The sequence below is a fragment of the Maribacter aquimarinus genome (assembly GCF_047345505.1).
GTDB lineage: Bacteria > Bacteroidota > Bacteroidia > Flavobacteriales > Flavobacteriaceae > Maribacter.
This window is the reverse complement of sequence record NZ_JBLFEO010000002.1, coordinates 1-56,500: the sequence shown is the minus strand read 5'-3', so window position 1 is coordinate 56,500 and position 56,500 is coordinate 1. Positions and strand designations below refer to the sequence as shown.

The following is a 56,500-nucleotide window of genomic DNA, read 5'->3' as shown; positions in this document are numbered from 1 at the left end:
CCGCAGCAGCGTTATGGCAACCTGCTCAAAAAATTCCGGGCCCAGGCCTTTTTGGAGGTGATCACCCAGGCAGAAGTGTACATAAACCGCTTTACGGGAGACCCCATTGTGCCCAAGTTTGAAATGCTCAAGGCCAATGCCATAGGCCGCTTGAACGGTTTTGAGCCCTTCAGGGAAGCGCTTAACTACGTGGCCCTGACCTATCCCAACCGGCCCGAGGGGAAGAAGGCCGAACAAATGGTGGCCGAGCAGTTGCCCAAATTGGAGCCCAAGGAGTTTACCCCGGAGACCGGAACAACGGGCACCGCGAACTGGAAAGTGGTCTTCCCCTTTAAACGAAGCAACAACGCACGTGCCACGGCCCTGGTACAAGAGCTCCAAAAGGCCATAGGGGACCTTAACTACCGCAACATCGTTTCAAAGGACATCTATGACCTGGAGCAACAATTTGTGGTGGTGCACGGTTTCAAATCCAAGGATTTTGCCCTGGGCTTTGCGGAGCTCATAAAAAACAACAAGGACTACCGGATCGCCGATAGGAATTTTGTAATTTTATCGGACAACTATAAAATTGTACAAGTACACAAAAACCTACCCGATTATTTAAGTACGATCGTAACCCCAAAACCATGAACAATGTTTTCAGACAAACAAAAACCCAGAGCTATGAACGAGACCGGTGGCCAGCCCAACAGAATTGAGAGAAACACCAAAATAAAGGGAGACATTGTCTCCGAGGCCGATTTTAGGATAGACGGTAAATTGGACGGCAACGTCAAGACCTCTGGCAAGGTGGTCATTGGCAAGGGCGGCTACATCAACGGGAAAGTGGAATGTGTGAACGCGGACATAGAGGGCAGCTTTAACGGAGAGCTCTTTGTGACGGACCTCCTGTCCTTAAAGTCTTCCGCCATCATTGAGGGCACCGTTTCGGTGAGCAAATTGGCCGTGGAGCCCGGCGCCACCTTCAATGCTTCCTGTAACATGAAGGGAAAGGGCGGTGCGCCATCGACCGCCCAGGAGAGCAAGCCCCTTGGAGACCCCAAGAATGAAAGGGCAAAGACGGCCCGATAGGGGCGGGGCACTGCGCACGGCGATCAGTTTTTCGGGCATTGCCGTGCAAATGGGTGTTACCATTTATTTGGGCCACCTTTTGGGCACTTGGCTGGATGCCGAGTTCCAGACTTCCTTTTTGGAAGAGACAATCACCTTATTTGCCGTATTTTTGTCTTTGTACCTTGTCATAAAGAAAGCCATGGCAATGGGCAAATAGCGCGGCACCTTGAAAAAAATTTCCACATACGCGATCGTGTTCACCCTGGTGGGCACGATTTCCTTTTTTGGGCAACGTTTCCTATTCACGGCACTGCAAGGCCATTTAGAGGTGCTCCGGGACACCTATCTCTTTCATTTTGCCGCATCTTTGGGCATTGTGGTGCTTTTGCAGGTGTCAATGGGCATCCGTGCGCTAAGGGAGCAGATCGGCCTGCTCTATATGGTGCTCCTCATTTTTAAGCTCTTTGTGTTCGCGGCGCTGTTCCATCCCTATCTTTTTGGCGATCAACTCTTGTCTGCATCCATCAGGACGGCCCTGCTATGGCCCGTGTTGCTCTTTCTCTTCCTGGAGGTGTTTTTCGTCACAAAGAGCATAAAACAAAAGCTGGGATGAATTTTAAGGCTTTCAGATGGTTTGTGTTACGTTAATATTGCCTACTTTTGCACCGATTTTTTCAGGCTTAAATTTTTTTGAATTGGACGTGATGCGCAAAGTTTTGAATAGTACGGGGGCAAGTTTATGCTTGCTTTTTTTCTGTTTTACCATCCAAACGGTGTCCGCGGCAGCTGCCGGTGATGGGGGCGAGGTGAGCACCAAGGAAGAAGTGAAGGCCTATATAGACCACCACCTAAAGGACGCCCACGACCTCCATTTCTTCTCCTACACCAACAGCGAGGGAGAGCGCAAGCACGTGGGGCTTCCCATGCCGGTGATCTTGTGGTCCAGCAATGGGCTGGTCACGTTCATGAGCTCGGAATTTCACCACAATGACAACGGAGAGGTGGTCGTGGAACGCAAGGGGAGCAGGTTCATAAAATCGCACAGTAAAATATACGAGCTCAACTCTGGCGAGGCAGTGGCCAAGTTTGATGAGGAGGAACACGTGACCAACGGTGCCAGGGTGTTGGATTTTTCCATTACCAAGAGCGTTGTGGGGATGTTGTTGGTGGGGCTGTTGATGCTCTTGGGCTTTAGTTCCCTGGCCAGGCAGTACAAAAAGAAAAAAGTGCCCACCGGTCTCGGACGTGTTTTGGAGCCTTTGGTACTGTACGTGCGCGATGAGATCGCCAGGCCCAACATTGGCGAGAAGCACTACCGGAAGTTTACCGGCTACCTGCTTACCGTATTTTTCTTTATTTGGGTGTTGAACTTGGTGGGGCTCACTCCACTGGGCTTTAATGTTACCGGGCAGCTGGCCGTCACGGCATGTTTGGCCATTTTTACCTTGATCATTTACAGCTTTAGCGGCAACAGGGACTACTGGATGCACATTTTGTGGATGCCCGGCGTGCCGGTATTGCTGCGTCCCATCCTCACGGTGATCGAATTGGTGGGCGCCCTCATCATTAAGCCGTTTTCACTTATGGTACGTTTGTTTGCCAACATCACCGCGGGGCACGTGGTCTTTATGAGCTTGATCGCCATCATGTTCACCTTTAAGGACACCTTGGGCGTGGGCGGTGCCACGGGCATCTCCTTTGTGCTGTCCCTTTTCATTTTTGTCATAGAATTGTTGGTGGCCTTTTTGCAGGCCTATATTTTTACCATGCTCTCTTCCCTGTTCATTGGTATGGCGGTGGCGGAGCATGATCACGAACACCACGACGATACCGAGGGCCACACCGTGGCCGATAAGGAAGATGTCCGCGGACAGTTCGTTTAACCTGAGTTTTTTTTAATTAATATAAATTCATTTACTATGTACAATTTAATTGGAGCCGGTCTAATAGTCATCGGTGGTGGAATTGGTCTTGGGCTAATTGGAAGCAAGGCAATGGAAGGTATTGCCAGACAACCAGAAGCTGCCGGAAAAATTCAGACCGCGATGATCATTATCGCCGCACTTTTGGAAGGTTTGGGCTTTGGTGCTTTGATTCTAGGAAAATAAGCACACAAACCAAAAAAGGCGTTTTCCTGTAACGGTTGGTTGCAGGAAAACCCCTTAATTAAAAAAACAAGAACAATTTTTCAGTCGTATGGAAAACTTATTGAACGATTTTTCCCCGGGATTATTTGTGGTACAGGCCATTTTGCTGTTGGTGCTCATATTTTTGATGGTGAAGTTTGCCTGGAAGCCCATTTTGGACTCCCTGAACGAACGGGAGACCGGCATCCAGGAAGCCTTGGCCGCCGCGGAGAGCGCACGCAAGGAAATGCAAAACCTACAGGCAGACAATGACAAGATGATCAAGGAGGCCCGTGCAGAGCGCGAGGCCATGCTAAAAGAGGCCAGGGACATCAAGAACAAGATGGTGGCAGATGCCAAGGAGCAGGCCAAATTGGAGGGCGATAAAATGATTGCCCAGGCCCAAACGGCCATTGAAAACGAGAAAAAGGCCGCGATGGCAGACATCAAGGGCCAAGTAGCGGAACTGTCCCTTTCCATTGCCGAAAAAGTGATCAAGGAACAATTGGCCAACAAGGACACACAGATGAAATTGGTGGACGAGCTGTTGGGCGACATTAAATTGAGCTAATCATGATGCACTCTAGGGCGGCGGTACGCTACGCCAAGGCAATATTGGATCTTGCCGTGGGCCAAAAGGCAACGGAAAAGGTGGAGGAAGACATGCGCTCGGTGGTCCAGACCGTGTCCGCGCACCAAGACCTTCGGGACATGCTCTCCAGCCCTCTGGTGGCCGGGGCATCAAAAAAAGAGGTGCTTTCCAAGATTTTCAAGGGACGCCACGCCATCACCGAAGGATTGATGGATCTGATGGTGAACAACCGCCGCATTACCGAACTCCAGGAGGTGGCCCTGAGGTACATAGCCCTCAATGAAAAAAGAAAAGGCACCGATGTGGCCTACGTGACCACGGCCGTGCCCATGGACAAGGCCTTGGAGAAAAAGATCCTGGCCCAGGTAGAGCGCCTCACCGGAAACAAGGTGAGCTTGGAAAACAAGGTGGATGGGGCCATTATTGGTGGTTTTGTGCTGCGTGTGGGGGATGTGCAATATGATGCCAGCATCGCCAACAAACTGAGCAATTTAAAAAAAGAGTTTACAAATAGTCTATAGTGAGTTAAAGTGCGGCCCTTGTAACATGGGCCGCGGCTAACATTTTACATTTAGAAAATATGGCAGGAGTAAAAGCCGCTGAGGTTTCAGCAATTTTAAAGGAGCAGTTATCGGGATTTGACGCCAAAGCATCCCTGGACGAGGTGGGCACCGTGTTGCAGGTGGGAGATGGCATTGCCCGTGTTTACGGATTGTCCAACGCCGAGTATGGCGAATTGGTGGAGTTTGATGGCGATGTAAAGGGCATTGTGTTGAACCTGGAAGAAGACAATGTGGGCGTGGTATTGCTAAGCCCCTCCAGGGACGTAAAGGAGGGCAGCACCGTAAAACGTACACGGACCATTGCCAGCATCAATGTGGGCGAGGGCATCGTGGGGCGTGTGGTGAACACCTTGGGCGTGCCCATAGACGGTAAGGGCCCCATTAGCGGTGAAACCTACGAAATGCCCTTGGAGCGCAAGGCACCCGGAGTTATTTTCCGTGAGCCCGTGACCGAGCCCCTGCAGTCCGGCATAAAGGCCATTGACGCCATGATTCCCGTGGGTAGGGGACAGCGCGAACTGGTGATCGGAGACCGCCAGACCGGAAAGACCACGGTCTGTATAGACACCATTTTGAACCAGAAAGAATTTTACGATGCGGGAGAGCCCGTGTACTGTATCTATGTGGCCATTGGCCAAAAGGCCTCCACGGTGGCCGGGATTGCCAAGACTTTGGAAGACCGTGGCGCCTTGGCCTATACCACCATTGTGGCCGCCAATGCTTCCGATCCCGCACCCATGCAGGTATATGCCCCAATGGCCGGTGCGGCCATTGGAGAATACTTCAGGGACACCGGAAGACCGGCCCTGATCATTTACGACGACCTTTCCAAGCAGGCCGTTGCCTATCGGGAGGTGTCTCTGTTGCTCAGAAGACCACCGGGACGCGAGGCCTATCCAGGAGACGTTTTCTACCTACACTCCAGATTGTTGGAACGCTCTGCAAAAATCATCAACGATGACGCCATAGCCCAAGAAATGAACGATTTGCCAGAGGTGCTCAAACCTATGGTAAAAGGGGGAGGCTCACTCACTGCCCTGCCCATCATTGAAACCCAGGCAGGAGATGTATCGGCCTATATCCCCACCAACGTCATTTCCATTACGGACGGGCAGATCTTCTTGGAGCAGGATCTCTTTAACCAAGGGGTGCGCCCCGCCATCAACGTGGGCATCTCCGTGTCCCGTGTTGGGGGCAATGCCCAGATCAAGTCCATGAAGAAAGTGGCGGGAACCTTGAAATTGGATCAGGCCCAGTTCCGGGAACTGGAGGCTTTTGCCAAATTTGGCTCGGACCTGGATGCCGCTACCTTGAACGTCATTGAAAAAGGGCGCCGCAACGTGGAGATCTTGAAACAGGCCCAAAACGACCCTTTTACCGTAGAAGACCAGATTGCCATTATCTATGCGGGTTCAAAGAACTTGCTGCGCAACGTTCCCGTGGACAAGGTAAAGGAGTTTGAGCGCGATTACCTGGAGTTTTTGAACGCCAAGCACCGGGATGTTTTGGACACCTTGAAAGCCGGCAAGCTAACGGATGGGGTCACGGAGACCTTGGCCCAGGTCTGTAAGGAGCTTTCGAGCAAGTATGTAGGTTAAGCATGCCGTGCAGGCAGCGCGCTCTCGCGGGCCGTTGTGCTGTGCGCACCAACGAATACCATAGAGAAAAATGGCCAATTTAAAGGAAATACGCAATAGGATAACATCGGTATCTTCCACGATGCAGATCACCAGTGCCATGAAGATGGTGTCTGCAGCCAAATTGAAGAAGGCCCAGGACGCCATTACGGCAATGCGGCCCTATTCCGATAAGTTAACGGAACTCTTGCAGGGCCTCAGTGCCAGTATGGGAGAACAATCGGGCACCAAATTTGCGGAACAGCGCGAGGTGAACAAGGTACTGGTCGTGGCCGTGACCTCCAACAGGGGGCTGTGCGGGGCGTTCAACACCAACATACTGAAGCAATGCACCCATTTGGCGGCCAATGTGTACGAGGGCAAGGAAGTTCATTTTATGGCCATAGGGAAAAAGGCCAATGATTTCCTGGCCAAAAAGCACAGGGTGGTGGCCGATCACAGCGAATTGTACGATGGCCTCACTTTCGAGGGCACCGCCCATATCGCCGAAAGCCTAATGCAGTTTTTTGTGGCGGGCGAGTACGACAAGATCGAGGTGGTGTACAACAAGTTCAAGAACGCGGCCACCCAGATCATTATGACGGAGCAGTTCCTGCCCATAGTGCCCGTGGCCGGTGAAACCGCCATGAGCACGGATTACGCTTTTGAGCCTTCCAAAATGGAGATCATTGAGCAATTGATCCCCAAGTCCTTAAAAACGCAGTTGTACAAGGCCATACGTGATTCCTTTGCCAGCGAGCACGGCGCGCGGATGACCGCAATGCACAAGGCCACGGACAACGCAACCGAGCTCAGGGACCAATTGAAGCTCACCTACAACAAAGCGCGGCAAGCCGCGATCACCAACGAAATTTTGGAAATTGTTGGAGGCGCCGAGGCGCTCAACAATTAGGCGCAACGCAGTGGCGCCAAATGGACCAAGTCGTCCGGCGCTCAACAATTAGGCGCAACGCAGTGGCGCCAAATGGACCAAGTCGTCCGGCGCTCAACAATTAGGCGCAACGCAGTGGCGCCAAATGTCCCAAGTCGTCCGGGGGCGCTCAACCATTGGGCGCAACGCAGTGGCGCCAAATGGCCCAAGTGTCGTCCGGGGGCGCCCAACGAATGGGCGCAACGCAGTGGCGTCAAGTGGCGAACGGGCCGGAAAAGAGCCTCCGTTCCCGGAGGTTTCCCTGGATGGTGAGCCCAAGAGGCATTTTGTCCCCTACGACCCCCATCATGGCCATGTTTGGAAAAAGCTCAGTTGGAGCCCTTGTTCAAATGAAGGTCAATGTACTTTTGGTTCAGCTCGTCCGAGTCGCCATACTTTTCCCGCAGCCCTTCCAATTTCACTTTTAGTTCGGAGACCACCTGGGCATATTCTGGGTCATGGTAAACATTGCGCATTTCTTGGGGGTCTTTTTTCCGATCATAAAGTTCCCATTCGTTTACATCGTAATAAAAATGGGCCAGTTTGTAATCCATGGTCACAATGCCATAGTGCCTTTTCACCTGGTGCACGGCGGGGTATTCATAGTAATGGTAATAAACGGCGTCTCGCGTCCAAGCTGCGGTGTTGGAGGTCAATAGGGGCATGAGGCTCTCCCCTTGCATGTCATCGGGGGCCCCAATTTGTGCCGCTTCCAACAGGGTCTGGGCAAAATCCAGATTCTGTACCATTTCCTCGCTCGTAATGCCCGGCTTTATTTTGTTGGGCCATTTTACCAACAAGGGTGTCTTAAAGGATTCGTCGTAAATGAAGCGCTTATCGAACCAGCCGTGCTCGCCCAGATAAAAGCCCTGGTCAGAGGTGTAGACCACCATGGTGTTGTCCGAGAGCCCTTGGTCTTCCAGATAGTCCAGCACGCGCCCCACGTTGTCGTCCACGGAAGAGATGCAGGCCAAATAATCCTGCATGTAGCGCTGGTACTTCCAACGCATTTTTTCTTCATCGGTCATACCGGGCCAATTCAATTCAAAGTCCCGGTTAATTTGCTCCAAAATGGGATCGTACAGCGCCTTTTGCTCGGGGGTGGCCCGATCGTAGGGACCGTAAAACCCATTTTTGAACTCCACCACCTTTGGGCTCAGGTTCTTCATCCTATCGGTGGTTTCCGGGCGCACCTTACTGTCATGGTTGTACATCATGTGGTTCAAAAGGTTCATTTCGGCCGTTTTGGCGGCCGTGCCCCTATGGCTGTAATCATCAAAAAGGTTGGTGGGCTCGGGAAATGTCTTTCCGTAGAATTCCTTGAACTTTTCGGGACTGGGCCACCAGGGCCTGTGCGGGGCCTTGTGCAGGTACATGAGCATAAAGGGTTTCTCGGGATTTCGTTTGGTGTCCAGCCAGTCCAGGGTAAGGTCCGTGATAATGTCCGTGACGTAGCCCATGATGGTGGTGGTGTCCCCGCTTTTTGTGATAAAGTCAGGATTGATGTAGTGGCCCTGTCCGGGCAGGATCATAAAGTCGTCCACTCCCTTGGGCGCGTTGCCAAAGTGCAGTTTTCCGAACATGGCGGTCTGGTACCCGGCTTTTTGAAAGAGTTGGGGAAAGGTGGTCTGCGAAGCGTCAAAAGGGCGGGAGTTGTCCGTTTTTCCATTGATGTGGGTGTGTTTTCCGGTGAGAATGGTGGCACGGGAAGGGGCACAGATGGAATTGGTGACACTGGCGTTGGTAAAGGTGATGCCCCCTTTTGCGATCCTGTCTATGTTGGGGGTTTCCAATAGTTTGGAAGAATAGGTGCTTATGGCCTGGTAGGCGTGGTCATCGCACATGATGAAGATAATGTTCGGTCTTTTGGCCTCTGGCACCTCTTTCAACGCATCCTGGCACGAAAAAAGGGCCAACATCGAAAAAAGGCAGAGAACGGCGATCGGGATATGCTTCATAGGGAGGGGTGTTTTAGGAACAGGTTGTTCAAGATACTAAAAAATCATTCCATACACCGGCCATTTCTTTGCGGGGAATGTGTTTTTTAGCCGACTTTTGCAGACCCATGCACAACAAAAAGACCGCCCTTCTCTTTATTTTCATTACCATTTTGGTAGATGTCATAGGCATTGGCATTATTTTGCCCATTATTCCGGATTTGATCATGGAGCTCACCGGAGAGGGCACCCATATGGCGGTCATTTATGGCATGTGGCTCACCACCGCCTATGCCGGTATGCAGTTTTTGTTCTCCCCGGTATTGGGGGAGATTTCCGATCAAGTGGGCCGGCGCCCCATACTTTTGTTGGCCCTTTTGGGGCTTAGCATGGACTATCTCATCCACGCGTGGGCACCCACCATCACCTGGCTTTTTGTGGGCCGGTTTTTGGCGGGCATCACTGGGGCCAGTTTTACGGTGGCCTCTGCCTATATTGCAGATGTGAGCACCAAAGAGAACAAGGCCAAGAATTTTGGACTCATTGGTGCCGCGTTTGGCCTTGGCTTTATCATTGGCCCAGGGATCGGGGGCTATTTTGGTGATATGGACATTCGTTTGCCCTTTTACATTGCTGCTGCCCTCACCTTTGCCAATTTTATTTTTGGCTGGTTGTTTGTGCCGGAGTCGCTCACCCCGGAAAACCGCAGGCCCATGGAGTTTAAAAAAATGATTCCAGGGGTAAGTTTGTTGGCCCTGCGGCACTACAAGGGCATTTTACTGTTGATCATGGCCTTCTTTTTGGCCAACCTGGCGGGGCAGGCGCTGCCCTCTACCTGGTCTTACTATGGCATTGAGCGGTACGATTGGAGCCCGGCACAGATCGGGGTGTCCCTTATGGTCGTAGGGCTCTTGGTGGCCCTTGTACAGGGTGTTTTGGTGGGCCGCACCGTGCATAGGTTTGGGAGGCGCCGTGTGATCATCGGTGGGTTTTTGCTCTGGACGGTGGGCATGTTCCTCTTCTCCCTGGCCAAAGAGCCTTGGATGCTCTATGCCTTTCTCATACCCTATGCGCTTGGTGGTGTGGCCGGCCCTACCGTACAGGGCGTTATAAGCAACCAGGTGTCTGGCAAGGAGCAGGGGATCTTACAGGGATCCATTACCGGGCTGGTAAGCATAACGGCCATATTGGGGCAACTTGTTTTTGCCCCGGTTTTTTATTTTTTTATTCGCCCCGAAGGCACCATATATTTTCCGGGGGCCCCGTATGCCCTGGGTTCGGTGTTTCTTTTGGCGGCCTTGCTCTTGGCCGTGATGGCCATGAACAGCATGGACCATGCGGAAGAGGCAAACAAGACCATTTAATATCATTGACCCATATAACGTATGAAAAAGCGAACCTATGTGTGTGTATTGCTGGCCTGCATGACCATGGCCTGTGCTGCCCAAAAGAAACTAGAAACCCAACCCCCTTTTAAACTGGGTCCGGTGACCTCCCAAAATTTTATTGGGGACAGTGAGACAGAGGGTACCGTGATCACCCTTAACATCCCGGTTACCTCAGTGGACCTGGAAGCGGTAAGCTTCCTGGAGGTCTTTCACAGGGGCAAGACCAGCAAGGTCTCGGCAACCGACATCGGCAATGGCGTTTTGCTTTCCGCCGAGCTGCCCAACGGCAAGGGGATGGCGCTCCAAGCCATTGCTTTTAAGCTAAAGACATCAGAGGCGGTATTGGGGTATAGGGAAAACGGTACCAAGAAATACGTGAAAATCACCGGTATAAAAAGAAAGGGCACCCTTATTCAGCGCACAAAGCCCAAAAACTAACTTTGTTTACAGGACGTAATTAGGTACTTTTAGCGTTAATTTTACGCCGTTTTTTTTGAACCTGATAAAAAAACTCTTTCAGCAAACCGCCATTTATGGTTTGGCCACGGTATTGCCCAGGATGCTCAATGTTATTTTGGTGCCCCTGTACACGGACGTAATGCCTCCCGGTGCTTATGGGAAGGTCATTGTCATTTTTTCCTACTTTGCCATTTTCAATGTGTTTCTGGCCTACGGGATGGAGACCGCCTTTTTTAGGTTTTACAAGGAATCCGAGCATAGGAAGCGGGTGGTGACCACCTCACTCATTTCCATTATGGGAAGCACCTTTCTCTTTTTGATCGTCGGCGCCCTTTTTTCAGATTCCCTGGCCCATCTGTCTCGTGTGCCCAGGGAGTATATGGGCTACTTTTTGGGCATTCTTGTGTTGGATGCCCTGGTCATTATCCCCTTTGCCTGGCTTAGGGCCGCAGAAAAACCTATGCGCTATGCGTTGGTAAAGATCCTGAACGTGGTGGTGAACCTGGGGCTCAATATTTTCTTTTTACTGGCCCTGCCCAAATTGGCCCAAATGGCACCAGATGGTTTCTGGGCGTCTATGTACCTTCCGGACTTTGAGATTTCGTATATACTGCTATCCAATCTTATTGCCAGTGGCATGACCTTGTTGCTCATGATCAGGGTGTATTTGAGAAGGCCCTATGTTTTTGATGTGGTCATCTGGAAACGGATGATCAAATATGCCATGCCGGTTATGGTGGCCGGCATTGCCTTTACCATAAATGAGGTACTGGACAAGATTTTGCTGGAGATGCTCTTGCCGGCGGACATGGCCAGCGCCGAAGTGGGCAAGTATGGCGCCTGCATTAAATTGGCGGTTTTCATGACCCTGTTCACCACCGCCTTTAGAATGGGCATAGAACCTTTTTTCTTTAGCCATAGCAATACCGCACATCCACAGCGCGCCTATGCCCAGATCACCAATTACTTTGTGGTGCTGGGAAGCATCATCTTGTTGGCCGTGGTGGTCTTTGCCGATGTCCTAAAGGTGCTCTTTGTGCGGGACGAGGCCTATTGGGAGGCCATGCCCGTGGTGCCGGTTATTTTGCTGGCCGCTTTTTTTCTGGGCATTTACCACAACCTTTCCGTGTGGTACAAGGTCACGGACAGGACGCGTTTCGGGGCCTATATCTCCATGATCGGGGCCGTGCTCACCATTGTCATCAACGTGAGCCTTATTCAGTACTTTGGCTATGTGGCCAGTGCCGTGGCCACCTTGGTGGCCTACGGGAGCATGATGTTGCTTTCCTTTTATTTTGGCCGCATGTACTATCCCATTCCCTATAATTTTAGAAAAATTATATTTTACTTAGCGATCTCCATTGGGTTTTCCATCCTCTCCTTCTATATCTTTGATAGAAGTTTGTACGCGGGCATACCTTTGTTGGTACTGTTTTTGGGAATGGTCTATAAATTGGAAAGAGATAATCTAAAGAAGATCTTTGTGCCCGGCCACAAAGCATGAGCCTTAAAACGAAACAAGATGGACATTAAAATAATAAACAATTCGGATCACGCGTTGCCGCATTATGAAACAGGGCAATCTGCCGGAATGGACCTCCGGGCCAACCTCAAAGAACCGATGGTGCTGAAGCCCTTGGAGCGCACCATTGTGCCCACCGGTCTCTTTATGGAGCTCCCGGTGGGGGTAGAGGCCCAGGTGCGGCCCAGAAGCGGACTTGCGGCCAAAAAGGGGATAACGGTACTGAACGCGCCCGGCACCATCGATGCCGATTATAGGGGCGAAGTGGGCGTAATACTCATTAACCTTTCCCAGCAAGAGGTGCAGATAGAAAATGGGGACCGCGTGGCCCAAATGGTGATCTCCAAACATGAAAGGGCCCAGTGGGAAGAGGTTGCCGAGCTGTCCGAAACGCAAAGGGGCGCGGGCGGCTTTGGAAGTACCGGGGTAAAATAGAACGGGACCCCAATTTTTGGGAAGCACCGAACAACCTTGGAAATAGGGGGTTGTAATGAAATCGACTTGGTTAGAACTAGCGGCAATCACAGAGAACAATATATTGATCATCAAAGATTCCCTGTGGCCCTTGAAACCAATAAAAATAGGCACATGAAAATGGTTTTTATTTTTTTGTTGATGTGCGGTTTGGGTCTTGTGCCCCACCATTCCCGTGCCCAGGAAGACCAGGAGCTAAGGGTGGAGGAGAGCGCGGAGGTCTTTTTGGAGGAATATTCCGATGATTTTCAAGAACATTTTTTTGAAGCCCTGAAGCAAAAGGGCATTCAGAACCACGACCGGGCCATCAACGCCCTTTTGGAGTGCAAGCGCCTGCAGCCGGAAAATCCCGTGGTGGACCATGAACTGGCCAAGGCCCATTTTATGGAGAAGGACTATGCCAACGCGCAGGCCTATGGCATAGCGGCACTGTCTGCCGAGCCGGAACGGTACTGGTACCTGAACACCCTGGTGTCCGCGCTGCGGGCGCAGGGCAATACCCTGAGCATGGTGGCAGACGCCATACCCATGGACAATAGGGCATTGCAGGAGAATTTGGCCAGGGTCTATTTTTCCAAAAAGGACTATGACGCGGCGCTGAAGGTGGTGGCACCCCTTACGGACGTGGAGCCCATGGCGGTACTGGAGCAGAAAATAAGGGATGCCAAGGCCAAGAAGGAAGCGCGCACGCAGACCTTTTCGGTGCAGGGAACCGCAACCAGGGACCAAGGCAATACCGTGGCCAGTTACACCAACCGGATCAAGGGTTTGATCGGCATGCCAAATGCCCAGGAAAGGTTGTTGCAGGTGGCCGAGGAGGCCTTGGAGAGTTATCCGGCACAGGCTTATTTTTACTATGCCCACGGGGTGGCCCTGAACCGCAAGGGAAAGCACCGTGATGCCGCGGAGGTGTTGGAGTCCGCCCTGGATTTTTTGGTTAACGACCTGTCCTTGGCCAATGACGTTTACCGGGAGTTGGTCACGGCCTATGAGGCCCTGTCCAACCACCCCATGGCCACCCGTTATCGCAATAGGATAAAACCGGGCTTTTAGATGAAGGCAATGAAAACATATCGCAACCATTTCTTGGGCGTGGCCCTAGTGCTTACCATCATGTCTTGCCGCAGCACCGCCGTGGTGGCAGACGGCGTGCCGGACAATCGCTTAACCGCCAAGGCCGTGGTAAAGGCCCATTACCAGAACTCGGCCAAGTTCAAGACCCTAAGAGGGCGTTTGGGCATAGATTATACCGATGGGAACAATAGCCAGGGCGTTACCGTGAGCCTTAGAATGGAAAAGGACAGGGGCATCTGGATGAGCGCTCCCCTGGGCATCTTCAAGGCCTACATTACCCCGGAAAGGGTTTCTTTTTACAACAAGCTGGAAAATGAGTATTTTGATGGGGACTTTAGCTATCTGAGCCAGTTGCTGGGCACGGAGGTGGACTTTGGCATGGTGCAGAACCTACTGCTGGGGGAGGCCGTGACCGATCTAAGGGAGCAAAAATACCATTTGGGGATAGAGGACAACCACTACCGGCTAACCCCCAAGCAAGCCGCCGTGCTGTACAAGACCATGTTCCGTATATCCCCAAAAAATTATAAAATGGCCCTACAGCAGCTCTCGCAGCCACAAAACGGGAAGTCCCTGCAGATCGCCTACAACAGTTACCAAGAAGTGGGCGGGGCGGTACTGCCCAACAACGTGCACGTTTTGGCGTTGGACCAAGGGGAGCGCACCCAAATTGATTTGGAATACAGAAATGTGGAATTGGACAGGCCCTTGAATTTTCCCTACAAAATACCAAAGGGTTTTAAAGAGATTGTTTTAAGATAAGATGCGATACACCCAAGGCAACATACACATTTTGGCAGTGGCGCTGCTCCTTGTTGTGGGGGCCCGGGCCCAGACCAGCGAGCAAAAGGCACTGGAACAAAAGCGGGAGCAATTGCAGAACGAGATCAGGGACATCAACCGTTTGCTCTTTGCCGAAAAGAAGGAAAAAGGAAGCGTGCTGGACCAAATGGAGGCGCTGGACAAAAAAATATCCGTGCGGCAGCAGTTGATTCGGGTCACCAATCAACAGAGCAACCTCTTGAACAAGCAGATCAACACCAACATCCGCAACATCTCCAAACTGCGGGAAGAGCTTAATGGCATCAAGGAAGAATACGCCCGGATCATCCAAAAATCCTATCAGAACCGTTCCAAACAGAACAGGCTCATGTTCCTACTCTCCTCGGAGAGCTTTGTACAGGCCTTTAAGCGGCTGCAGTACATGAAGCAGTACACGGACTACCGCAGGGAACAAGGCGCCAAGATCGTGTCCAAAACGGAAGAGCTCACTGCGCTAAACAAGGATTTGAACGAGGAGCGCAAGGTAAAGGAGGTCTTGCTGGCACAGAACCGAAAGGCCAAGGACGCCCTGTACAATGAGGTGCAAGAGCAAAAGGCGCTCTTGAACACCATTAGAAAGAACGAAAGCCGCTATGCCCAGGCCATTGAAGCCAAGCGCAAGGAGGCCAGGGAACTTGATCGGCAGATAGAAAAATTGATACGCAGCGCCATTGCGGCTTCCAATAAATCCACCGGGGCCAAACGCAGCAGCAGTACCTTCTCCCTGACCCCGGAGGCCAGTCTGGTGGCCAAGAATTTTGCCTCCAACAAGGGCAAGCTCATCTGGCCGGTGGAAAAAGGGGTGAAGAGCCAGGGCTTCGGCACCTATAAGGATGCCATTTACCCCGGCATTAAGCACGAGAGCAACGGCGTGATCATTGCCACGGACGAAGGGGCCAAGGCCCGGGCCATTTTTGAGGGCGAGGTCATTGCCATCCTCTCCGTGCCCGGAGGTAAAAAAGGGGTGCAGGTAAAGCACGGCAACTACATCAGCACCTACTACAACTTGTCCGATCTTTATGTTTCAAAAGGGGATAAGGTAAGCGTAAAACAGGAGCTGGGCACAATTTATACCAATCGGAACAACGGACAGACCCGGTTAAAGTTCTATCTGTACCAGAACACCTCCAAGCTCAATCCAGAAGATTGGGTCTTCCGTTTGTGATCATGATATGAAAGGCATGCAACAGAAAATTACGGACATCTCGGGAAGCTTCACCCTGCACAATGGGGTAAACATGCCGTATTTGGGCCTGGGCACCTACCAAGCGGAGAACGATCGGGAGGTGGTCAATGCCGTTAGGGAGGCCTTGCGCATCGGTTATCGGCACATAGACACCGCATCCATCTACCAAAATGAGGAAGGTGTGGGCCAGGGCATAAGAGAGAGCGGTGTGCCCAGGGAATCCGTTTTTGTGACCTCCAAGGTTTGGAACAGCGAACAGGGGTACGAAAGCACGTTACGATCCTTTCAGGACAGCTTGGACCGCTTGCAGTTAAATTATCTGGACCTTTTTCTGGTGCACTGGCCCGTAAAGGGAAAATACAGGGACACCTGGAGGGCCTTGGAGCGGTTGTACCAAGAAAAAAAGGTAAGGGCCATTGGGGTGAGCAATTTTTTGAGGCACCATTTGGAAGACCTCCTGCAGGAGGCCACCATAGTGCCCATGGTGAACCAAATGGAATTCCATCCCTATCTGGTACAGCAGGAGCTGATCGATTTTTGTGTGGCCCACCGCATCCAATACGAAGCCTGGTCTCCCTTTATGGTGGGCAAGGTTTTTGAGTTGGATTTCTGCAAGGACCTGGCCGAAAAGTACGGTAGGTCCATTGCCCAGATCATTTTACGGTGGAACCTGCAAAAAGGGGTGGCCACCATTCCAAAAACAGTGCACAGGGAGCGAATGATCAGCAACGCCGCGGTGTTCGATTTTGAATTGACGACCGATGATATGGCCTTTCTCGATGGCCAGGACAGGAATGAACGTACGGGTGCACATCCGGACCATTTCGATTTCTAAACGATAAAACCAATGGGTATGATCGGGAGGTGTTGTTGGGTTATTGGTTTGTTGCTTTTTTTTTCCGCTTGCGGCTTGGATTATGAGGACAATAAACGTTTGGTTTTTAAGGGCAGCGTCCTGGATGAGAACGCCCTGCCGCTGAACAATGTGCCCGTGGCCGCTTATGTATCCTTTTCAAGAGGGATAGGCAGCGGCACGGGACGGGAAATTTTGGGGGAGGGCCGCACCGGTGCGGACGGAACCTTTTCCTTGGTAACCCTTGATCCACGCGGGGAACGAGCCGTGATGGTCGAGGTCAACGACCGGCGGCTACCGGGACATTCCCAACAGAGGGCCATCTTTAGCCTGCTGGGCGTTGAAACGATTGAGGATGCCAATGCGGTCATTGACCTGGGCACATTGCCCTTGGAGCGCATTGTCAACGGCACCCTGGTCCTAAGGCGGTCCAGTGGATCAAGCCAGGCCCTTTACTACGGTATCCGCCTGCGGCCCACGGAAAAAGTGCGCTATGTGGACAAGTCGCTGGAGCCGGAAAGGGATATTTTCTTTCAACTTCGGGACACCTTGTTTCCCGGGCAGAACGAGCTCATCAGGGAACTGGGCCCCCTATTGGCCAAAGACAGCCTTGATCTGGACTACCGTCTGGGCAATGGCCCCGATGCAGAAGTGGTGACCACAAGATTGGCCTATGACCCAGAAAACAATGCCTATGTGTTTGAGTTTTAAAAGGGCGATGGGTACCCTGGTCTGGGCGCTCATGGGGTTGTCCCTGGCCACTGCCCAAGAGGAGGTGGCCCAGCCAGGAACCTCCAAGGAGGTGTTCGTACAATTTAGGGGGGGATGGCTGCTTCCCTTGCCCGTGGGCAATAATTTCCTTAGCGAGGCCTATGAGGTGAATCCAGGGGTCATGGCAGATCTGGACGTGCTGTTCAATGAACACTACGTCTTGGGCTACCAAGGCACGTTTCACAGCGCCAATGTAACCAATACCGGTCTGGTGGGCAGGTTTGATCGAAGCCGGATCCAAAGACACTACCTCACCGGGTCCTATTCCTTTTTGTCCCCTGAAAGCAGGGTGGGCCTTATTGCCGGAACGGGGATCGGCTATGTGCGCTACGGCAACAAAAAAGAGAACATCAAGTTTTATGAAGACGGGTTCTCCGCAATGGTTCGGGGCAGGCTTACCTATCGGTTCTCATCTTATTTTGGCTGGCACGCCGGCCTGCAGTACTCCCGTGATTTCCTAAATACGGAAACGGCACCGGAACTGCGGTCTTTTTTCAGGAACGCGCATACCTTTTATATTTCCACGGGACTGGTCATCTTTTTTGGGGAGTGATCCGCGCTGGGCAGGACCGCACCAGGGCGTTCACCGCTCTCCAGGGCCCTGATCTTCCATAAACAGCGCCTTTAGCTCCGTGGCCTGGTGCGGTTTCATTTTCCCGGCCAGGACCAGGCTCAGTTGTTTTCGGCGTAGGGCGCCTGCATACCGTTCTTTCTCCAGTTTGCTTTCCGGTTGTAACGGGGGCACTTCGGTGGGTTTTCCCGTCTCGTCCACGGCCACAAAGGTGTAAATGGCCTCATTGGCCTTGGTGCTCTTGCCGCTGTAACGGTCTTCGATCCAGACATCCAAATAGACTTCCATGGAGGTGGTATAGGCCCGGGACACGGCTGCTTCCACGGTCACCACGCTGCCCAGGGGTATGGCCAGGTTAAAGGCCACGTGGTTCACGGACGCGGTCACGGTAATGCGGCGGCTATGCCGGCCGGCGGCAATACTGGCGGCCCGATCCATACGGGCCAGGAGCTCTCCCCCAAAAAGGTTGTTCAGGGCATTGGTCTCACTGGGCAGGACCAAGTCCGTGAGCGTGGTTCTGGATTCAGAGGGGGTTTTGGCTTCCATCACATTTTGGTTTGTTGCAAAGATACGGGGCAAAAAAATGAAAGTGGAATAGTTGGGGCCTAATTTAACGGGGCCATTGGGCCCTTATCTCCTGGCACCCTATTTGGTGGTGCCCCATAAACAGAAATAAAAAACCGAAATGTATAAATAGGGGTCTTGGAAAGGGGAGTGCTTTGGCCAATGTGCTCAGGGCCTGCTTTCAGAAAGCAGCCAGGCATCTGGAGATTGGGTGCGCTTTATCTCCCTTAGGGCAACCAAGGCTTCCCGGGCGTCTTGAAAGCGGTCATAGCTCACCATGTGCAGACCGTGGGCGTTGGTGCCATAGTAGGTGGCCTCAAAACCTTTTTCCTTTAAGATCGCAATTTTACGGTCGGCATTGGTACGGAAGCGAAAGGCGCCCGCAATGATGTGGTGCCTGGCGTCCCCGTCCTTGGGGGTTGCCGCCGCTGTCGTGGCGCCCAAGGTAATGGGGGGCAACGCCACGGGCTCGGCGTCAAAAAAGGTGGCCTGCTGTATTTGCTTGGAGACTTGGCGCTGGGCTTCTTGCCGTACCATTTGGTCCGCCGATATCTTTTCCGTGTAGGCACGATAGCCCGTGATGCCGGTGGAGAACGCCAACAACAAAAGGGCGGCGTATTTTAGATACGGTCTGTAGTGGTGCCGGTCTCGCGTTTCAGGGGCAACCATGAACGGGACGGTTTCTTCCAGCGCTGCCACCTCCGCGTTCAGTTGTTCCCTAAGAACGGGCATCCGTTGTACGGGTGTCAACCCAAAGGAAGTGGTTCGGTAATTGATCTGGTCCACGGGAAGAAACTGGATGTTGCCATCTTCGTTGAGCCAAAGGTCGCCAATGTTGTTTAGCGAAAGGCGCTCCCGCCGTGCCAGGGTTTTTTTCCACTGGGCCACCACCAAGGTCAATTCTTCCAGGACGGCATCGTAGTTTTTTTGTTCGCATTGGGCCATATGGGTGGCCAACAGACCGTCATTGGAGGTCAGTTGCCCATTGAAGGCCAGCGCCTTGGTGGGCGGCATAAAGGTATGTGTGCCGGTATCCAGGCGCGCGGACACCTTGTGTGCCAGAAAGGCCCCAAATTGGGGCACCACCACGCATTGGTATCGGTATAGGAGTTCGCTGATATAGTGTTCTAAAACCATACGGGACAAATATGGCCATTTTTTTAAGTTGGAAAAACGGACGGCCAAACTTTTTATCAACATAAATTTTTACACTATTTTGGGGAGCGGTATGAGAGTCCCCCAACACACTACGGAAGAGACCATTGCCATGCTACGCTTGCAGCATGTGCCCAATATTGGTGATGTCATGGCCAAAAGGCTCATTGCCCATTGCGGCAGTCCCTTGGCCGTTTTCAGGGAGAGACGGTCGCAGCTGCTAAAGATAGACGGCATTGGCACCCACGCGCTGAAGCACCTTTCCGATCATGAGCACTTAGCCGCGGCCGAGGCCGAATATGCCTTTATCCGTGCCAACGACATCAACCTTTATTATTTTGAGGACACGGATTATCCAAAGTACTTAAAACACTGCATTGATGCACCCATGGTCCTTTTTGGCAGAGGGGAGATGGACCTGGCGGATCGGAAGATGATCAGTGTGGTGGGCACGCGGCAGGTTACCAGTTATGGTGCCGCTTTTTGTGAGGAACTATTGGCCGATCTTGCCCCATTGAATCCGGTCATTGTGAGTGGGTTTGCCTATGGGGTGGACATCTGCGCACAGCGGGAGGCACTGAGGCAAGGCTTGCAGACGGTGGGCTGTTTGGCGCACGGCCTAAACCAAATATACCCAAAGGTACACGCCAAGTACCAGCGGGATGTGGAAAAAAACGGGGGATTCCTGACCGAGTTCTGGAGCAGCAGCAATCCGGACAGGGAGAATTTCCTAAAGCGAAACCGGATCATTGCCGGGATGAGCGAGGCCACCATTGTCATAGAATCTGCCGAGAAGGGCGGCAGCCTGGTCACGGCAGATATGGCCCACGGCTACAACAGGGAGGTGTTGGCCGTTCCCGGCCGGAGCTCGGACAAGTACAGCTTGGGGTGCAACAACCTCATTAAACAGCAGAAGGCCCATATGATCACCTCTGCCGCGGACCTTATCTATATTTTGGGCTGGGACCTGGAGACCGAGGAGACCAAAGCGGTACAGAAACAGCTGTTTGTGGAACTGGACCCTACGGAACAGTCCATTTACGACTTTTTGCAACAGCACGGCAAACAATTGTTGGACAGCATTGCCCTGGCCTGCCAGATCCCGGTGTTCAAAGTCTCTTCCACCTTGTTGGCCATGGAGATGAAAGGGGTGGTGCGGCCGCTGCCGGGCAAGCTGTTCGAGGCTATCTGAAGGTGCAAGGCCTGTGACTCCCCCTTCTTCCCAAAAGGTGCTTGGAGATTCCATTTTAGCTTCGCGCTACTTCAAATAGGATGGCCTTGCTTCGTTTTTTTTTATGAAACCGTAGCGTGGCTAGGCGAGAATTGGGAGAATGTCCAATGTTGTGCAAGCCCAAATATCAGCTCTATTTTCCAATACATCATTTGGTTTCAACCGATCGGGATGTTTCGGAAATGGGTTGCTCCTTAGAGGACCAATCCAAGTGTGCAAAATGTCTTTTCCGGGAGCGGTTCAGCAAAAAAAACCGACTTAAAACTTTCTTTTTGTGAACTTACCCAAGAAACGGTATTGCTCACTCCACAACTGTAAAACTCTTTGAGGCACGTATTAACCTACCGTCCGGGGCAATCCCCTCAAGGTTTACCACATAGGTCCCAGGGGCGTCCCCAGTAAAAAAATCAATGGTGGTTGGGACGCGGGGGTCATATTGTAAATTTGGGGCCCAGTGCAAGGTGGTTCGGTAATCTGCTTTGGTAACATCGGGTTCGGAGGGGTTGTACCGCGGACTGTAGAATTCCCTTTTCTTATGGAAACCATTTATTTTTATATTGGCCAGACCCGGTTGCGCACTTGCTTCATTGGGTGCCTCCACATCAAGATTTACCCAGGTGTAGAAGGCGATCACCCCATTGCCTCCCCGCATTCCATAAATGGCGGTACTGGCCCCTTTTAGCACGTCCACGAACATGATTTCATTGGCCATCATATTGGCCAAAATTTCTTGACCTATTTGAAATCCATCCAACAAAATCAAGGGAGCATTGGGTCCCAGGAGGCTACTCCCGCCCCGGATCGTCACCGTGTCCCCATTTACGAACACTCCTGGCACAACGCGTAATAGGTCAATGGCCCTCATGACATTGGACCAGGGCACGGAATCCTTGAAGATGCGCACGTCGGGCTCTCCGTGAATGGTGTGCTTTAACAATTGTTCGTCAATTTTGTCTTGTCGGGTTTTTTGGTAAGGGCTTTTCACGGTTGCTTCCTCTAGTTGGATCACTCTGGGATCATAACCAAAGGTGGCCACTTTATGTCTGTAAGCTTGGTCCATATATGCTTTTGACCCTTTATGCTCCAAGGTCTTGATATCTTCCAGTACCGGCGTTTCGGTTAAGGGTGAGGGGAAATCACTATGGAGGTGAATGGCCACCTCATCTTCTTCCTGGGTCCGTTTGGCCGTCAATTTTTCGGCAGTGACATACGCCCTAACGCTGTCCTGGAAAATGAAGGGACCAAAGCTGAAGTGCCCCTGTGCATTGGTGGAACCACTGGTGCTGTACACTTCCTCTCCCATGACCTTAAAACGCAAGTTGGCGGGTTTGGGCTTTCGTTTATTGGTGTAGCTGGTGGTTCTGCCTTCTATCATAATGCCCTTTTCGGGCTCAAAGAGTAAGGCCTTGCTCACTTTTCTGGTGAGCACGTCTTCCCAAACAAATCTTCTCCAACCATGGGTGAGCATCAGTACATCCAAGAGGTACTCTTTCTTTGGACTTACGTCCTCAAAGAAGAAATTGGGGTTGGGTACGGTGCCGCCCACATCAGAATTCAAGAGCAACCAACTTTTTATGCTGCTGCCCGCCTGGGGTTCCAAACTGTTACTGGAGACCACACTGGCCACCAGGCTTCCGGGTACGGCCCGATCGGCCACATCTTTAATGGCAATGTCCAAAGTCACTTTTTCCCTAGTGGTGTAGGAAGGTTTGTCTGGCACTATGTTGGCAGCAAGGTCATTGTAGGGGTTGTCCACAAAGACAAGCCGTTCACATACAGGTTCTCCCGCTGCGGTGAACAAGGTAAAATGGGCCACACCGTCGTTCATTGTTTCGGTGGGGATTTTTACGGAATAGGAGGCCTCATCTGAGCTTTCCACACGTTCAAAAAAAGTCTTTCCCCTTACGTGTCCCAGAAGCATTGTTTCTTTGAGTCCCCCGGGCAAATTCGTGGCCACTTGCAGCACCAAGAATTCCCCTGCATTTCTGCTCCTCAGCACATAGCCTTTCCCCAGGACCTGGGGTAGGGGATAGCGCTCTTCTTTTCCATTTACCATGATTTGGGCAAAATAGTCGGTATTGGCCTCTGGGATAAACGTTGTTTTGGAAAGACCAAAGTCATGGCTTTCAAATGGGGCAATGACCTTATGGTTGCCGTCAATGATATGGCCTTTGAGCGCAATTCCATTTCCGTTGCTATCGGTTACCTTTAGGCCAAGTCCGTTTTGTAGGCCCGAGACAAGGTCTCCTCCCTCTGGGTAAAAAGCGATCAAGGGCTTTTCGGGACCTATGGCACCGAGAGCTCTAAGGGGCTTATTTTTCTTTTTGGCCATAGCTTGCCGCACTGTGTCCCGGGGCACCATGATGTTCAATTTTTTGGTATGAAAAACGGGATCTTGCTCATTCAACATATATTTGGTAAAAGCGCGCAGGCGGTAGGTGCCGGCAGCAATGGTTTCCGGAAGCACAATGCTTCCATCTGCGCCCAAGCCAGAGGAAAACAGTTTTTGCTGTGCTATGGTGCTGTCCATTGCGTTGAGCAGTTCCACATAGATCACATTGCTCTTATCCGATGCCTCCATATTGGATCCATTGACCAAGAAAGTTTTATACCAGATGGTTTCTCCATTGATGTAATTGTCCTTGTCCGTTTTAACGTAGGTTTTCTCGGGAGCGTTGTTCCGTTCATACAGGTCCAACTTGTCCACCACATGTTTAAAGACAGGGTTTTGCTGCGCCCTAAGGGCATATGGAAAGAAAAACAAGATCGAAAACAAGGAAATGGTGAATAATCTCATGGTCTATGAACAAGGTTACCCCAGTAAGATAGGGTTTTTTGTTAAATAATGCCCTGGAAATTAACTCACTTTTAATATGTAACGCCTGGAAATCAGTTAAAAGCAAGATGAGCGGCAGGTTTTGCAACGGGTCGGAGTCCCGCTATATGGGGCCAAAAAAATCAACGATGAGGAGGGGCCCTAAGATTAGGGGAGCATGTTTGCCAAAGGGAGTGCTCGTCCCCAAGTTTGTTCAGGAACCGTGAGGTGGGAAATGGTGATACGGGTGCTTTTTCAGCTTTGCTCCAACACCTCAATACCCTACTTTGTTCCGCACACGGTCCAAAACCCCCTTGGCCACGTTCCTAGCCTTTTCGGCACCTAGGGCCAGGGCATGTTCTACCTCGTCCGGGTGGTTCATAAAGTAGTCAAATTTTTCCCGGGGCTCGGCAAACTTGTCCAAAAGAAGTTCGTAAAGGGCTTGTTTGGCGTGGCCATAGCCGTAATTCCCAGCTAGGTAGTTGGCGCTCATCTCTTCAATTTGCGGCTGGCTGGCCAGGAGTTTGTACAAGGCAAACACGTTGTCCGAGTTGGGATCTTTGGGGTCCTCCATGGGGGTGCTGTCCGTCTTTATGCCCATGATCTCCTTGCGCAATTTTTTGTCCGTTTGGAACAGGTTGATCAGGTTGCCCTTGCTCTTGCTCATCTTGGCCCCATCCGTTCCGGGCACGTACATGGTGTTCTCCTGTACTTTTCCCTGGGGCATGACAAAGGTCTCGCCCAATTGGGCATGGAAGCGTGCGGCCACGTCCCGGGTCATTTCCAAGTGTTGCATTTGGTCTTTTCCCACGGGCACAAGCTCGGCGTCATAGAGCAAAATATCGGCCGCCATGAGCATGGGGTAGGTAAAAAGACCGGCATTCACGTCTTCCAAACGGTCTGCCTTGTCCTTGAAGGAGTGGGCCAGGGTGAGGCGTTGGTAGGGAAAAAAACAGCTCAGGTACCAGGCGAGCTCGGTGGTCTGCGGAACGTCGCTCTGGCGGTAAAACACGGTTTTTTCAATGTCCAGGCCAAAGGCCAGCCAAGTGGCCGCCGTGGCCAGGGTGTTCTGCCTTAGCACATCCCCATTTTTGATCTGGGTAAGGGAATGCATGTCCGCTATGAAGAGGAAGGACTCATTGTCTGGATTTTGCGCCATTTCCATTGCGGGGACTATGGCCCCCAAGATATTGCCCAGGTGGGGCGTTCCCGTACTTTGTATGCCTGTGAGTATTCTAGCCATTTGCTCAATTTACTGAGGCGCAAAGGTAAAACAATTGAAAAAATAAGCCTTGATTTGCCTATTTTTGGTGCATGCTAAGATTGGTGCAACGAATTGGCCAGGCCCTGTATCGCGTTTGGTTCTATGTTTTGGTGGCCCTGCCCATGCTGTTGCTTTTGCCCCTTTTGGTCATTTCCGTTTCCCGTGAGGCCTGGTACCCTATTTTTTTTTGGATGGCGCGCAACTTGTGGGCAAAACCCATACTGTACGGTATGGGATGTTTTCCAAGAGTGGTCTATGAGCAACGTCCAGTGTCGGGCAGGAGCTATATGTTGGTGGCCAACCATACCAGCATGTTGGATATTATGCTCATGCTCCACATAAGCAAAAACCCCTTTGTGTTCGTGGGCAAAAAGGAATTGGTGAACATTCCGTTGTTCGGTTTTTTTTACAAAAGGGTCTGCATCATGGTGGATCGCGGCAATGCGCAGAGCAGAACGGGCGTTTATCTCCGGGCCCAAAGGCGCCTTAAACAGGGCCTGAGCATCTGTATTTTTCCCGAGGGCGGCGTACCGGACGAGCAAGTGGTTCTGGACACGTTCAAGGACGGCGCCTTCCGTATGGCCATAGCCCACGGCATTCCAGTGGTGCCCATGACCTTTTTGGACAACAAAAAACGTTTTCCCTTTACCTTTTTTGCAGGGGGCCCGGGCCAATGCAGGGCCAAGGTGCACCCCTTTTTTGAAACCAGACATCTGGTGGCCGAGGACAAAGTGGCATTGCGGGAACAGGTAAGGTCCTTGATCTTGGCAGCGCTCCAAAAGTAGCCCAGGCCCTGGAGCGGCCTGTACGGGCGGGACATGGAGAATTGCCTTTATGCCCTAGAACCTGAAGCTGAGACCGCTATATACGCCAATGGTGTACGGCCTAAACGTTCCGTCCGTGGCAGAAAAGGTGTTCATTTGGTATTTGAACATGGGTTCTATGTTCAGGCGAAGGTTTTGGGAAAAGCGATAGTTCATGCCCAGCCCTATATTGGTGCTGAAATTAACGTTGTTGATGTTGTTGGCATCGCCCATTTCCATGCTGAGGTCCCCTGTGCTGAGGCCAATGGAATTGTCCACCAGGAACAGCGAGCTGAAACCGCCAATGAGGTTGATGCCAAAACGGGAGTCCAACAGGGCGTAGTTCAGTTCCATGGGCACTTCCAGGTAACCGAACTGTTGCGACATGACCCCGTCCCGGAGCCCCTCCTGCGCGGTAACGTCCACGGCGGCATTGCTCATTTCATTGGTTGGCGGAGCACTGTTCTTGCTGCTCAGCACCAGGTTTCGGGCGGTGGCCCTGTAGTTGATGTTGTCTATTTGCCCGTTGGTGGAGGCCTCAAGGGAGGAAGCAAAGGCGATGTCATTGGTGTCATACCCATAGTCCACACGGTGCAGTCCGGAACGTACGCTTAGCCGGTCCGTGATTTCATAGGCCACGGCCAGGCCGTAGCTCATATTGATATCGCCGGTTTTGGAGTTGGGCGCAAAAATGGAGTGTACGGGAGACCCTTCTCCCATGGCGTTGAAGTACACCGGTGCAATACTGGGGCCGGCAGACCACCTTTTCTTGGTCTTTTCCGCCACGGCTTCCTCTTCCTGCACCATGCTGTCAAAGATGGATTTTTTACCCTCTTCCAAGTCGTTTTTAAGCGGGATGTCCTTATCCTCTGGCACCGCATCGGCCACCATTGTTTTTTGTTCCTGTGGAAGGCCGTTTCTTGGGGCCTGGTCCTTTGGAGGAAGGAGGGCACTGCTTTCCGTCTCCTTTTTTGGCGCATCCACGTTTGTCGAGGCCACGGTGGTTTCCGTGTTGTCCGGGGCAAGCGGCAAGGCCGGTTCCCTTTGGGTTACGGAGGTTCTTTCCTTTGCCGGGGCCTGTTGGGCCAATCCTTGCACGGGCTTGGGTGCATTGGGCTGGCGGTTGCCCTTTGGCGCCTGCCTTGGATCATTTTCCTTTGCGCCGGGCTTTTCCTCCTTCACGGTTTCGTTTGCGGTAATGGTCTCGGGCCCTTGGCCCTGGGTTTCCTCTGCATCGTTGTCCAATACCACGGCATCTTCAACGGTGTTGCCCGTGTTCGGGGCGGTGGAGCCAGCTTCCTTGTCCCCGTTGCTTTTTGGTGCATTGGTTTGCTCCACATCCGTGACCTGAATGTTGTTCGTGGCATCCTCTTGAAAAGGATTCACCACCAATAAGCCCACCATGAGCACGGCGGCCACTCCGCCCAGGGCCCACCATAGTGGAATAACCGGGCGCTTTTTCTTCTTGTTGAGCGACGCTTCGATCGCATGCCACACCCGCTCGGGGGGCATTTGTTCAAAGTCCCGGAATTTCTCCTGGAAAAGTTCGTCTAAATCTTTTTTAACCATCGCAATAAGTTATCATAGCATGAAGGCGTCTCATAAAAATGGGATGCCGTTTTCCAGCATCGTGATCAAAATGGTGATCGAGGATGGAGCGCGGCGCGCCTCTATTTTTTCTTTCAGAATTGTTCTCGCCCGTGCAAGATTTGATTTGGAGGTTCCTGCCGATGTCCCCAGCAAAGCCCCTATTTCCTTATGGGAATGCCCATCCAGCACGTACAGGCTAAACGTGGTCCTGTACTTGTTGGGAAGTTCCCTTATGTAGCCCAAAAGGGTCTGTAGGTCCAGATCGGAGTTGGGGTCCGTTTCCTCAACGGGCCCTTCCGTATTGTCATGCACCACTTTCAGCGGCTCTTCCTTACGGTACTTTTGCAGTACCGTGTTCACCGTTATTCGTTTTAACCATCCTTCAAAAGAGCCTTTTCCGCTGTATTGGCCAATTTTATCGTAAATGGTCATAAAACTGTCATGAAGGTTGTCCTCTGCCTCCGTTTTGTTGCGCGAGTATTTTAGGCAAATGCCAAAGAGAACGGCTGCATAATCCCTATACAGTTGTTCCTGCGCTTTGCGTTCGCCTTTTTTGCAGCTATGTACAAGTTCTTCTATACTCACGCCTTTGGTTGGTGGTTTGTTTAAGGTTCTTCCACGGGTACGGTGACTTCAAGGTACTCCGGTTCACCATTCTCGTCTTCCCCCGTAAAGAAACGAAACAGATACGGTTCTTCAAAGATCACGGAAAAATCGAACGAAGCGGTTTCTTCCACATTGAGGACTTCGCAGTCCGTTGCATCCGTTCTTACCAGCCCTATGGCCACTACGTTACGGGTGTTCTCGCCGTGTGGCTTGCGAACATCGGGATAATCGTAAAACGTGCAGCTATCGGGTCTTAGATAGGTGAAATTGATGCGATAGGTTTGGCTCAGCACAAAAGATTCGGGGAGATCGGCCCCTGTGATCTCCAGTGTGGCAAAATGAAAATTGGGGCCATCATCTTCCAGGCTGCAACCGCCAAAGAGCAGGAGAAGGGCGAGAAGCCCCCCTAAAAGAGTGATTTTCTTTTTGATCATACATTTCCTTTTAGCCATAAGATGATCACAGGGCGCAAAGGTTGCGTCAGGGCCCCTTAAATTGGCCCAGCGACTTCTTTTTAAGGTTTTAGGGCAGAAATGGCTTCCCTGATCTTGGCCTCCAGTTCCTCAAAAAGTTCCGGATTGTCCTGTAACAGTGATTTCACCGCATCCCGGCCCTGTCCCAGTTTGGTGTCTCCATAACTGAACCAGGAACCGCTTTTTTTAATGATCTCATACTCCACGCCCAAGTCAATGATCTCTCCCAGCTTGGATACCCCTTCACCGTACAAAATATCGAACTCTGCGGTCCTGAAGGGCGGTGCAACCTTGTTTTTAACCACCTTGACCCGGGTCTTGTTGCCCTGTACGTTGCCGTCCGTATCCTTGATCTGGGTAGATCGGCGAATGTCCAGGCGCACCGAGGCGTAGAACTTAAGGGCGTTTCCTCCCGTGGTCGTTTCCGGATTGCCGAACATGACCCCTATTTTTTCCCGCAACTGGTTAATGAAGATCACGGTGCAGTGGGTCTTGCTTATGGAACCCGTGAGCTTTCTCAGGGCCTGGGACATCAAACGGGCGTGCAGGCCCATTTTGGAGTCTCCCATTTCCCCCTCGATCTCGCTCTTTGGGGTCAACGCGGCAACGGAATCGACCACCACAATATCTATGGCGCCGGAGCGGATCAGGTTGTCCGCAATTTCCAGGGCCTGCTCCCCATTGTCCGGTTGGGAGATGATCAGGTTGTCAATGTCCACCCCCAGTTTTTGGGCATAAAAGCGATCAAAGGCGTGTTCGGCGTCAATGAAGGCCGCGATGCCGCCGTTTTTTTGTGCCTCCGCCATCGCGTGGAGGGTAAGGGTCGTTTTTCCGGAAGATTCCGGGCCGTAGATCTCAATGACCCTGCCACGGGGATAACCGCCCACGCCCAAGGCCACATCAAGGCCCAACGAACCAGAGGGAATCACTTCCACATCTTCCACCACACTGTCGCCCATCTTCATCACGGCGCCCTTGCCATAGGTTTTGTCCAGCTTGTCCAGTGTTAATTTCAGTGCTTTTAATTTGGCATCTTTCTCCGAGCTCATAGTCTGTTTTTTAGGAACGCTAAATTAGTGTTTCTTTTTGAAAACGGTAAAGCCTTTGGGCCAGATAGTTGGCTAGCACGGCCCCGGCCAGTTATTTTTCAGGGGCTGCGCCGTTAAAACATGCTTTTTTTTTCCAGCCCACGCAACCTTTTTAAAAAAAGTTCATCTTAAAAGCGTGTAGTGTTTTTGTGAACAATATTGTCCGTCATTCTTTGTTTGTGGCGGCCGTGGTGGTCATTTCCCTTTTTGTGTATTCTGAAAGAATGCTATGAAGAAGAAAAAATGGGATGGCCAATAAAGAGTCTTGTATATTCAAGGCTCTTTTTTTTTTTGTTGTTGCCCCCGGTGTTGGCTACCTTTGTTTTCTATTTTCCAACTTAAATATTGGTATGGCATGCAACTGTACAATACCTTAAGTGCAAAGGAAAGGGAAGCATTGATCGAAGAGGCCGGCAAGGACCGTCTCACCATTTCCTTTTACAAATATGCACACCTGGGCAATCCCGGTATATTCCGCAACCATCTGTTTCTTCATTGGAGCGCCTTGGACGTCCTTGGTCGCATTTACGTGGCCCATGAGGGCATAAATGCCCAACTTTCCGTACCTGCGGATGCCTTTAATGGGTTTAAGGAGCATTTGGACAGCATTTCGTTTTTGAAGGATGTGCGTTTGAACATTGCCATTGAGCAGGACAACAAGTCTTTTCTAAAGCTCAAGATAAAGGTGCGCCCCAAAATTGTTGCCGATGGCCTCAATGACGCATCCTTTGACGTGACCAACAAAGGGGTGCACGTGGATGCCAAGAAATTCAATGAGCTCATAGAAGACCCCGACACCCTGCTGGTGGACATGCGCAACCACTACGAAAGCGAGATCGGGCACTTTAAAAATGCCATTACCCCGGACGTGGACACCTTTAGGGACTCCTTGGACATCATTGAGGAGGATCTTGCCGATCACAAGGAAGACAAGAAATTGGTTATGTACTGCACGGGTGGCATACGGTGCGAAAAGGCCAGTGCCTATTACAAGCACAAGGGCTTTAAGCAGGTGTACCAACTGGAGGGCGGCATTATTGAGTACGCCCGGCAGGTAAAGGCCCAAAACCTTGAAAATAAATTCTTGGGCAAGAACTTTGTTTTTGATCACCGGCGAAGCGAGCGCATCAGTGCCGATGTCATTGCCCAGTGCCATCAATGCGGCAACCCGTGCGACTGGCACGTGAACTGCGCCAACGAGGCCTGCCATTTGCTTTTTATACAATGCCCAAGCTGTGCCAAGAAAATGGACAATTGCTGTTCCCAAGCGTGCAGGGAGGTGCACCATTTGCCCTGGGAAGAGCAAAAGGCCCTGCGCAGGGGAAAAGTGCAGAGCAACAAAATCTTCAAGAAGGGCAGGTCCCAGGTGCTAAAGTTCAAGAAATGAATCGCTGTGGGCGTGCGCCGGGGTTTACACCGCACTAAAAAAATGCTATCTTTACCGTTCAATTTAGTATGAACCTTTTTTGGTGCGCCCCCAAGGCAACATCAAATCAATATACAAAATATGGGTTGTAGCAGTTGCTCCACCGCCAAGGATGGGCAACCTCGTGGATGCAAGAACAATGGTACTTGCGGAACGGATGGTTGCAACAAGCTCACTGTTTTCGATTGGCTTTCCAATATGGCCCTCCCCAATGGGGAAAAGCCATTCGATTTTGTCGAGGTGCGCTTTAAGAACAGCAGGAAGGAATTTTTCAGGAATTCCGAGAACCTTTCCCTCTCCATTGGCGATATCGTGGCCACCGAGGCCCAAAGCGGCCATGATGTGGGCATGGTGACCCTTACCGGCGAACTGGTGCGCATACAGATGAAGCGCAAAAAGTCCGATTACAAAAGCGAGGAACATCCAAAGATTTACCGCAAGGCCACGCAGAAGGACATAGACGTGTGGCAGCGTTGCCGTGACCGCGAGGATGAGATCAAGAAAAGGGCCCGTGAGATGGCCATTATCCTGAACCTGCAAATGAAGATTTCAGATGTGGAGTTCCAGGGAGACGCCTCCAAGGCCACGTTCTACTATACCGCGGACGAGCGGGTGGATTTTAGGCAGTTGATCAAGGACATGGCCCGGGCCTTTGGCATCCGCATAGAGATGCGCCAAATAGGGTACAGGCAAGAGGCCCAGCGCCTGGGTGGCATAGGCTCTTGTGGGCGCGAACTTTGCTGCTCCACCTGGCTAACGGATTTTAGGTCCGTGAGCACCTCGGCGGCCCGCTACCAGCAACTGTCCTTGAACCCCCAAAAACTTGCCGGGCAGTGCGGAAAGCTAAAGTGCTGCCTAAACTACGAGCTGGATGTCTATCTGGACGCGCTCAAGGATTTCCCCTCCCAGGACACCAAGTTGTTCACCGAGAAGGGAATGGCCTTCTGCCAAAAGACCGATATTTTTAAGGAAGTCCTTTGGTTTTCCTATAAAAAGGAGCCCGCCAATTGGCACATGCTCACCAAGGCCCAGGTGCAGGAGATATTGGCCAAGAACAAGGCCAAGGAAGAGGTGCCCAGCTTGGAGGTGTACGCCAACGAGCATACCGTGGAGGATCGGGTGGTCTTTGAGAACGTGGTGGGCCAGGACAGCCTTACCCGTTTCGATCGGCCCAAGGGAAGACGTAACCGCAACAAGGGCCGCAACAGGAACAAAGGCCGCAACAAGAACCAGGGCAAAGGGCAAAACCAGAACCAGGGTAAAGGGCAAAACCAGGGCCAGAAAAAAAACACGGGTCAGAACCGAAACAGAAAGCGAAAGAACAACCCCAAGCAGAACAGGAAGAATGCATAAGTTTGTTTTTACCGTGGCCCTGGGCCTGGGGCTCATGTCCTGCGGCAAGGAGGTACAGGTGTTGGAGTACCAATCCCTTCCCAAAGGGATCTGGGCAAAGGACCAAGCGCTGGAATTTCAGTTTTCCGAGATGGACACCCTTTTGCCGCACCATATTTTCCTGCACGTAAGAAACGATGCCTCCTACCGGTACAGCAACCTGTTTTTGATCGCCAACATGACCACCCCTGAGGGAGAGGTGCTCACCGACACACTGGAGTACCAGATGGCCCTCCCGGACGGCACTTGGTTGGGCAAGGGCATGGGCAGCATCAAGGAAAACAAGCTATGGTACAAGGAAAACATCGTTTTTGGCTCTTCTGGCGTATATACCATAAATGTGGCACAGGCCATGCGAAAAAACGGCAGCGTGGCGGGTATTGAGCAGTTACAGGGCATTACCGATGTGGGCATTGAGATAGGCAAAACCAACGAGTAAGGCAATGGCAGAAACGGCAAAGCAAAAAAAGACCCCCAGTTTTTTAAAGTACATCAAGTGGTTTTGGTTGGTGTTCATTTCCGGCATTGCCCTGGTGGCCCTCCTCTTTCTCTCCGCGGCCTGGGGATTTTTCGGTGAGCTGCCTCCCTATGAGTACTTGGAGAACCCAAAGACCAATCTGGCCTCCCAGATCATGAGCAGCGATGGCGAATTGATCGGCAAGTTCTATTTGGACGATAACCGGACCGATGTGCGCTATGAAGACCTCCCCGAAAATTTGGTGAACACCCTCATTGCCAGTGAGGACATCCGCTTTAGGGACCATTCCGGCATCGATGCGCGGGGAACCCTCAGGGCCGCCTTTTACCTGGGCAAGCGCGGTGGCGCCAGTACCATTTCGCAACAACTGGCACGGCAGCTGTTCGTGGGGGTGCGCAGCCGCAACAAGATAGAGACCATTAAGCAAAAACTAAAGGAATGGGTGCTGGCCATACGTCTGGAGCGCAGCTACACCAAGGAGGAGATCATTGCCATGTACCTCAACATCTATGATTTTGGCAACAATGCGGACGGCATCAGATCGGCCGCCAGGATCTACTTTGGCAAAGAGCCCAAGGACCTCAAGGTAGAGGAATCTGCCATGTTGGTGGGCATGCTGCAGAACTCATCCCTGTACAACCCCCTGCGCCGCGAGGAGATGACCCGGAAAAAGCGCAATATTGTGTTGGGCCAATTGGCACGTTACGATTTTATCACCGAAGCGCAAAGGGACTCCCTCCAGGCCCTGAAAATGGACATTAACTACAACCCGGAAAACCATAGGGAGGGGCTGGCCACCTATTTTAGGATGTACCTGCAACGCTTCATGAAGGAGTGGATCGACAAGAACCCCAGACCCGCCGTGGAAGGCGATCGGGATAGGTGGAACCTCTATCTGGACGGACTGCGGATCTACACCACCATAGACGCCAAGATGCAGGCCAACGCGGAAGCTGCCGTGGCCGAGCATATGGAACGCTTGCAAGCGGAGTTCTTTGTCCAGAACACCAAGGAGCGCAACCCCACCACCCCGTTCTTGGACCTTGCCCCGGATGAGATCGACATTATCTTGGAGCGGGCCATGAAGAATTCCGATCGTTGGCGCAAGATGAAGGAAGAGGGCAAGTCCGAAGATGAGATCCGGGCATCTTTTGCCCAACCCACTGAAATGACGGTTTTTGACTGGAAGAGCGATACCCGGGAAAAGGACACCGTTTTAACGCCCTTGGATTCCATAAGGTACTACAAAACCTTTTTAAGGACCGCCATGATGTCCATGGAGCCCCAAACGGGGCACGTAAAGGCCTGGGTGGGCGGTATTGACTACAAGCATTTTCAGTATGACAACGTCATACAGGGGGCCCGGCAGGCCGGATCTACCTTTAAACCTTTTGTGTATGCGGCCGCTATAGATCAATTGCGCTTATCGCCCTGCGAAACCCTGCCCGACACCCAGTACTGCATTGAGGCAGGAAAACACGGCAATATGGAGCCTTGGTGCCCCAAAAACTCCAATGGGAAATATTCCGGGCGTGACCTTACATTGAAATATGCATTGGCCAATTCGGTGAACACCGTAACCGCACAGCTCATTGATAAAGTGGGGCCAAAATCAGTGGTCTCCATTGTAAAGAACATTGGCCTTACCAGGGATATTTTGGAGGTGCCCTCCATTGCCCTTGGCACCACCGACTTCAATGTCTATGAAATGGTGGGCGCCTATGGCATGTTCGCCAACCAGGGCGTTTACGTGAAACCGGTGATGGTGACCCGCATAGAGGACAAGAACGGCACTGTGCTCTATGAGTACGTGCCAGAGACCAAGGATGTGCTGAGCAAGGAGGTGGCCTACGCCATGGTGGATCTAATGAAAGGGGTTACCCAAGGCGGTTCGGGAACACGCCTGCGCCATAGTTTTAACAAGAACAGTAGGGTGTACAAGGAAATCATTACCGGATATCCCTACGAGCTTACCAACCCCATTGCTGGAAAGACGGGAACCACGCAGAACCAAAGCGATGGTTGGTTCATGGGCATGGTGCCCAACCTGGTCACCGGCGTATGGGTGGGCGGCGAGGACCGCGCCACCCACTTCAAGAGCATTACCTACGGCCAGGGGGCTTCCATGGCGCTGCCCATATGGGGGCTCTACATGAAAAAGAACTACGCCAATGAAGAACTGGGCATTTCCAAGGACGATTTTGAAAAGCCCGAGAACATGTCCATCATAGTGGATTGTGACAAGTACGAGAAGGAAGTGGAGGAAGATATGGACATGGAAAACGATCTGGAAGAGCTGGACTTCTAAAAAAGGGGGCCACCAGGATGTAAAAGCGCTCTTTTGGAGCGCTTTTTTTATGGGCCTTTGCCGTAAACATCGTAAATTGGTGAGATAAACAAAAGGATGGTATGATACGTAAAACGGTAAAGGATGCCCGGCAGGCACTGGAAGGTGTGGCCAGTGGAATGACCTTGATGTTGGGCGGTTTTGGACTCTGTGGCATCCCCGAAAATGCCATTGCCGAGTTGGTGCGCCTGGGGGTAAAGGACATTACCTGCATCAGCAACAATGCGGGCGTGGACCATTTTGGGCTGGGCCTCCTGCTACAGCAGCGGCAAATAAAAAAAATGATTAGCTCCTATGTGGGCGAGAACGATGAGTTTGAACGCCAAATGCTCAGTGGTGAGTTGGAGGTAGAGCTTACCCCACAGGGCACCCTGGCAGAAAAATGCCGGGCTGCGCAAGCGGGCTTTCCCGCTTTCTACACCCCGGCGGGCTACGGAACGGAAGTGGCCGTGGGCAAGGAAACCCGGGAATTCAACGGTAAAATGTATGTTTTGGAACCTGCCTTTGAAGCCCACTTTTCCTTTGTAAAGGCCTGGAAGGGAGATGAGGCCGGAAACCTGGTCTTTAAGGGAACGGCCCGTAATTTCAATCCCGCCATGTGCGGTGCCGCCAAGATCACCGTGGCCGAGGTGGAGGAGCTCTTGCCCGCCGGCGCCCTGGACCCCAACCAGGTGCACGTACCCGGCATTTTTGTGCAGCGTATTTTTCAGGGCACGGACTATGAGAAGCGCATAGAGCAGCGCACGGTAAGGAAAAAAGACCGCTAAGCATTAAGACATACGACTATGTTGGATAAGAACGGAATAGCAAAAAGAATTGCAAAGGAAGTAAAGGACGGATACTATGTGAACCTTGGCATTGGCATTCCCACCCTGGTGGCCAATTTTGTGCGGGAAGACATCAGTGTGGAGTTCCAAAGCGAAAACGGGGTGTTGGGCATGGGCCCCTTCCCTTTTGAAGGGGAAGAGGATGCAGATGTCATCAATGCCGGAAAACAGACCATTACCACCCTGCCCGGGGCCTCTTTCTTTGACTCGGTCACCAGTTTTGCCATGATACGTGGGCAACATGTGGACCTGACCATTTTGGGGGCCATGGAAGTTTCGGAATCGGGCGACATAGCCAACTGGAAAATTCCCGGAAAAATGGTGAAGGGCATGGGCGGTGCAATGGACCTGGTGGCCTCTGCACAGAACATCATTGTGGCCATGATGCACACCAATAGGGCCGGTGCCTCCAAGTTATTGCCCAAGTGCAGCCTTCCGCTCACGGGCCTGGGCTGTGTAAAGAAAATAGTGACCAATCTGGCCGTGCTGGAGGTGACCCCCAACGGCTTTCTGTTGGTGGAGCGCGCGCCCGGCGTGTCCGTGGAAGAGATCAAAGCGGCCACGGCCGGGAAATTGACCGTGCCCAACGAAGTGCCCGAAATGGTCTTGACTGCTTAAATTCCCAAGGGCCGGGGAAATTGCGCCTATGGGCTTATGGAACGCATCTGTCCGGGGAAGGAAAACGGATGGGGCAACAAGCGCCAGGGCCTGTTTGGCCCATCGATTTGGCTGCCTGGCTTCATTGGAAACGGGGTTTCACAACAGCCCTGGATGACTTTGCAACATTCTTTTGTGGCACAGGGGGTGTTTATCTATTTTTGGGCCATCTTAAGAAGTCCCAAGTTTAACCTACTAAATACCTTGTCATGACATTCAAGAAAAGCGTGGCCCCGGAAGAACCCATTCAAGTGTACAAGAACGATTTTTTTAGCGGTATGTTACTGCTCACCAAAAAGCTGTTCATGCTTTAAGAACTTATAAAACCGGTGTTGATCACCGGTTTTTTTTTTGTTTTAACCCAGATGAAGCAATACAAATTCCCCGCCTGAAAGGTACGGGCAGGCCCGCCCGTACCGAACGTGCTATTCAGGCGGGCGCCCCAGTCGCAAAAGTCTTGATCTTATTGTTCCCGGGTACCCAGGATGCACCCTTATGACGAAAGTTTACCATATAACACCCAGGATACCTTTAAAAACATCAAGCCCATCAAAACGGTGCAAGTGCATTTTCTGGGATGAATGTGACACGGAAAAAAGTCGCTGCGCTCTTCTCTTGAAATTCTTACCATCGGCCAATTCCATCAACGCCTAAGGTATCCTTTGAAAAATGATGAAGCCATTCATCAGTGGACTGGTGCATCATCTGGGGTTAATACCATTTCCCAATTGAAAATAAGCCGATAAATGGTTTCTTTTTAGGCCCTACTTCAAAATAAAAATAAGCCGTAGCTCGGCTATGCCTGATTTTTCTTTTTCGCAGGCCAAAAAAATAATTCCATTTCTATGGCTGCATTTCAAATGAGAACTGGTATAAAAGGTTTTGGGTGCTCATCCCATTCCCACCTAAGGAACACTCCCTTTTTATCCGTTTTGGGCACCAAACCTTTTTTGCCCATCCTTTCCCGTAACAATTTACCTTTAGGCCCGGAGCTGTTCGGGAGGGTTTCCCGGCCTCTCATCGGGTTTTTTGGGTGGAAGGCCTTCACTTCAAAAAAACAACAAAACTTGGGCAGGGCCTTACAAGAGGGCCTTGTGCGGGGTTTTTTGGGCGGCACCGGCGGCTCCAAGGGCCCTTGGACATTTGGCGAAACCCGGAAGTTGGGATGATGGCCGGTGGTTGCTGGGGTTTAGTACTTGTAGAACTTTGCGCTCCGGGACACGCCTTCTTCATAGACCTGGAGCACATAAAGTCCGGAGGCCAGGTCTGCCACGTTCACCTTGGCATTCTTTGCTTTTCCAAATTTCAGGGCCACTCCGGCAGAGGACATGATTTGATATTGGGCCGTATCGCCCACCGGGCTGGCAATGTTCACTTGGTCCACGGCCGGGTTGGGGTACAGGGAAATGGTCAAGTTTTTCTGGCCAAGGGGCTCAGGAACGGGCATTAGCACGCCTTCCAAGGTTTCTTTTCCCTTAAAATGAAAGCGGTGCGCTGCCGTGAACTCCGAGGCAATGTTTTGGGAACAGAACGTGCGCATCTGCAGTACATAGTCCGTATTGGGCGCTAGTTCGGAGAGGGTCAGCGGTGCCTGGGTCGAGGTTTGGAGGATCCAGTCCTGGGTGTTCTCCGGCTTGTACCGAACTTCATAAAAACCGTCTTGCTGCCCTTCAAAATCAAGGGTGGCGCCATCGTCGGTGGGGGTGGTTAGCTTTATGTTCCTTGGTGCCACGGGGGCACAGTCACCGCGCTTTAGGCCAGAGACCAGGAGGGAATAGTGCTGCCCTTGGGGCGGCAAGGTCCCTTTATGGGAAATGGTAAGGGTATAGGTTCCCTTGGGCAGTTCCACCTCAATGCGCTCGTAGGGGTCCACTAGGTTATCTCCCTTTGCGGCCGCTTTTTCCGGCCTTTTCGCCATCAGCACCCAGGGCAAGTGGGTGGTTCCGTCTTGGCTGAGTCTTATGTCCAGGTCATGTACCAAGGCCGGAGTGGGATCGTTCAAAGTGCCCGTGTTGGTCTGCCTTCCCTCCGGATCGGTCCAGGAAAGGGATATTTTTAGCGGCTCGTTGCCGTTGGCCGTGATCGAATGGGTCTTGGGCTGTTGGTCTTTAAGGGTGTCTTCCACCACCATACTGGAGTAGTCCTTTTCCCAGAGCAATTGGGCTGCCTGCTTGGCGTTGAGCACGCCCCATCCCATCCGGTAGTCGGGTCCGGGAGCGTCCACATCGTCTGCCGTGTGCAGCAATAGCCCCTTGACGGTGGCGGCGCGCATATGGTTACCGTACAATTGGGCGTGGTACTGCTGTAACAGCAGCACGGACCCGGTGACTCCGGGCGCGGCCATGGAGGTCCCCGAAGATGTGTCATAACTGCTGGTTCCCGTGCTGCAGGTAGAGAGCAAACGGGAGCCGTCTCCTGCCAGATCTGGTTTAATGCGGCCATCATCCACCGGCCCAAAACTGCTAAAGGGAGACACTTGTGCCTTTTTAAGCACACCACGGTGGTCAATGTCTGCATGGGCAGCCGCCACCGTGAGGCCATTTTTGGCCAAGGTGAAGCCCAGCATGACATCATACCCCTGTTCAGGGCTGCCGATACTGGGGGCCTGGTTGTCTCGCCGTCTCTGGGCGTTGCCCGCAGCGGACACCATTAGGTAGTGGGGGGCACGGTACATGATGGCATCCCAGTCCTGCGCCACCTTGGTGTAGGCGCCAAAGTACCAGTCGGGCACCCTATCGGTCTTGATGCCATAGGAATGGTTGCTCACCAAAAGACCCTTGGCCGCCGCCGCTGTGGCCTCTATCTTGTCCCGGGACCAGTCATAAGACAGTACTTCCGCGTTGGGTGCCACCCCGCGGGCCTTTCGTTTTATGCCTTCTGAAACAATACTTCCCGTGACCATGGTGGCGTGCTTGCTCACTTCCAGAGGGTCATCGGCAAGATAGGCCCGTGAGCCAAATTCCCTGTGCTCCATCAGGGCCGCACCAGCGTCCCATACGGCCACTTGCATTCCGCTTCCATCAATGGGCAGTTCGGGGTCTCCGTAAATGTTGATCATGTGCGAACGTACTACGGTACTCGCCTCGTCCGAAGCGGTCTCGTAATAAATGGGGGTGCCATCTTCCCCTAGGCCCTGTAAGGAAATGGTTTGCCCATTGGCCCCTTTTTCTTTTAAGGGGAGGCCTTTTCTTTTGGCCATTCCCATCCATTTTTTTTGCTGATGCGCGTGTTCGGAAATCAGTTTTTTATGGAGTTCACGGAGCTGTGGAATGGCGGAGTTGGCCATGATGGCTTCACGTTCCCTTTGGGATTGGCCCAGCAGCATGCCGAGGCAGCAAAAAATAAACAATGGTGCAAGGAAGAACCTCGCACCATTGTTCCGGGATTTGGGGGAATGGAAAACCATAGGTCAAAATGTAAGATTCGGACTACAAATTTAGAATTCAATTGAAATATACAGACGAAAAGACCGGTAAATTCGATGAAGTGCACAGCATTTGTTTTAAAACTGTGGTGAACGGTCAAAAAAACGTTGTGTAAGAATAAAGCTACAAAATTTTTGGGGCCAATGTAGTGGGTACCGTGTTGCCCAACCCCCGGAATGCTGCGCTGTGGCCCACAAGATGGGGATCAGGGGTTAAAGCCAAGGACCAAATAGACCGGGAAATGGTCACTATACCCCCCAAGGTACTTTTTGCCCACATAGGTGCGGTAGGGACTGCCCTTGTATTTCCCCTTCCGTTCCATCAGCGAGGCATCGTCAAAAATATGGGCAGAATCAAAGCTGTGCGTTCCTTTTTCGTAATTGAAGAAACTGTGGGAGAGCAAAAGCTGATCAAAGAGGTTCCATTGTTTTTTGTAATGGGAACTGCCCTTTTTCTTTGGTCGGTGCAGTTTTTCCATGGGGTTGAACAGGGAGGTGCCGGCCAGGAGCGTTTGTATGCTCTTTGAGTTGGGGTCGTCATTGAAATCGCCCATGACAATGATATTGGCGTGGGGCCACTGGGCTTCAATGCCCTTTATTTTGTCTTTGACCACTTCCGCGGCGGCAATGCGCTTGTGTTCCGTTTCTTCGCTGCCCTGTCTTCGGGAGGGCCAATGGTTCACAAAAAGATGTATCAGTTCGCCGTTCAATTTCCCTTTTACGTAGAGAATGTCCCGTGTGGTGTCCCGCTCCCCATTGTTGTTCTCCACCATGAGGGGCAAGGGTTCCGAGTGCAGCAACTGAAAGAACCGGCTCCGGAAAATGAGACCGGTGTCAATGCCCCTTTCGTCTGGCGACTCGTAGTGCACATACTGGTAATCCGTTTGGTCCAGGGGCGGGGTGGCCAGCAGGTCTTTTAGCACCTTGTGGTTCTCCACTTCGGCAACGCCCACCATCACCGGGATATGACCATGCCCATCCGCTCCAATGCGCACCAGGGTACGCGCCAATTGGCCCAGTTTCTTTTGGTATCGTTCCGTGGTCCATCGTTTAAAGCCGTTTGGGGTAAAGTCGTCATCCAGGGTATGGGCATCGTCCTCGGCATCAAAGAGGTTTTCCAAGTTGTAGAACGCCACCGTGAATTTTGGTTTTTTCTGCTTTCGCTTAAAGAACGGAAATCGCATGCCCCTTGTTTTGGCCCCTAAAATAACTAAAATAGCACGGCCGCTTTTGCTTAATTTTGTAGTTTACCATTATTATGTTAGAAAAACAGACGACCGTTTACGAAAATGCGGTGCTCATAGGCATCATCAACAGGGAACAGCCCCAAGAAAAGGTGACGGAATATCTGGACGAGCTGGAATTCCTGACCTATACGGCCGGGGGGCAGGTGCTGAAGCGCTTTGTACAGCGCATGGAAGTGCCCAATCCAAAGACCATGATCGGCAGTGGCAAGATGGCCGAGGTGGAGGCCTACGTGAAGGAGCATGACGTGGGTTCGGTCATTTTTGATGACGAGCTCACCCCGGCCCAACAGCGCAACATAGAGAAGCAGTTGCGCTGTAAGATCATAGACCGCACCAGTCTTATCCTGGACATTTTTGCCCAGCGGGCCCAGACCAGTTATGCGCGCACCCAGGTAGAGCTGGCGCAGTACCAATACCTGTTGCCCAGGCTCACGGGGCTTTGGACGCACCTGGAGCGCCAAAAAGGGGGCATTGGCATGCGGGGACCGGGAGAGACCGAAATAGAGACCGATAGGCGTATTGTGCGGGACCGCATTAGCCTGCTCAAAAAGAAATTGCAGAAGATCGATCGGCAAATGGAGACCCAGCGCGGCAACAGGGGCGCCTTGGTGCGGGTGGCCCTGGTGGGCTACACCAATGTGGGCAAGAGCACCCTAATGAACGTGATCAGCAAGAGCGAGGTGTTCGCCGAGAACAAATTGTTTGCCACCTTGGACACCACCGTGAGAAAAGTGGTCATTGGCAACCTTCCCTTTTTGTTGAGCGATACCGTGGGCTTTATACGAAAGTTGCCCACCCAGTTGGTGGAAAGCTTCAAGAGCACCTTGGATGAGGTAAGGGAGGCCGATCTGTTGTTGCACGTGGTGGACATTTCGCACCCCCAGTTCCAAGAGCACATTGCCTCAGTGAACCATATCCTGGCCGAGATGGGAAGTGCCGACAAGAAGACGATCATGGTCTTTAACAAAATAGACCGGTATGAGCACGAGACCATTGAGGAGGACGATCTTACCACCGAGCGCACCTCCAAACATTTTACCATTGCCGAATGGAAACGCACCTGGATGGAGCGCGTGGGCGATCGTGCCCTCTTCATATCTGCACTGAACAAGGAAAACTTGGATGAGTTCAGGCACAGGGTGTACAAGGAGGTCAGGGACATTCACGTGACCCGTTTTCCCTACAACAACTTCCTTTATCCGGAAAACCTGGACGAATATTGATCAGGGAAACGGCCCGTGCCCTGCCGTTCACCGATCAATTGAAACCGTTGGTGCGGCTCACCACAAAAGGGCACCGCTTCACAACATAAATTGCCCAAAAAGGAAAAGGCCAGCGTACCTTTACCCTGTCTTAAGGGCACAATTGACCCCAAATCAATGACCTGTTCATAGACCAAAAGATCCCAAATCTTGCTGTAGTACTTAACTGAAAAAGCTCTCCGAACCGGAGGGCTTTTTGTTTGGTCATATTTGCCAAGGGCAACTTGCACGCCTTGGGCAAATGGGCCAGTTTTTTCTTTAGAACGCGTAGTTAAGGCCAAAGAGGACATAGGTCTGCGGATCGTTGTCAATAGTGTCAAACGTGGCGTTGGCATTTGGCGTGGGGCCGTTGAGCGCAAAGTTCAGCGCCTCTTGGGCATTGTTCCTCAAACCAAATTCAAAACCAAGTCCTATCCCGTTCCAAAGGGTATATCCAAAGGAGTTGATCCAAGTGTAGTTGCTCAGGTTGCCATCTTCATAACTTTGAAACATGGAGAGGTTGGTCTTAAAGTTAACGGCCCCGATTTTACGGGTGTAATCTGCCACGATCTTGGCACCCAAGGAAGAATTGAAGACGGCATCGTTCTCTGCAAACACAAAGTTGTAGTTCAACGGGTGAATCACCACCACAAGGTCCGTTATGGGGGTCCAAGTAAGGCCAATGCCCAGGTCAAGGTAGCCTGGATCGTTAAAGTTGCTCAGTATGGTGGTCCTGTATTCCCCCAATCCGGAGAGGGCCAGCTTCTTGCTGAGGTTCCTACCGTAGAGAGAGGTGATCTGGAACACATCTGCAGACTGTCTAAAACTATCGTCGTCATTGGGGTTGTCCGTATCATCGAACTTTACCCAGGCCACGTTTAGGTTTCCGGAGTTTCTCCAAAAGAATTTTTCTTTTTTGAGGTTTGCAAAGGCGTTCATGGTGATGCCGATGTTACCGGAGGAGTTGTTGGGAGAGCCTTGGGCGTACCAATTGTTGAATCGGCTCAGGTTGGCGCCTATGGTCCCAAAGGCTCCTTTTTTCCAGCCGGGGAGTGCATCGATCTCTGCTTGGAGGGCATCTGCGCGTGCCTGTATGGCGGCTATGGAATCTTTTTTGATTCCCAGGGCCGTGGTCAATTGTTCCTCTTGGGTCTGGGCGAAGCCAAAAAGGCCAGAAAGAATAAGGGCGGTACTCAGTATGGTGTTCTTCATAATTAAGGGTGTTTGTTCTTTTGAAACGCAAAAATAGCAATAGTCACAGGGAACGTATCAAAAAAAACGCCTATTTTCTTTTATAAAGGGGTACGGAAGAGCAGGCCTCCCCGTACATGATGCTCTTGGCCACGGGCACCAATTTCTGGGCCAGCCATAGATAAGCATTGGGCGGTACGGGCTTTTGGCTGCATCCCTTGATGATCACGGGCCGATTTTGGTAGGGGGCCACATCCAATTGTTGGATCACTTCCTGGAAGAGACTGTTCTCCAGGTCGGTGAGGGTGCCTTGGACGGTTTTCTTGGCAAAAGGTTGGGCCTTGGTGGCCAGGAGCATATAGGCCCAGCCGGGCACAATGGCGTCCCCGGTACAGCGCATGGCCAAATAGCCCTGGTCATACTGGGACCAGTCATGGGCATCGGCATGGGCACGGAATTCCTTTTCGCGCAAAATGAGTCCTTCGTACAACCAGTCCTTGATGTCCAGTTCGTACCGGGCACCTTTGGGGTAATGTTCTTCCAAGTTCAGGGTAACCAGTTTGCTCTTGGCCACCCGGTTTATGATTTCTTCTGGCATGGCAACAGGGATAAGTTCCTACAATGGTTTCAAGAAGGCGCAGGGCCCAAAAGGGGAGCGCGTTGTTACAGCATGCCCAGTTCCAGCTTGGCCTCTTCGCTCATCAGTTCCTGGGTCCATGGGGGATCAAAGGTAATTTCCACTTCGGCATCCTTGACCTCGTTGATGGATTTTACCTTTTCCTCCACTTCCACGGGAAGGGTTTCCGCCACGGGGCAGTTGGGCGAGGTCAGGGTCATCAGTATCTTCACGTCATCGTCCTCGTTCACAAAAACGTCATAGATCAGGCCCAGTTCATAGATGTCCACGGGGATTTCCGGATCGTAAATGGTCTTGAGCACCTTTACGATTTTTTCTCCCAGCTCTGCGGTGTTTTTCTCTGTTTCGGTATCACTCATGGTTCTCAGTTTAATTGGGTTTGATAGGCCACGGCGTACAGCTTCATCTGCTTGATCATGCTCACCAGCCCGTTGGCCCTGGTGGGAGACAAGTGTTCCTTTAGGCCTATCTCATCTATGAATTGGGTATCCGCATCAATGATGTCCTGTGGTTTTTGGTTGCTGAACGCCCTGATCAAAATGGCAATGATGCCCTTGGTGATGATGGCGTCACTGTCTGCCGTGAAGCGGAGCCTGTCTTCCTCCAGATCGGCATGCACCCATACCTTGCTTTGGCAGCCCTTTATGATGTAGTCATCGGTTTTATAGGCCTCATCGATCAAGGGTAGGGACTTGCCCAGTTCGATCATGTATTCATAGCGTTGCATCCAATCCTCGAACATGGCAAACTCGGCCACAATGTCATCTTGGATATCTTTGATCGTCATCGGTTCTTTTTTTACAAAAGTACAATAAGAATGGCATCCTTTCAACCCTTTAAGAAAACCTTGGGCGCACGGGCCTAAAGGAGCATGTCCTTGGCGCGTTTTACCCCTTCCACCAAGGCATCCACTTCTTCCTTGGTGTTGTAAAAGCTAAAACTGGCCCGCACCGTTCCCGGGATCTTGTAAAAGTCCATGATGGGCTGCGCGCAGTGGTGCCCCGTGCGCACGGCAATGCCCAATTTGTCTAGGATGGTGCCAATGTCATAAGGGTGTATGCCCTGGATGTTGAAGGAAATGACCGAGGTCTTCTCAACGGCCGTCCCATAAATTTTAAGGCCCTCTATCTCCAGTAGTTTTTGGGTGGCGTAGTGGAGCAGTTCCTGTTCGTACTGGGCAATGGCGCCAAAGCCCAGTGCGTTCATATAGTCCAGTGCGGCGCCAAAGGCAATGCCCCCGCAGATGTTGGGCGTTCCCGCCTCGAACTTGTGGGGCAGGTCTGCGTAGGTGGTCTTTTCAAAGGTGACCTCGGCGATCATTTCGCCACCGCCTTGGTAGGGCGGCAGTTTTTTGAGCCATTTTTCCTTTCCGTAGAGCATGCCCACCCCGGTGGGCCCACATATCTTGTGAGCGGACACGGTGTAGAAGTCCACGTCCAGGGCCTGTACATCTGCCACGAGGTGCGGTGCGGCCTGGGCGCCGTCCACCAGAACGGCGGCACCCGCCCCATGCGCTTTTTCAATGATCTCGGCAATGGGGTTTATGGTGCCCAGGGCGTTGGAGATATGGTTGCAGAACACCAACTTGGTCTTTGGGGAGAGCAGGGCATCAAACCGTTCCATGACCAGTTCGCCCTCCTCGTTCATGGGGATCACTTTGAGCACGGCCCCCGTACGTTCGCAGAGCATCTGCCAGGGCACAATGTTGCTGTGGTGTTCCATGGCAGAGACCAGCAGCTCATCGCCCTGGCGCAACAATCCCGTAAACCCATTGGCCACAAGGTTTATGCCGTCCGTGGTGCCCGAAGTGAAAATGACCTCGTGGGCATGGGCAATGTTAAAGTGTGCCTGGATTTTTTTTCGGGCGGCCTCATAGGCGTCCGTGGCTTCCTGGGAAAGGGTGTGCACCCCGCGGTGTATGTTGGCGTTAAGGCGTTGGTAGTAATCCACGATCACGTCTATGACCTGTTGCGGGGTCTGTGCCGTGGCGGCGTTGTCCAGATAGACCAAGGGCTTGCCGTTTACCTCCCGCTGCAATATGGGAAAATCTTTCCGAATTTCTGATACGTTGAGCATAGCAATGATTTTCTGGAACAAAGATACTCACTGACCATGAAAAGGATGTTACATTCCTCTTAATAGTGGCTGGGGATGATGGCCGACAAACAAACCATGTCCCCACATGGCCGGAAGGTGCCGGCATCGGTTTTTTTGGGTCGATGTTTTAGGGGGGCAGGTGCACCAACATTGGGTTACAGCTGGAGGCAAGGTCACCGGTTCTGCTCCAGTGGCTTCCGTAGGTGCTGGGATGTTTGGGAGTGACAGGGAAAGAAGGAACCCTCCCGCTATCTGCGAAAATGGTAGTTCAGGGACAACTGAAGGGCCGCATTGTAGTTTTGGGCGTTGCCGGGCAGTCCATTGAGTCGGTTGCGCAGTCCTATGTAAAAGCGGGGCGAAAGGGAGAGTTGGTCCGTAAGGGCAATGCCAAGCCCCACGGCCGCGCCGTAGTCCAGCTGAAAATCGCCCGACAAGGAGGTGCGGCGGTTTCCCTGATCGTTGGCCTGGTCCAGGTTCTTGACCTTGGTCACCTGGTTGAGCAGAAAGCCAAATTGCGGTCCAAATTCCACGGAGACCCTGTCATTCAGGGCAAATTGGGCAATGATGGGCACCGTAATGAAATTGAGCTGTACATTGGTGCGGAAATCCTCATCGTTTCCCGTGGCACTGCCACCTTGTATGGCGGCAAGATCGGTGCTGAACTGAAAGCCCTGGGAAGAATAGAGCAGTTCTGGTCGCAGCTTAAAGTTATCGGAATAGTCCACCTCCAAAAAAATCCCCGCGTGACCAGAAAACCGGAATTTTAAACCCTCGGTAAGGTCTCCGACTATGGAGGAGTAATTGGGCCCGGCCTTCACGCCAAGTCGGGTTTCTTGGGCCGTGGCCCCGGGAAAGGACATCAGCATCACGAAAAACACGGTGCACCAAACCTTCATCACGGAACATGTTTAAGTTTACAATTTCATCGTGCAGCAAATGCTACAATACTTTCGGATACCATCGTGATCACTACTGGCGGTGCTCTTTGCCAAAGCACAAAAGGATGTGCCTCCCAATTGTTGCGTGGGGGCCCTTGGGGCTACGATCAATTCATTGCACTGCGCCAACCCGTCCAAGTTGTTGGTCTGGCACTTTGGCGCGTGGTGTTGCTCCCTTACAGATCAAAGCCTAGGTTCACCCCCAACTTTTTCGCTTTGAGCTTGTTGATCCTCGCTTTCAGTTCCGGAATGCGCACGCTCTCCAGCACATCGTTGGCAAAGGCGTACATCAGCAGGGCCTTGGCCTCCTTTTTGGGTATGCCCCTGGATTGGAGGTAGAAAAGGGCATCTTCGTCCAGCTGGCCAATGGTGCAGCCGTGGGAGCATTTTACGTCATCTGCAAAGATCTCCAGTTGCGGCTTGGTGTTTATGGTGGCCTTGTCGCTGATCAAGATGTTGTTGTTCTGCTGGAAAGCGTTGGTCTTTTGGGCTATTTTGTCCACAATGATCTTTCCGTTGAACACCCCGGTGGAGTTTTCCCCGTAAATGCCCTTGTAGTCCTGGTGGCTCTCGCAATTGGGCTCAATGTGGTGCACCAGGGTGTGGTGGTCCACATGCTGTTTGTTGCCCAAGATGGTGATGCCCTTCATGGTGGAGTCAATGTACTCCCCGTTTTGGTAAAAATTGAGGTTGTTGCGGATCAGTTTCCCGCCAAAGGAAAAGGTGTGCACCTTTACCACGCTTTTGCCCTTTTGGTCTATATAGGTATTGTCTATGAGCGAGGCGGTTGGGGTATCGTTCTGAATTTTGTAATAATCCACAATGGCGCTCTCTGCCGCGAAGATTTCCGTGACGCTGTTGGTGAGCACATCATTGGTGGTGAGGTTTTGGTGGCGTTCTATGATCTGCACCTCCGCGTTTTCTTCCACAATGACCAGGTTTCTGGGCTGCAACATCAGGGAAGCCTCGTTGCCCGTGGCAAAATGCACGATCTCCACCGGTTTCTTGGGCATTTTGTTCTTGGGAATGTAAATATAGGCGCCCTCACGGCTAAATGCGGTGTTCAGGGTGGTCAGGGACTCGTCCTTTGAGGCCACCTTGTTAAAATAGACGTCTATGATCGGTTTGTACATGTCCTTGGTCAGGGCAGAGCTCATAAGGCAAATGTCCACCCCGTCATGGGTGGTCTCGGACAGGTGGGAGCTGTACACCCCGTCTATGAAGACAATTTTATAGGTGTCTATCTCGTGGATAAAGTATTTCTTTACATCCTTGTACTCAATGGCGTTGTCTTCCTTGGGGAAAATGGTGAAGTCAATTTTCTGAAGGCTGTTCAGCGAGGTGTACTTCCAGGCCTCCTCTTTCCTGCTGGGAAAGCCTTTGGTCTCAAAGTTCTTCATGGCCGTGGTGCGCACCTCGTGCACCGGATGTTCCACATCCACATCGTTTTCGAAGGCCATGAAGGAAGAAATCAATTTGTCTTTTAGTTCCATACTGTTTCAGTTGGGGTCACCGGTGGCGGTTTCCTGGGGAAAACCGTTGTGGGCAACCGGAATTTATGCTTTTGTAGGGTTGTTGGGCCAGGCTTTTGGCGGAATGGCAAAGGGCCGTATGGGCCCTGAACCGGCCATTCCTTAGACCATGGCCTCGTTCTTGATCCAGTCGTACCCTTTCTCTTCCAGCTCGTGTGCCAGTTCCTTGCCGCCGGATTTCACGATTTTCCCGTTGTGGAGCACGTGCACAAAATCGGGCACAATGTAATCCAGCAAACGTTGGTAGTGGGTAATGACCACCACGGCATTGTCCTTGCTCTTCAGTTTGTTCACGCCGTTGGCCACGATCCTCAGGGCATCAATGTCCAGGCCGGAGTCGGTCTCGTCCAAGATGGCCAGTTTGGGCTCCAGCATGGCCATTTGAAAGATCTCGTTTCTCTTTTTCTCGCCCCCGCTAAAGCCTTCGTTCAGGGAACGGGAGAGGAACCTACGGTCTATTTCCAGCATTTCCGACTTTTCACGGATGAGCTTTAGCATTTCGTTGGCGGGCATGTCTTCCAGGCCCCTGGCCTTTCTGCTCTCGTTGATGGCCGTCTTCATAAAGTTGGTCACGGACACCCCGGGGATCTCCACGGGATACTGAAAGGACATGAAGATGCCCTTGTGCGCCCTTTCCTCTGGGGAGTTGTCCTCGAGGTCTTCCCCGTCCAGGGAAACGGAGCCCTTGGTCACCTCAAATTCCTCTTTTCCGGCAATCACGGAGGCCAGGGTACTTTTGCCGGAGCCGTTGGGCCCCATAATGGCGTGCACTTCACCGGCGTTGACCGTTAGATTGATGCCGTTGAGAATTTTTTTGTCCTCTATCTGAGCGTGTAGATTGTCTATTTTTAACATAAATCCTTACTTTAAATAATTGGGTGCCTTAGGCATTTTATTGAAATCTTCTTGTTGATGCTGTAGGTAAACCGCAGCGCCTTTTTCCTTGGCAAAGGCCTCAAAGGCCTCCATACTGGCCAGGGTCTGCGCCACATCGTGGTTAAAGCTGGGCACTCTTCTGTGCTCGCGGTTTTCGTAGAGGTGGTACAGGTCTCCGGTGAGCAGCAAGGGGCCGTGCTCTGCCAGGTCCAAAAAGAGCACTTGGTGGCCCGGGGTATGGCCGGGCATGGACTTGATCACCACGGTGCCGTCACCAAAAACGTCATGGTCGCCGTTCAGTTTTTTAACCTTGGAGAGCCCTTTTATGGCGTTGTAGAGGTCGGCGTTGTTCTGTTGCGCCTCGTCACTGGTTATAAAATCGTATTCCGATTCCTGAACCAACCAGGTGGATTCCTCCATGGCATTGGCGTGGCCGCTGTGATCAAAGTGGGTATGGGACAGGGCCAGGAAATCAATGTCACCGGGCTTCATCCCAATGGTGGCCAGTTGGGCCTCCACCGAATCTTTCCTGGATACCGTAAAGGCGCCGCTGGGATCTGTGTACGGCGGCTGCCCCACCAGCATTTGCGGTAGGCCTGCGTCCCACATCAGGGTGCCCTTGGAGTGGCTAATGACATAAAAGGGGTCGGCGAAGGTGGCGGTGCGGCCCTGGTAGGTGGTGTCCTGGGAAAAGAGCTCCAAGTTGTTCACCCCAACGGTGCCACCGTCAAAGGTATATAGGCGCACCTCTGGCCGGGCCACGGCAACGTCCTCTTTGGCCTGGGCACCCTCCTTTTTGGCTTCCTTGCAGGAAAGGGCCAAAACGGCGATCAGGGCCAGGTAGGGGAGGTGTCTCATTTGTAACAGTGTTCTCAATGCCATCTCTCTCTATTTAGGGAAGGGGCGTGGCCTATCCCACGGAGCCTTCCAGACTTATTTCCAATAGTTTTTGGGCTTCCACGGCAAACTCCATCGGCAACTTGTTCAGCACTTCCTTACTAAAGCCGTTCACAATCAAGGCAATGGCCTTTTCCGTGTCAATGCCGCGTTGGTTGCAGTAGAATATCTGGTCTTCGCCAATTTTACTGGTGGTGGCCTCATGCTCTATCTTGGCCGTCTTGTTCTTGGCCTCAATGTAGGGAAAGGTATGTGCCCCACATTCATTGCCCATGAGCAGGGAATCGCATTGGGAAAAGTTCCGGGCGTTCTCCGCGCGGCTGTTCACCTGTACCAGCCCGCGATAGCTGTTCTGCGATTTTCCGGCAGAAATACCCTTGGAAATGATGGTGCTCTTGGTGTTCTTGCCCAGGTGCACCATTTTGGTGCCCGTATCCGCTTGTTGAAAATTGTTGGTCACGGCAATGGAGTAGAACTCCCCAATGGAGTTGTCTCCCTTGAGCACGCAGGATGGATATTTCCAGGTCACCGCCGAACCGGTCTCCACCTGGGTCCAGGAGATCTTGGCGTTCTTCTCGCAGAGCCCGCGCTTGGTGACAAAGTTATAGACCCCGCCCTTACCGTCCTTGGTGCCGGGGAACCAGTTTTGTACCGTTGAGTATTTTATTTCGGCATCGTCCAGTGCAATGAGCTCCACCACGGCGGCGTGCAGTTGGTTCTCGTCCCGGGAGGGGGCGGTGCAGCCCTCCAGGTAGCTCACATAGCTGCCCTCGTCCGCAATGACCAGGGTACGCTCAAACTGTCCGGTGCCCCCTTCGTTGATCCTGAAGTAGGTGGAAAGTTCCATGGGGCACTTTACGCCCTTGGGGATGTAGCAGAAGGAACCGTCCGTGAACACGGCCGAGTTCAGGGCGGCATAAAAATTATCTTTTTTGGGCACCACGGTGCCCATGTATTTTTTCACCAGCTCCGGGTGTTTTTGTATGGCCTCTGAAATGGGCATGAACAAAATGCCCTTCTCCTCCAAGGTCTTTTGGAAGGTGGTGGCCACGGAAACGGAATCCACCACAACATCAACGGCCACGTTTTGCAGCCTTTTCTGTTCGTCCACGGAAATGCCCAGCTTGCGGTACATTTCCAGCAATTCGGGATCTACGTCGTCCAAGGATTTGTTGGGGTCCTGTTTTTTTGGGGCCGAGAAGTAGCTTATGGCCTGGAAATCGGGTTTTTCGTAGTGCACGTTGGCCCATTCGGGCTCCACCATTTCTTTCCAGGTGCGGAAAGCGTCAATGCGCCACTCCGTCATCCACTCCGGTTCCTCTTTCTTTTTGGAAATGGCCCTTACAATTTCTTCATTTAGGCCCTTGGGAAAGGTTTCGGATTTTAGGTCGGTGTAAAATCCGTACTCATATTCCTTGGTTTCCAGTTCTTTCTTTAATTCTTCCTCAGTGTATGCCATAATTTTCAAGTAAAAAAGTGAAAAGAGGTAAGAACTTAAGGGAAACTACCCTATCATCCAAAGATACCCATTGTTCACCTGTTCATTTTTATGTCTCTATTCCAACCATCCAATCAAAACGTTGGAGAAAAGAAAAAGGACCGTATCCCAGAGCTAAAAACATTTCTTTTCTTTACGTATTTCATTAATTGGACAATTGTTTTGATATTCCTATAAAATTACCGTCTGGTCAATGCTGGCTTTATAAACCTCTAACGCTCCAAAAGAAGTATATTTTGCCATATTGGCTTAACTTTAATTCTCCCTAACTCCTTAACTTTTTACCTCCTTACCTCTTTGCCTTCATAATTCTACAAAGAAAAGCTCTCCCCGCAACCACAGGTGCGCTGCGCATTGGGGTTGTTAAAGACAAACCCTTTCCCGTTGAGTCCGCCGGAATATTCCAGCACGGTGCCCACCAGGTACAGAAAACTCTTCTTGTCCACCAAAATGCGCACGTCATTGTCTTCAAATACCTTGTCCGTGTCGCCCATGGTGTGGTCAAAATTGAGCTCGTAGGAAAGTCCGCTGCACCCGCCGCTCTTCACCCCCACGCGCACGTAATCCTTGGTGGCATCAAAGCCTTCCTCCGTCATCAGGGAAATCACCTTTTTTTTCGCCGTTTCAGATACTTGGATCATGGTTGTTCAATTTACGCTAAAATGTTTACAAATATAGGGTTTGCCCTCTTTTTAGCTATGGCCTCTAACATTATTATAACGTATGTGGCCATAGGCGGCCTCTATGGCGTTTTGCCCAAGGTAGGGCATTGTATTTCTGCTTTCTGATGTGGGCAGGCCCGTGCGGCGTTTTTTACCTTGGTTTTGGTCCGAAAAAACTGGATTCCGATACCCTCTGCTAGGTTGGTTGGTCTGGGCCTTGTTTTTTTGGATGGGGTGGATTTTTTTTAGGTCGATAAAACACTGTGGCGGTGAGCGGACAACTACGAGTTGATCAAACAGGGTATTTATGTGCTTATCATTTGGTTGATGATTTTCACCAATATCCGTTTAGGCCTTTCGGCTTCGCTCAGGTAGGCCTACAAGCGAGAAGCATTTGCCCGCTAAAAGAGGCTTTGACCGCCTTCTTCGGATAGCATCCAGGCGGGCGTTCCGCCTGATATTTTAAGGATGGACCCAATGTGAGACAGGGCCATTCACCGACCTCTGAAACCACGGTTTGGAGAGGGAAAAAGCAGATGTAGGGCCTGGTAAGGAGGCATAGGGGGGTTGCTTGCCATAATTCTTGTGTCGGCACGAGCGTGACGCTCGCGCCAGCGGGGGGGCGTAAGTAGAATCGAAACACTTTGTATACTAAGAAATGTTCTTTTTCAACGCTATTTTACCGTCTATCCTCTCACATAAAAAATAAACAAGAATAAAGGCAATAAAGGATGCCAAAACATCATACTTATCTATTCTAGCACCGGGATATGCATAGATTTGAATTGTAAATTCGTAAGTTATAAAAGCTAGGAGAGCGCTTAGGGCCAGGAAAATGTTGTGGTGCTGTTTTTTGATTTTTTTCCTGTATAAAGCATTTTTTTGACCTTTTTTTAAAAACACAAATAAGAAAACCGCATAAAAATTAGGAGCGGAGTCCGCTATGAAAAAATCAAAGATGTCATTGGCGTATACATAACTTCTATACGGCAGTCTAAAGAAGAGAAAGAGAGCCAATGTAAATATAAACAGTATGCGATAGATTTTCATCTGTTATGAACAAAACCAACACACTTAGCCTTCACTAACCAAGTGTGTTTCAATTTAACCATTGATATTAGTACATCCCGGCATAACCTCCACGGAACCCAAGGCTTCCCATAGTATCACCAAATGTTTTTAAAAGACGACCTGCGGCACAAATTCCGCTTCCGATGGTGTCTATCAGCCAGTTTCCGAGATCTGTTCCCTGTCCACCATTGATTTCAATGATTTCATTTGAAGTTAAGATATTAACGTCGAATTCAATTAAATTTTTCATGATCAACTTGTTTTGTTATTAACAATCCATCGCTGCTTCCAACCGATTAGAGTAATGGTTGAAATTTAAGACTATATCAGTTGCCAGTCCATAACAGAGACCTTAAGCAAGATATCCGACCAGTAATAATGGAGCAATGCCTCCCTCATTTTCCTGAATTTCACGATGGGTCAATTCCTGAACCCCATAATTTTCTAAATTTTCCATTTTTAAAATTTTATTGAGGTCAGTACTTAGGTACCTATTACAGAGCCCATTATTGACACAAATGTCAGGCTGAGCGCAGTCGAAGTCTCCCTTGGCTGGTAAATGGTTCTCGACTGCGCTCGAACAGACAATAGTAAAAATTACTAACCATTTAATAATCAAATAATTACCTTGTATGATTGATAAGTATTTATCTACTGACCTCTAAAATTTTAAATTAAACATTTTTCCTTTGCCATCAAAACCTACATAGTGGTAGCGCGCTGTTTTGATTGTAATGGAATTACGCCGCCTTGGATGGTGCAAACCTACCGCTGGTGGTGCGGCGCTGCGGGGGCATGCCAAAATGCAGGGGCACCGATGAACACATGGGGGCATCAGGGAAGAACGCCAAGGCATGGTGCTTTGGCAGTGCAGGATGAAATGGCCATGCCCGAGCATCCCGGGCACAGGGGCGGTAAGCCGGTCACGGCAATACAGCCTTATGGCGTCCGTACGGCATCTTGGCCGGTATAATTGTTGAAAAAGGCCCATTTTTTGGAGTGCTGCGCCCTTATTGGGCGTTGGTTTGGAAGCGGGTTTGCCGCACGTATTGGGTCGGCACGAGCGTGACGCTCGCGCTAGCGGGGGGGGGGGTGATGTCTATTTTGGTTAAGATTCGAAGCTCATTTATTGGTAAAATAAGCAAAAGCAAACCCTGTTGCATTAATAAAGACGTGCAATAATACGGCCCAGATAAATCCGTGCCTTAGTCTGAAAAAGGCAAAAACTACAGCGTAAACAAACTGTACAAAGATCAATACCGGAAAAAAGAGCTGCTGATAAAAGCTAAGAGGCACAAAATTGGTCAAATGCATAAGGGCAAAACTCAGACAAGAAAACCAAATGAAATACTTCAACCTAACGTTTGTCAGCTTTTTAAGAATAGAAAAAGAATTTATGTTGATCAGTAATACTGCCGCCAAAGACATCGATACCCTCAACAAAAATGTGTCATTCAAAACGGCATAAAAAGGTGATTTTGTGGCCAAGGAAGATAAAAAGTAAAAGAAGAAAAAAAATGAAACACTTAGCGTAAACCTACTTCTTAAAAGATACAATCTATAACATAACTCCTCTGCCAATGGAGCTATGAAAACTACAATATAGACATTGGCCAACGAAGATTTATACTGAAGGAAAGATTCGGGTTGCCTATAAATTTTTTCCCCCACCATTGCTGATATTAGTACACTTAGAACACCTGTCGCAAACAATGTTAACATACATACCCCCCATCCATATAAAAAATTTAGAAAAACTTCATTCTGTCTTGAAGTCGTCCTATTTTCATTAGGATTTTTTAGAAATTGGTAAAGGTTGGCGAAGAAAGTAACCATAACAAAAATTAGGGAGGGCGTATGCCCTCCCAGTCTTGTTCCTAAGAGAGGTTAAAAAGGGAATGTCAAACCTTTGACCACGCCACTACTGAATGCATCCCATGCCTCACGGACTCCATCCGCTACATCTGCTGCTATTTCTCTAATGTATTCGCCTGTTGCCACACCCCAATTATAGGCCGTACCATCATGGCCTCCATTAATTTCGAGCATCTCATTACTTTCTAAATTTCTCATTTCATTTCTTATTTGCTTCCTGTTAAACCTATCCACGTTCCTCTTAAGTAATCGCCTATTTGGTGTAGAGCCCACATATCAGCTTCATAGCGGGCTTTGGCGTCATAGCCAGGATACCAGCCATATCCGCCAGAAATGTGTAATAGCTCATTTGAACGTAAATCTTCCATTCTTAAAATTTTAAATTAAACATTTTTCCTTTGCCATCAAAACCTACATAGTTGTAGCGCGCTGTTTTGATTGTAATGGAATTACGCCGCCTTGGATGGTGCAAACCTACCGCTGGTGGTGCGGCGCTGCGGGGGCATGCCAAAATGCAGGGGCACCGATGAACAAATGGGGGCATCAGGGAAGAACGCCAAGGCATGGTGCTTTGGCAGTGCAGGATGAAATGGCCATGCCCGAGCATCCCGGGCACAGGGGCGGTAAGCCGGTCACGGCAATACAGCCTTATGGCGT

At 51.3% G+C, this 56,500-nt stretch carries 56 protein-coding genes (1 of these 56 cut by a window edge); 29 read left to right on the top strand and 27 right to left on the bottom strand.

Features of this window, described 5'->3' with window-relative positions:
• The 10 genes from porW to atpG all read left to right on the top strand — a co-directional run.
• Positions 1–633 carry the end of a type IX secretion system periplasmic lipoprotein PorW/SprE gene (gene porW, locus ACKWCC_RS01755; protein ID WP_462042102.1) on the top strand. It extends 1,926 nt beyond the left edge of the window, so 633 of the gene's 2,559 nt are visible here — the last part of the coding sequence; its start codon lies beyond the left edge, outside the window; its stop codon occupies positions 631–633.
• Between the two features lie 3 nt (positions 634–636).
• On the top strand, positions 637–1,074 hold the full coding sequence (locus ACKWCC_RS01750; RefSeq protein WP_413994175.1) for a bactofilin family protein: 438 nt from the start codon (positions 637–639) through the stop codon (positions 1,072–1,074).
• Positions 1,049–1,273: an AtpZ/AtpI family protein gene (locus ACKWCC_RS01745; RefSeq protein WP_413994174.1), complete on the top strand. Its 225-nt coding sequence runs from the start codon at positions 1,049–1,051 to the stop codon at positions 1,271–1,273. Before ACKWCC_RS01750 ends, ACKWCC_RS01745 begins: the two co-directional genes overlap by 26 nt.
• 9 nt (positions 1,274–1,282) lie before the next feature.
• On the top strand, positions 1,283–1,669 hold the full coding sequence (locus ACKWCC_RS01740; RefSeq protein ID WP_413994173.1) for a DUF6168 family protein: 387 nt from the start codon (positions 1,283–1,285) through the stop codon (positions 1,667–1,669).
• A gap of 91 nt (positions 1,670–1,760) precedes the next feature.
• On the top strand, positions 1,761–2,939 hold the full coding sequence (gene atpB / locus ACKWCC_RS01735; RefSeq protein ID WP_413994172.1) for a F0F1 ATP synthase subunit A: 1,179 nt from the start codon (positions 1,761–1,763) through the stop codon (positions 2,937–2,939).
• A 36-nt stretch (positions 2,940–2,975) separates the two neighbouring features.
• Entirely contained in the window at positions 2,976–3,164 is a 189-nt protein-coding gene (atpE, locus tag ACKWCC_RS01730; protein WP_413994171.1) for an ATP synthase F0 subunit C, read from the top strand.
• Positions 3,165–3,252: 88 nt separating this feature from the next.
• Positions 3,253–3,753 carry a F0F1 ATP synthase subunit B gene (locus ACKWCC_RS01725; protein WP_413994170.1) on the top strand — a complete coding sequence of 167 codons (501 nt, stop codon included), beginning with the start codon at positions 3,253–3,255 and terminating at the stop codon, positions 3,751–3,753.
• A 2-nt stretch (positions 3,754–3,755) separates the two neighbouring features.
• Positions 3,756–4,295 carry an ATP synthase F1 subunit delta gene (gene atpH / locus ACKWCC_RS01720; RefSeq protein WP_413994169.1) on the top strand — a complete coding sequence of 180 codons (540 nt, stop codon included), beginning with the start codon at positions 3,756–3,758 and terminating at the stop codon, positions 4,293–4,295.
• 59 nt (positions 4,296–4,354) lie between these two features.
• Entirely contained in the window at positions 4,355–5,935 is a 1,581-nt protein-coding gene (gene atpA, locus ACKWCC_RS01715) for a F0F1 ATP synthase subunit alpha (protein ID WP_413994168.1), read from the top strand.
• A gap of 70 nt (positions 5,936–6,005) precedes the next feature.
• Positions 6,006–6,866 carry an ATP synthase F1 subunit gamma gene (gene atpG, locus ACKWCC_RS01710; RefSeq protein ID WP_413994167.1) on the top strand — a complete coding sequence of 287 codons (861 nt, stop codon included), beginning with the start codon at positions 6,006–6,008 and terminating at the stop codon, positions 6,864–6,866.
• A 347-nt stretch (positions 6,867–7,213) separates the two neighbouring features.
• On the opposite strand, the gene ACKWCC_RS01705 is transcribed toward atpG, so the two are convergent.
• Positions 7,214–8,842, bottom strand: coding sequence for a sulfatase family protein (locus tag ACKWCC_RS01705; RefSeq protein ID WP_413994166.1), 1,629 nt, complete (start codon positions 8,840–8,842; stop codon positions 7,214–7,216).
• Positions 8,843–8,949: 107 nt separating this feature from the next.
• On the opposite strand from ACKWCC_RS01705, the gene ACKWCC_RS01700 reads away from it, so the two are divergent.
• The 10 genes from ACKWCC_RS01700 to ACKWCC_RS01655 all read left to right on the top strand — a co-directional run bounded on the left by ACKWCC_RS01700 (position 8,950) and on the right by ACKWCC_RS01655 (position 17,923).
• The gene (locus ACKWCC_RS01700; protein ID WP_413994165.1) at positions 8,950–10,185 is read left to right on the top strand and encodes a TCR/Tet family MFS transporter; all 1,236 of its coding nucleotides are present in this window, start codon (positions 8,950–8,952) and stop codon (positions 10,183–10,185) included.
• 21 nt (positions 10,186–10,206) lie between these two features.
• The gene (locus tag ACKWCC_RS01695) at positions 10,207–10,647 is read left to right on the top strand and encodes a hypothetical protein (protein WP_413994164.1); all 441 of its coding nucleotides are present in this window, start codon (positions 10,207–10,209) and stop codon (positions 10,645–10,647) included.
• 55 nt (positions 10,648–10,702) lie between these two features.
• Positions 10,703–12,172 (top strand): lipopolysaccharide biosynthesis protein, encoded by a 1,470-nt coding sequence (locus ACKWCC_RS01690; RefSeq protein ID WP_413994163.1) that lies wholly within the window; start codon positions 10,703–10,705, stop codon positions 12,170–12,172.
• 18 nt (positions 12,173–12,190) lie between these two features.
• Positions 12,191–12,625 carry a dUTP diphosphatase gene (gene dut, locus ACKWCC_RS01685; protein ID WP_413994162.1) on the top strand — a complete coding sequence of 145 codons (435 nt, stop codon included), beginning with the start codon at positions 12,191–12,193 and terminating at the stop codon, positions 12,623–12,625.
• A 153-nt stretch (positions 12,626–12,778) separates the two neighbouring features.
• Positions 12,779–13,717: a tetratricopeptide repeat protein gene (locus ACKWCC_RS01680; protein WP_413994161.1), complete on the top strand. Its 939-nt coding sequence runs from the start codon at positions 12,779–12,781 to the stop codon at positions 13,715–13,717.
• Positions 13,718–14,500, top strand: a complete 783-nt coding sequence (locus ACKWCC_RS01675; protein WP_413994160.1) for a lipoprotein insertase outer membrane protein LolB1 — start codon at positions 13,718–13,720, stop codon at positions 14,498–14,500.
• Between the two features lies 1 nt (position 14,501).
• Positions 14,502–15,725, top strand: coding sequence for a murein hydrolase activator EnvC family protein (locus ACKWCC_RS01670; protein ID WP_413994159.1), 1,224 nt, complete (start codon positions 14,502–14,504; stop codon positions 15,723–15,725).
• Positions 15,726–15,741: 16 nt separating this feature from the next.
• Positions 15,742–16,581, top strand: coding sequence for an aldo/keto reductase (locus ACKWCC_RS01665; protein ID WP_413994158.1), 840 nt, complete (start codon positions 15,742–15,744; stop codon positions 16,579–16,581).
• A gap of 18 nt (positions 16,582–16,599) precedes the next feature.
• On the top strand, positions 16,600–17,310 hold the full coding sequence (locus ACKWCC_RS01660) for a hypothetical protein (protein WP_413994157.1): 711 nt from the start codon (positions 16,600–16,602) through the stop codon (positions 17,308–17,310).
• The gene (locus ACKWCC_RS01655; protein ID WP_413994156.1) at positions 17,300–17,923 is read left to right on the top strand and encodes a hypothetical protein; all 624 of its coding nucleotides are present in this window, start codon (positions 17,300–17,302) and stop codon (positions 17,921–17,923) included. The genes ACKWCC_RS01660 and ACKWCC_RS01655 overlap by 11 nt, the downstream gene beginning before the upstream one ends.
• 30 nt (positions 17,924–17,953) lie before the next feature.
• On the opposite strand, the gene ACKWCC_RS01650 is transcribed toward ACKWCC_RS01655, so the two are convergent.
• The gene (locus ACKWCC_RS01650; RefSeq protein WP_413994155.1) at positions 17,954–18,487 is read right to left on the bottom strand and encodes an acyl-CoA thioesterase; all 534 of its coding nucleotides are present in this window, start codon (positions 18,485–18,487) and stop codon (positions 17,954–17,956) included.
• A 186-nt stretch (positions 18,488–18,673) separates the two neighbouring features.
• Entirely contained in the window at positions 18,674–19,642 is a 969-nt protein-coding gene (locus ACKWCC_RS01645) for an HU domain-containing protein (protein ID WP_413994154.1), read from the bottom strand.
• A gap of 91 nt (positions 19,643–19,733) precedes the next feature.
• Between ACKWCC_RS01645 and dprA the strand changes: the two genes are divergently transcribed.
• Positions 19,734–20,852 carry a DNA-processing protein DprA gene (dprA, locus tag ACKWCC_RS01640; protein ID WP_413994153.1) on the top strand — a complete coding sequence of 373 codons (1,119 nt, stop codon included), beginning with the start codon at positions 19,734–19,736 and terminating at the stop codon, positions 20,850–20,852.
• A gap of 340 nt (positions 20,853–21,192) precedes the next feature.
• Here the strand turns inward: dprA and ACKWCC_RS01635 are convergent, their stop codons facing one another.
• Both ACKWCC_RS01635 and trpS read right to left on the bottom strand, forming a co-directional pair.
• Positions 21,193–23,688 (bottom strand): TonB-dependent receptor plug domain-containing protein, encoded by a 2,496-nt coding sequence (locus ACKWCC_RS01635; RefSeq protein ID WP_413994152.1) that lies wholly within the window; start codon positions 23,686–23,688, stop codon positions 21,193–21,195.
• Positions 23,689–23,980: 292 nt separating this feature from the next.
• Entirely contained in the window at positions 23,981–24,949 is a 969-nt protein-coding gene (gene trpS / locus ACKWCC_RS01630) for a tryptophan--tRNA ligase (protein ID WP_413994151.1), read from the bottom strand.
• A gap of 71 nt (positions 24,950–25,020) precedes the next feature.
• Between trpS and ACKWCC_RS01625 the strand changes: the two genes are divergently transcribed.
• Positions 25,021–25,755: a lysophospholipid acyltransferase family protein gene (locus ACKWCC_RS01625; RefSeq protein ID WP_413994150.1), complete on the top strand. Its 735-nt coding sequence runs from the start codon at positions 25,021–25,023 to the stop codon at positions 25,753–25,755.
• Positions 25,756–25,809: 54 nt separating this feature from the next.
• Here ACKWCC_RS01625 and ACKWCC_RS01620 read toward each other — a convergent pair whose 3' ends face one another.
• The 4 genes from ACKWCC_RS01620 to recA form a co-directional block, all read right to left on the bottom strand.
• Positions 25,810–27,342 carry a hypothetical protein gene (locus ACKWCC_RS01620; RefSeq protein ID WP_413994149.1) on the bottom strand — a complete coding sequence of 511 codons (1,533 nt, stop codon included), beginning with the start codon at positions 27,340–27,342 and terminating at the stop codon, positions 25,810–25,812.
• A 30-nt stretch (positions 27,343–27,372) separates the two neighbouring features.
• Positions 27,373–27,948, bottom strand: a complete 576-nt coding sequence (locus ACKWCC_RS01615) for an RNA polymerase sigma factor (protein ID WP_413994148.1) — start codon at positions 27,946–27,948, stop codon at positions 27,373–27,375.
• Positions 27,949–27,968: 20 nt separating this feature from the next.
• Positions 27,969–28,403, bottom strand: a complete 435-nt coding sequence (locus ACKWCC_RS01610; RefSeq protein ID WP_413994147.1) for a hypothetical protein — start codon at positions 28,401–28,403, stop codon at positions 27,969–27,971.
• Between the two features lie 80 nt (positions 28,404–28,483).
• Positions 28,484–29,491, bottom strand: a complete 1,008-nt coding sequence (recA, locus tag ACKWCC_RS01605; RefSeq protein WP_413994146.1) for a recombinase RecA — start codon at positions 29,489–29,491, stop codon at positions 28,484–28,486.
• 394 nt (positions 29,492–29,885) lie between these two features.
• Here recA and trhO point away from each other — a divergent pair, with 394 nt between their 5' ends.
• From trhO to ACKWCC_RS01575, 6 genes are all read left to right on the top strand, one after another.
• Complete coding sequence (trhO, locus tag ACKWCC_RS01600; RefSeq protein ID WP_413994145.1) at positions 29,886–30,917, top strand: oxygen-dependent tRNA uridine(34) hydroxylase TrhO; 1,032 nt, start codon at positions 29,886–29,888, stop codon at positions 30,915–30,917.
• 120 nt (positions 30,918–31,037) lie between these two features.
• Entirely contained in the window at positions 31,038–32,309 is a 1,272-nt protein-coding gene (locus ACKWCC_RS01595) for a PSP1 domain-containing protein (protein ID WP_413994144.1), read from the top strand.
• Positions 32,302–32,787 (top strand): gliding motility lipoprotein GldH, encoded by a 486-nt coding sequence (locus ACKWCC_RS01590; RefSeq protein WP_413994143.1) that lies wholly within the window; start codon positions 32,302–32,304, stop codon positions 32,785–32,787. The genes ACKWCC_RS01595 and ACKWCC_RS01590 overlap by 8 nt, the downstream gene beginning before the upstream one ends.
• Before the next feature lie 4 nt (positions 32,788–32,791).
• Positions 32,792–35,134 carry a penicillin-binding protein 1A gene (locus tag ACKWCC_RS01585; RefSeq protein ID WP_413994142.1) on the top strand — a complete coding sequence of 781 codons (2,343 nt, stop codon included), beginning with the start codon at positions 32,792–32,794 and terminating at the stop codon, positions 35,132–35,134.
• A 101-nt stretch (positions 35,135–35,235) separates the two neighbouring features.
• Positions 35,236–35,940: a CoA transferase subunit A gene (locus ACKWCC_RS01580; protein ID WP_413994141.1), complete on the top strand. Its 705-nt coding sequence runs from the start codon at positions 35,236–35,238 to the stop codon at positions 35,938–35,940.
• 18 nt (positions 35,941–35,958) lie between these two features.
• The gene (locus ACKWCC_RS01575; protein WP_413994140.1) at positions 35,959–36,618 is read left to right on the top strand and encodes a 3-oxoacid CoA-transferase subunit B; all 660 of its coding nucleotides are present in this window, start codon (positions 35,959–35,961) and stop codon (positions 36,616–36,618) included.
• Positions 36,619–37,846: 1,228 nt separating this feature from the next.
• On the opposite strand, the gene ACKWCC_RS01570 is transcribed toward ACKWCC_RS01575, so the two are convergent.
• The gene (locus tag ACKWCC_RS01570; RefSeq protein ID WP_413994139.1) at positions 37,847–39,856 is read right to left on the bottom strand and encodes a S8 family serine peptidase; all 2,010 of its coding nucleotides are present in this window, start codon (positions 39,854–39,856) and stop codon (positions 37,847–37,849) included.
• 431 nt (positions 39,857–40,287) lie between these two features.
• Positions 40,288–41,265, bottom strand: a complete 978-nt coding sequence (locus ACKWCC_RS01565) for an endonuclease/exonuclease/phosphatase family protein (protein ID WP_413994138.1) — start codon at positions 41,263–41,265, stop codon at positions 40,288–40,290.
• Positions 41,266–41,339: 74 nt separating this feature from the next.
• Between ACKWCC_RS01565 and hflX the strand changes: the two genes are divergently transcribed.
• A complete protein-coding gene (gene hflX, locus ACKWCC_RS01560) occupies positions 41,340–42,551 on the top strand; it encodes a GTPase HflX (protein ID WP_413994137.1) in 1,212 nt (403 codons plus the stop codon).
• 297 nt (positions 42,552–42,848) lie between these two features.
• On the opposite strand, the gene ACKWCC_RS01555 is transcribed toward hflX, so the two are convergent.
• From ACKWCC_RS01555 to ACKWCC_RS01480, 16 genes are all read right to left on the bottom strand, one after another.
• The gene (locus ACKWCC_RS01555; protein WP_413994136.1) at positions 42,849–43,781 is read right to left on the bottom strand and encodes a DUF3078 domain-containing protein; all 933 of its coding nucleotides are present in this window, start codon (positions 43,779–43,781) and stop codon (positions 42,849–42,851) included.
• Between the two features lie 70 nt (positions 43,782–43,851).
• Positions 43,852–44,358, bottom strand: a complete 507-nt coding sequence (locus tag ACKWCC_RS01550) for a DUF2480 family protein (RefSeq protein ID WP_413994135.1) — start codon at positions 44,356–44,358, stop codon at positions 43,852–43,854.
• A 65-nt stretch (positions 44,359–44,423) separates the two neighbouring features.
• Complete coding sequence (locus ACKWCC_RS01545) at positions 44,424–44,756, bottom strand: SUF system Fe-S cluster assembly protein (RefSeq protein WP_413994134.1); 333 nt, start codon at positions 44,754–44,756, stop codon at positions 44,424–44,426.
• Positions 44,757–44,761: 5 nt separating this feature from the next.
• The gene (locus ACKWCC_RS01540; RefSeq protein ID WP_413994133.1) at positions 44,762–45,184 is read right to left on the bottom strand and encodes a SufE family protein; all 423 of its coding nucleotides are present in this window, start codon (positions 45,182–45,184) and stop codon (positions 44,762–44,764) included.
• A 74-nt stretch (positions 45,185–45,258) separates the two neighbouring features.
• A complete protein-coding gene (locus ACKWCC_RS01535; protein ID WP_413994132.1) occupies positions 45,259–46,473 on the bottom strand; it encodes an aminotransferase class V-fold PLP-dependent enzyme in 1,215 nt (404 codons plus the stop codon).
• Between the two features lie 269 nt (positions 46,474–46,742).
• Complete coding sequence (locus ACKWCC_RS01530) at positions 46,743–47,390, bottom strand: porin family protein (RefSeq protein WP_413994131.1); 648 nt, start codon at positions 47,388–47,390, stop codon at positions 46,743–46,745.
• Between the two features lie 218 nt (positions 47,391–47,608).
• Positions 47,609–48,925, bottom strand: coding sequence for a Fe-S cluster assembly protein SufD (sufD, locus tag ACKWCC_RS01525; RefSeq protein ID WP_413994130.1), 1,317 nt, complete (start codon positions 48,923–48,925; stop codon positions 47,609–47,611).
• Positions 48,926–49,066: 141 nt separating this feature from the next.
• Positions 49,067–49,819: a Fe-S cluster assembly ATPase SufC gene (gene sufC, locus ACKWCC_RS01520; RefSeq protein WP_413994129.1), complete on the bottom strand. Its 753-nt coding sequence runs from the start codon at positions 49,817–49,819 to the stop codon at positions 49,067–49,069.
• A 6-nt stretch (positions 49,820–49,825) separates the two neighbouring features.
• Positions 49,826–50,722 carry an N-acyl homoserine lactonase family protein gene (locus tag ACKWCC_RS01515; RefSeq protein WP_413994128.1) on the bottom strand — a complete coding sequence of 299 codons (897 nt, stop codon included), beginning with the start codon at positions 50,720–50,722 and terminating at the stop codon, positions 49,826–49,828.
• Positions 50,723–50,750: 28 nt separating this feature from the next.
• On the bottom strand, positions 50,751–52,196 hold the full coding sequence (sufB, locus tag ACKWCC_RS01510; protein ID WP_413994127.1) for a Fe-S cluster assembly protein SufB: 1,446 nt from the start codon (positions 52,194–52,196) through the stop codon (positions 50,751–50,753).
• A gap of 350 nt (positions 52,197–52,546) precedes the next feature.
• Positions 52,547–52,876: a HesB/IscA family protein gene (locus ACKWCC_RS01505; RefSeq protein ID WP_413994126.1), complete on the bottom strand. Its 330-nt coding sequence runs from the start codon at positions 52,874–52,876 to the stop codon at positions 52,547–52,549.
• A 672-nt stretch (positions 52,877–53,548) separates the two neighbouring features.
• Entirely contained in the window at positions 53,549–53,947 is a 399-nt protein-coding gene (locus ACKWCC_RS01500) for a hypothetical protein (protein ID WP_413994125.1), read from the bottom strand.
• Between the two features lie 67 nt (positions 53,948–54,014).
• Positions 54,015–54,218: a hypothetical protein gene (locus tag ACKWCC_RS01495; RefSeq protein WP_413994124.1), complete on the bottom strand. Its 204-nt coding sequence runs from the start codon at positions 54,216–54,218 to the stop codon at positions 54,015–54,017.
• 872 nt (positions 54,219–55,090) lie between these two features.
• Positions 55,091–55,642: a CPBP family glutamic-type intramembrane protease gene (locus ACKWCC_RS01490; RefSeq protein WP_413994369.1), complete on the bottom strand. Its 552-nt coding sequence runs from the start codon at positions 55,640–55,642 to the stop codon at positions 55,091–55,093.
• Positions 55,643–55,855: 213 nt separating this feature from the next.
• Positions 55,856–56,041: a hypothetical protein gene (locus tag ACKWCC_RS01485; protein ID WP_413994123.1), complete on the bottom strand. Its 186-nt coding sequence runs from the start codon at positions 56,039–56,041 to the stop codon at positions 55,856–55,858.
• Positions 56,042–56,049: 8 nt separating this feature from the next.
• A complete protein-coding gene (locus tag ACKWCC_RS01480; protein ID WP_413994122.1) occupies positions 56,050–56,211 on the bottom strand; it encodes a hypothetical protein in 162 nt (53 codons plus the stop codon).
• Between the last annotated feature and the right edge of the window lie 289 nt (positions 56,212–56,500).

What these genes read in the sequence shown, in the direction of transcription:
- ACKWCC_RS01725 (WP_413994170.1), top strand. Translation starts at nt 3,253, where the DNA reads ATGGAAAACTTATTGAACGATTTTTCCCCGGGATTATTTGTGGTACAG.
- ACKWCC_RS01665 (WP_413994158.1), top strand. Translation starts at nt 15,742, where the DNA reads ATGCAACAGAAAATTACGGACATCTCGGGAAGCTTCACCCTGCACAAT.
- ACKWCC_RS01660 (WP_413994157.1), top strand. Translation starts at nt 16,600, where the DNA reads ATGATCGGGAGGTGTTGTTGGGTTATTGGTTTGTTGCTTTTTTTTTCC.
- ACKWCC_RS01480 (WP_413994122.1), bottom strand. Translation starts at nt 56,211, where the DNA reads ATGGAAGATTTACGTTCAAATGAGCTATTACACATTTCTGGCGGATAT.
- ACKWCC_RS01495 (WP_413994124.1), bottom strand. Translation starts at nt 54,218, where the DNA reads ATGAAAAATTTAATTGAATTCGACGTTAATATCTTAACTTCAAATGAA.
- ACKWCC_RS01675 (WP_413994160.1), top strand. Translation starts at nt 13,718, where the DNA reads ATGAAGGCAATGAAAACATATCGCAACCATTTCTTGGGCGTGGCCCTA.
- ACKWCC_RS01555 (WP_413994136.1), bottom strand. Translation starts at nt 43,781, where the DNA reads ATGAAGAACACCATACTGAGTACCGCCCTTATTCTTTCTGGCCTTTTT.
- dut (WP_413994162.1), top strand. Translation starts at nt 12,191, where the DNA reads ATGGACATTAAAATAATAAACAATTCGGATCACGCGTTGCCGCATTAT.
- ACKWCC_RS01545 (WP_413994134.1), bottom strand. Translation starts at nt 44,756, where the DNA reads ATGAGTGATACCGAAACAGAGAAAAACACCGCAGAGCTGGGAGAAAAA.
- ACKWCC_RS01550 (WP_413994135.1), bottom strand. Translation starts at nt 44,358, where the DNA reads ATGCCAGAAGAAATCATAAACCGGGTGGCCAAGAGCAAACTGGTTACC.
- ACKWCC_RS01745 (WP_413994174.1), top strand. Translation starts at nt 1,049, where the DNA reads ATGAAAGGGCAAAGACGGCCCGATAGGGGCGGGGCACTGCGCACGGCG.
- ACKWCC_RS01505 (WP_413994126.1), bottom strand. Translation starts at nt 52,876, where the DNA reads ATGATCCAAGTATCTGAAACGGCGAAAAAAAAGGTGATTTCCCTGATG.
- atpA (WP_413994168.1), top strand. Translation starts at nt 4,355, where the DNA reads ATGGCAGGAGTAAAAGCCGCTGAGGTTTCAGCAATTTTAAAGGAGCAG.
- atpB (WP_413994172.1), top strand. Translation starts at nt 1,761, where the DNA reads ATGCGCAAAGTTTTGAATAGTACGGGGGCAAGTTTATGCTTGCTTTTT.
- dprA (WP_413994153.1), top strand. Translation starts at nt 19,734, where the DNA reads ATGAGAGTCCCCCAACACACTACGGAAGAGACCATTGCCATGCTACGC.
- atpE (WP_413994171.1), top strand. Translation starts at nt 2,976, where the DNA reads ATGTACAATTTAATTGGAGCCGGTCTAATAGTCATCGGTGGTGGAATT.
- ACKWCC_RS01540 (WP_413994133.1), bottom strand. Translation starts at nt 45,184, where the DNA reads ATGACGATCAAAGATATCCAAGATGACATTGTGGCCGAGTTTGCCATG.
- ACKWCC_RS01575 (WP_413994140.1), top strand. Translation starts at nt 35,959, where the DNA reads ATGTTGGATAAGAACGGAATAGCAAAAAGAATTGCAAAGGAAGTAAAG.
- trhO (WP_413994145.1), top strand. Translation starts at nt 29,886, where the DNA reads ATGCAACTGTACAATACCTTAAGTGCAAAGGAAAGGGAAGCATTGATC.
- ACKWCC_RS01650 (WP_413994155.1), bottom strand. Translation starts at nt 18,487, where the DNA reads ATGGAAGCCAAAACCCCCTCTGAATCCAGAACCACGCTCACGGACTTG.
- sufD (WP_413994130.1), bottom strand. Translation starts at nt 48,925, where the DNA reads ATGGAACTAAAAGACAAATTGATTTCTTCCTTCATGGCCTTCGAAAAC.
- sufB (WP_413994127.1), bottom strand. Translation starts at nt 52,196, where the DNA reads ATGGCATACACTGAGGAAGAATTAAAGAAAGAACTGGAAACCAAGGAA.
- recA (WP_413994146.1), bottom strand. Translation starts at nt 29,491, where the DNA reads ATGAGCTCGGAGAAAGATGCCAAATTAAAAGCACTGAAATTAACACTG.
- sufC (WP_413994129.1), bottom strand. Translation starts at nt 49,819, where the DNA reads ATGTTAAAAATAGACAATCTACACGCTCAGATAGAGGACAAAAAAATT.
- ACKWCC_RS01595 (WP_413994144.1), top strand. Translation starts at nt 31,038, where the DNA reads ATGGGTTGTAGCAGTTGCTCCACCGCCAAGGATGGGCAACCTCGTGGA.
- ACKWCC_RS01590 (WP_413994143.1), top strand. Translation starts at nt 32,302, where the DNA reads ATGCATAAGTTTGTTTTTACCGTGGCCCTGGGCCTGGGGCTCATGTCC.
- atpG (WP_413994167.1), top strand. Translation starts at nt 6,006, where the DNA reads ATGGCCAATTTAAAGGAAATACGCAATAGGATAACATCGGTATCTTCC.
- hflX (WP_413994137.1), top strand. Translation starts at nt 41,340, where the DNA reads ATGTTAGAAAAACAGACGACCGTTTACGAAAATGCGGTGCTCATAGGC.
- ACKWCC_RS01705 (WP_413994166.1), bottom strand. Translation starts at nt 8,842, where the DNA reads ATGAAGCATATCCCGATCGCCGTTCTCTGCCTTTTTTCGATGTTGGCC.
- ACKWCC_RS01580 (WP_413994141.1), top strand. Translation starts at nt 35,236, where the DNA reads ATGATACGTAAAACGGTAAAGGATGCCCGGCAGGCACTGGAAGGTGTG.
- ACKWCC_RS01670 (WP_413994159.1), top strand. Translation starts at nt 14,502, where the DNA reads ATGCGATACACCCAAGGCAACATACACATTTTGGCAGTGGCGCTGCTC.
- ACKWCC_RS01570 (WP_413994139.1), bottom strand. Translation starts at nt 39,856, where the DNA reads ATGGCCAAAAGAAAAGGCCTCCCCTTAAAAGAAAAAGGGGCCAATGGG.
- ACKWCC_RS01565 (WP_413994138.1), bottom strand. Translation starts at nt 41,265, where the DNA reads ATGCGATTTCCGTTCTTTAAGCGAAAGCAGAAAAAACCAAAATTCACG.
- trpS (WP_413994151.1), bottom strand. Translation starts at nt 24,949, where the DNA reads ATGGCTAGAATACTCACAGGCATACAAAGTACGGGAACGCCCCACCTG.
- ACKWCC_RS01625 (WP_413994150.1), top strand. Translation starts at nt 25,021, where the DNA reads ATGCTAAGATTGGTGCAACGAATTGGCCAGGCCCTGTATCGCGTTTGG.
- atpH (WP_413994169.1), top strand. Translation starts at nt 3,756, where the DNA reads ATGATGCACTCTAGGGCGGCGGTACGCTACGCCAAGGCAATATTGGAT.
- ACKWCC_RS01490 (WP_413994369.1), bottom strand. Translation starts at nt 55,642, where the DNA reads ATGGTGGGGGAAAAAATTTATAGGCAACCCGAATCTTTCCTTCAGTAT.
- ACKWCC_RS01635 (WP_413994152.1), bottom strand. Translation starts at nt 23,688, where the DNA reads ATGAGATTATTCACCATTTCCTTGTTTTCGATCTTGTTTTTCTTTCCA.
- ACKWCC_RS01700 (WP_413994165.1), top strand. Translation starts at nt 8,950, where the DNA reads ATGCACAACAAAAAGACCGCCCTTCTCTTTATTTTCATTACCATTTTG.
- ACKWCC_RS01620 (WP_413994149.1), bottom strand. Translation starts at nt 27,342, where the DNA reads ATGGTTAAAAAAGATTTAGACGAACTTTTCCAGGAGAAATTCCGGGAC.
- ACKWCC_RS01500 (WP_413994125.1), bottom strand. Translation starts at nt 53,947, where the DNA reads ATGAAAATCTATCGCATACTGTTTATATTTACATTGGCTCTCTTTCTC.
- ACKWCC_RS01485 (WP_413994123.1), bottom strand. Translation starts at nt 56,041, where the DNA reads ATGAGAAATTTAGAAAGTAATGAGATGCTCGAAATTAATGGAGGCCAT.
- ACKWCC_RS01680 (WP_413994161.1), top strand. Translation starts at nt 12,779, where the DNA reads ATGAAAATGGTTTTTATTTTTTTGTTGATGTGCGGTTTGGGTCTTGTG.
- ACKWCC_RS01530 (WP_413994131.1), bottom strand. Translation starts at nt 47,390, where the DNA reads ATGAAGGTTTGGTGCACCGTGTTTTTCGTGATGCTGATGTCCTTTCCC.
- ACKWCC_RS01750 (WP_413994175.1), top strand. Translation starts at nt 637, where the DNA reads ATGTTTTCAGACAAACAAAAACCCAGAGCTATGAACGAGACCGGTGGC.
- ACKWCC_RS01645 (WP_413994154.1), bottom strand. Translation starts at nt 19,642, where the DNA reads ATGGTTTTAGAACACTATATCAGCGAACTCCTATACCGATACCAATGC.
- ACKWCC_RS01695 (WP_413994164.1), top strand. Translation starts at nt 10,207, where the DNA reads ATGAAAAAGCGAACCTATGTGTGTGTATTGCTGGCCTGCATGACCATG.
- ACKWCC_RS01535 (WP_413994132.1), bottom strand. Translation starts at nt 46,473, where the DNA reads ATGCTCAACGTATCAGAAATTCGGAAAGATTTTCCCATATTGCAGCGG.
- ACKWCC_RS01585 (WP_413994142.1), top strand. Translation starts at nt 32,792, where the DNA reads ATGGCAGAAACGGCAAAGCAAAAAAAGACCCCCAGTTTTTTAAAGTAC.
- ACKWCC_RS01610 (WP_413994147.1), bottom strand. Translation starts at nt 28,403, where the DNA reads ATGATCAAAAAGAAAATCACTCTTTTAGGGGGGCTTCTCGCCCTTCTC.
- ACKWCC_RS01515 (WP_413994128.1), bottom strand. Translation starts at nt 50,722, where the DNA reads ATGGCATTGAGAACACTGTTACAAATGAGACACCTCCCCTACCTGGCC.